The organism is Achromobacter sp. EB05 (assembly GCF_044232075.1).
Classification (GTDB): Bacteria; Pseudomonadota; Gammaproteobacteria; order Burkholderiales; family Burkholderiaceae_B; genus Achromobacter; species Achromobacter dolens.
This window is the reverse complement of sequence record NZ_CP155917.1, coordinates 4,424,732-4,479,594: the sequence shown is the minus strand read 5'-3', so window position 1 is coordinate 4,479,594 and position 54,863 is coordinate 4,424,732. Positions and strand designations below refer to the sequence as shown.

The following is a 54,863-nucleotide window of genomic DNA, read 5'->3' as shown; positions in this document are numbered from 1 at the left end:
GAAATCCCCGGGACGGATCAGCGTGGTGACGGCCCGACGACCGGGTCATCTGGCTGTCACCCGCGTACCGCCTGATTGTCCGACCGGCGCGGCGCGTCCGACGGAAACGGGGACGCAATTCGCGCATTGCAACAATGTTTCTATCGGATGCCGGAGTTACAAAACTTATCCGAACTGTCATGAACAGCCGGGGTATGCTGGATCGCAGAAAGAGGGCATCCGAAGTGCATCAGAACAACTTGATCTACAAGGGATACCGGCTGACGGCCAAGGTGTCCCGGGGCGCGGGCGAAGAAGTTCAGACGCTGCCCAGCGGCCCCGTTTTCATCGCCTCGATCATGGTGGTCCAGGCGGGCGCCGTGCAGGAAGGCGGCGACGAATACCCCGTGCCGCGCTTTGCCGAAGGCGGCTTCGTCTACAGCCCGCGCGAGGCGGTGCATGCCGCCATCCTGCACGGGCGCGAAATCGTCGACGGCCTGACCCACGTGCCGTCCTGACGCCTGGCGGCGCCAGGATTCATTCGGCCGCGAACACGGCCTTCCAGTCGCGCGTCTTGGCCAGCGTCAGCACGCTGGCCGACTGTTCCAGAATGGCCACGGCCTTCTTGAGTTCCTCGGCCGATGCGCCGTCTTCCAGGATCACCATGCGCGAGTTGCGCGCATCGGCCATTTTCACGTCCGACATCTTGCCGTGGGTCTGGTAGACCTGGGTCCAGTCCATTTTCTTGCCCGCCTTGAGCGCGATCGGCTCGATATAGGTCAGCGCGGTGCTGCCGGCCGCGCGCACCGCGAAGGCGAAGTCGGCGGTGTGGCCGCTGCTGCCCTTGGCGCGCGCGCCCTTGACCATGCGGTTGGGGCCGACGCCGGCCGCCAGCGCCCGGCCCACCTGGGCGCGAAAACGCAACTGGCTGAAGCGCGGCATCCATTTGGCGCACTGGAACGACAGCGCCATGGCCAGCTTGACCGCGTCCCACAGGGCTTCCTGCAACTGCTCGTTGGGGCCCGTGGCGACGATGGCGCCCGACTTGTCGAAGTGCGCCAGGCTCACGCCAGGCGTCTCGTTGAGGATGTCGATGCGCTTGGGCGCCAGCTCGATGCCGTAGCTGGAGGCATGCATCGACGTCTCACAGGCGTCGGTGAGATAGAACGTGGCGTCGTCCGGGTATGCAATGAAGAACGCGGCGTGCTGGCCGTCCAGGCCCAGCGTCATCGGCGAGATGGCGCGGATGGCGTGCTCGCCCGCCGGCAGGACGGTCCAGCCGGAGGCTTCCAGGAAATTGCTCATAGGATCAGTTCGATTTGACGGCCCTTGAGGGGATGCGCGAAACCGCCGGTCAGGGTGAGGTTGGCCCTCGGCAGGAAATACTGCATCAGCTCGGCGATCGTGTGCAGGGCGGGCACGACGGGCTCGGCATAGCCTTCGCCTTCGTCCACCCAGATGTGTTCATGGCTGCGGTCCGCCAGCGGCTTGCGGTACTGCGGCCGGCCTTCGCCCACCAGGCTGGTGTGGAACGAGTCGTCGGTATCCACGCCGAACACGCGGTGCGGGCCGACGAACAGGCTGGCGCAGAAGGCCTCCGCCAGGAAGATGGTGGCCTGGCCGTGCACCACGGTGCGGGCGCCGCGGTAGATGGCGCGGAAGATCACGTCGTCGCGCGCCTCGCCCTTGACTCGGCAGGGGCTGGCGAACTCCATCCATTGGATGCTGGCAGCGGCCGGTTTCGGGGTCCAGGTGATCTGCTTGACCGTTTCCTTGGGCTCCGCAAGGATCTCTTGCACCTCATCAACGGTGATTAACGGTTCGAACTTGTTGGCCATGGAACGGATCTAGTAACTGGAAATGCGCCGTGCCGCTCTCGTCGCCGCGGCTGGGCGCGAGGGGCGTGAGCACGCTTTTCCCGTCGGGCCGGCCAACGGGAAAAGCCCCCTCGCTGGGGAGCTCTGGCCCGCGCAGCGGGAGTGCGCGGGGGCGTAATCTTACAAGATGAAGACCGTGTCGGCTTTTGGCTGTATGGATATCCAGCGTCCGCCGCATCGCGGCCAGCGCCCTACAGCGAGCTGGCGGCGAACGTATCGCATTGCTTGAGATCGCCGCTGTCCAGGCCGCGCTTGAACCAGCGCACGCGCTGCGCCGACGAGCCATGGGTGAAGGCGTCGGGCACCACGTAGCCCTGGCTCTGCTTCTGCAGCCGGTCGTCGCCGATGGCGGTGGCGGCGGCCAGCGCTTCCTCGACGTCGCCGCTTTCGAGGATGTTGCGGGCGGCGTTGGCGCGCTGCGCCCACAGGCCGGCGAAGCAGTCGGCCTGCAGTTCCATGCGCACCGACAGCGCGTTGGCCTGCGACGGGTTGCGCCGGCGCAGGTTGTCGACCTGGTCGGAGATGCCCAGCAGGTGCTGCACGTGATGGCCGACCTCGTGCGCGATGACGTAGGCCTGGGCGAAATCGCCGGGCGCCTTGAAGCGGTTCTGCAGCTCGTCGAAGAACGCCAGGTCGATGTAGACCTTGCTGTCGCCGGGGCAGTAGAACGGTCCCATCGCCGCCTGGCCGGTGCCACAGGCCGTGGGCGTGGCGCCGCGGAACAGCACCAGCTTGGGCGGCACGTACTGGCGGTTCAGGTCTTTCTGGAAGATGGCGCTCCAGGTGTCCTCGGTCTCGCCCAGCACCTTGGACACGAAGCGTGCCTGCGGGTCGTTGGCGGGCGGGCGGCTGGCGGGGGCCTGCTGTTGCTGCGTGGCCGGTCCCTCGGCCATCTGCAGCACCACGCTGGGATCGACGCCGAAATACATGGCGACCAGGGCCAGCACGATAGTGCCGATGCCGATGGTGCCTCGGCCGCCGATGCGCGGACCGCTGGCGCGGCGGTCTTCCACGTTGTCGCTTTCGCGGGAATCATCCAGGCGCATACTGTGTCTCCGGGCGGCCGCGGCCGCCATGTGTTGCGTCGGCCGCGGTTGGCGATGCGGCCTTCAAGAGTGTTAGGATAATCCCATGGCCCTTCATTTAGATATCCACCCCGCGAATCCCCAACCGCGCCTGCTCAAGCAGGCCGCCCAATGGCTGAACGACGGGGGCCTGGTGGCGGTGCCCACCGATTCCAGCTACGCGGTGGTCGCGCGCCTGGACGACAAGAACGCCGCCGACGGCCTGCGCCGCCTGCGCGGCCTGGACGATCGCCATCATCTCACGCTGCTGTGCCGCGACCTGGCCGAGATCGGCCACTTCGCGCGCGTGGACAACCGCCAGTACCGCCTGCTCAAGGCCGCCACGCCGGGGCCCTGGACCTTCATCCTGGAAGCCACCAAGGAAGTGCCGCGGCGCGTCTCGCACCCGTCGCGCAAGACCATCGGCATCCGCGTGCCGGACCATGCCGTGATGCTGGGCCTGCTCGAACAGATGGGCGCGCCGCTGTTGTCCACCACGCTGATCCCGAAGGGCGAGGCCGACGCGCTGAATGACGCCGAGGCCATCCGCGAGCGTTACGACCACGAACTGGCGGCCATCATCGACGCGGGCGCTTGCCCGCATTCGCCGACCACCGTGATCGACCTGACCGGCGACGACCCCGTCGTGGTGCGGGTGGGGCGCGGCGATCCGGCCACGCTGGGCCTGGCCTGAAACGGCTGACCATCCGTTCGCGCGGCGGCGCGCGCCGCCGGTCGTCGCCGGCGCGGGGCAGGGCGGGCGCCGCTGTGCATGTCGCCGCACTGTTCGTCACGCCGCTCCTCTACAATCCGCTTCGCCATGAATGACATCATCCAGACGATCGCGGTCTACGCGATACCGGTTATCTTCGCCATCACCCTGCACGAGGCCGCGCACGGCTACGTCGCGCGCATGTTCGGCGATCCGACCGCCTACCAGGCGGGCCGCATCAGCCTGAACCCGGCGCGCCACATCGACCCGATCGGCACGCTGCTGGTGCCGGCTGTGATCCTGCTGACTTCCAAGCTGCTGGGCAGCCCGGGCATGCTGTTCGGCTGGGCCAAGCCGGTGCCGGTGGATTTCGGCCGCCTGCGCCGTCCCAAAAAGGACATGCTGTGGGTGGCGCTGGCCGGTCCCGCCGCCAATCTGCTGATGGCGATCCTGTGGGTGTTTTCGCTGCGCCTGTTCCTCGAAACCGGCATGCAGGAAAGCTTCTGGTTCGAGATGGCGATGGCCGGCGTGCAGGTCAACCTGGTGCTGATGGCCCTGAACCTGCTGCCGATTCCGCCGCTGGATGGGGGACGCATCCTTTTCAGCCTGCTGCCCAACCGGCTGGCCTGGCAATACTCGAAAATCGAGCCGTATGGGCTGGTGATCGTGGTGGTGCTGCTGGTGACCGACGTGCTCTGGATATTGATGCGTCCGGTATTGGCTTTGGGAACGACGATCGTTCAGTGGTTCCTCTAGGATTTTGGCCAATATCCGTTAAACTCAGCGGTTTCACTGATTCTGGCCCTGGGGCATCCCGCCACGGGGCTCTGGAGCCCCTCATTTATGGCATCCCCTGCAACCGCCGCAGGCGTTAATTTCCAGGGCAGCATGGTGGCCCTCGTCACCCCGATGCAGCCCGATGGCAGCCTAGACTACGCCGCCTACCGGTCGTTGATCGACTGGCACATCCAGGAAGGAACCGATGCGCTGGTGGTGGTGGGCACCACCGGGGAGTCGCCGACGGTCTCCATGGAAGAGCATGCGGAACTGATCCGCGTGGCGGTCGAGCATGCCGCCGGCCGCATCCCGGTCATCGCGGGCGTGGGCGCCAACTCCACCGACGAAGCCATCCACCTCACGCGCCACGCCAAGGCGGTGGGCGCGCAGGCCGGCCTGTCGGTGGTGCCGTACTACAACAAGCCGTCGCAGGAAGGCCTGTACCGCCACTTCCGCGCCATCGCGGAAGCCGTCGACCTGCCGACCATCCTGTACAACGTGCCGGGCCGCACCGTGGCCGACATGAGCAACGAAACGGTGCTGCGCCTGGCGCAGGTGCCGGGCATCATCGGCATCAAGGACGCCACCGGCGACATCGGGCGCGGCGGCCTGCTGCTGCGCGAGGCGCCGGCCAGCTTCCAGGTGTTCAGCGGCGATGACCCCACCGCGGCCGCCCTGATCCTGCTGGGCGCGCGCGGCAACATCTCCGTCACCGCCAACGTCGCGCCCAAGCTCATGCGTGACTTGTGTGCCGCCGCCCTGGCGGGCAACGTGCCGAAGGTGCGTGAACTTAATGCGCGCCTGGCCCGTCTGAACAAGGCTTTGTTCGTTGAAGCCAATCCTATTCCCGTCAAGTGGGCGCTGGCCGAAATGGGCCGCACCGCGCTGGGCTACCGGTTGCCGCTGGTGGAACTGGGCGCGTCGCACCACGAAACGGTGCGTCGCGCGCTCCAGGAAACGGGCCTGCTCTAAATATCGTGAGGATACGTATGAACAAGCGTCATGCCGGTTTGTCGGCATTGATGTCTCTGGTGTTGTTGGCCGGCTGCAGCGAGGTCAACCAATTCCTGGGCAATGAAGAATCCGTCAATTACAAAAGCGCCGTCACGCAACGTGGCGAGCCGCTGAGCATCCCGCCCGACCTGACCCAGGCCGCCAGCGATCCGCGCTACCGCGCGCCGGCGTCGGGCTCGACCACCTATTCGCAATTCCAGCAGCAGGGCCAGGCCCAGGCCAGCGCGCCCAAGGCCAGCAACGTGCTGCCCGGCCGCCAGGACATGCGCGTCGAGCGCGACGGCGACCTGCGCTGGCTGGTGGTCGACCGCGCGCCCGAGGACGTGTTCCCGCGCCTGGTCGACTTCTGGACCGAAAACGGCTTCACCGTCGCCAGCAACAATCCGGCCGCCGGCCTGATCGAGACCGACTGGGCGGAAAACCGCGCCAAGATCCCGGAAAGCTGGCTGCGCCAGGCCCTGGGCGCGGTGCTGGAATCGGCCTGGGACAGCGGCGAGCGCGAGAAATTCCGCACCCGCGTCGAACGCGTCAACGGCCACACCGAAATCTACGTCAGCCATCGCCAGATGCTGGAAAAGCGCGTCGGCAGCGACGGCTCGCAAGTGCAGTGGCAGAACGGCAAGGAAGACCCGGGCCTGAACGCCGCCATGCTGGCGCGCATGATGGTCTACCTGGGCACCGACGTCGACAACGCCCGCAAGCTGGTGCAGCAGGCGGAAGCCGCGCCGCAGAAGCCGGCGGTGCAGCAGGACGTCCGCGCGCAGGGCGCGGCCCTGATCGTCAGCGAATCGTTCGACCGCGCCTGGCGCCGTGTCGGCGTGGCGCTGGACGGCGGCGGCTTCTCGGTGGACGATCGCGATCGTTCGGCCGGCGACTACTTCGTGCGCTACGTCGACACCGACACGGGCGAGAAGATCGACCAGCCGGGCTTCTTCAGCCGCATGTTCTCGGGCGACAAGAAGGCCGAGGCGCCGCAGTACCGCATCCACCTGGTCGGCAGCGGCGAACAGACCACCGTCACGGTGCTGGACGCCAAGGGCGAACGCGACAACAGCGCCACCGCCCAGCGCCTGCTGAGCGTGCTGAAGGACAAGATGTAATTGCCGCGTATTCCGGCGGGCGCCACGGCGCCCGCACGGCTCCGGAAAAGGCCCTTCGCGGGCCTTTTTCTTTGCGCGCGGGGGGTGGGGTATGCCGCGGCGGCGGCACGCGCAGGAACGGCGCCCGGCGGCGCACAAACAAAAACCCCGGCGCGGGGCCGGGGTTTCTGCTTGCCGTGATCAGCGCGGGGGTTGTTCGCTGATCAGGACGCGGGGGTGGTCGAGCCGCCCGGGGTGTTCGAACCGCCGCCAGGCGTGGTGCCAGGCGTCGGGGCCGGGGCCGGCGAGGTGGCCGGCGGCGTGCTCGAGGGCGCCGGGGCGGTGGCGCCCGGCGTGGGGTTGTTCGCGGGCGCCGGGGCATCTTCCTTCTTGTTGCACGCGCTGAGCGAGACCGCCAGCACCGAGGCAATAATCAAGGTTTTGCTCATCATTTTTAGACTCCTGTAGATGACGACTCTTGAAACCCCGTCAGGGGAAACCAGGATCCAGGCTACAGGAAGCCGTAAGCGATGCGAGTGTGAAAGTTAAAAAGGTCGCATCCCAACGGCAACAAACCTTTCCGCGCGGTGTGATGTCTTGCTTTATGTGACCCTGCGCATAGACCTCATTGCGTTCTGTGCAAGACGGATACGCGCAGGTTTCCGGATACTACGAGGCGACGTAATGGATCCAGCCGGAATCCAGCCAGTCCGCCAGGCATGAGCGGGCTTCGTCGGACAGGCGGGCGCAGGCCGGATCGGCGCAGTCCAGGCTGCGCGCGTCGGCCAGCTTGCAGAGCGCGGGCGCGGCCGGCGTCATGGCGGTTTCGCCGTTGATGAAGAGCTGCTTGCCGCGATAGAGCATGCGGCTGCGGCGATCCAGCACCAGCCTGCCGCTGGCGGGCCAGTCTTCTTCCAGATCCACGTCCAGGCCCTCGGGGCCGTCGAACACACTGAGGTTGCTGGGCTCGGTCAGCCAGCAGCCCAGGAAGCGCGACGCCAGCGCGTCGTCGAAACGCAGTTTGCTGACGGTGTCGAGCGTGGCCTGCACCAGCGCATCCGGCACCTGCGCCGGCGTGGCCACGGCGGCCTGGGCCGGATCACGGTAGACAGCCGACAGCTTGGGGCCGGGCAGCGCCGGCTCGCCGTAGGGGCCGCCCAGCAGGCCTACGCGCGCCATCACCTGGTCGGCGGCGGCCTCGAGCAGGCCGCGCGCCAGCGTGGCCTGCGTGGGGGCGCGGAAACCGATGGAGATGGTCATGCAGCCGTCGCCGGCGGCGATGCCGTCGTGCGCGGCCTGCGGCGGCAGGTACAGCATGTCGCCCGGCGCCAGCACGGCCTGTTCCTCGGGCTGGAAATGGCTGAGGATCTTGAGCGGCAGGCCGGGTTCGAGCGACAGGTCCTTCTGGCGGCCGTAGCGCCATTCGCGCTCGCCGGCCGCCTGCAGCAGGAACACGTCGTAGCTGTCGAAGTGCGGGCCGACGCCGCCGCCGTGGCTGGCGATGCTGATCATCACGTCATCGAGCCGCGCGTCGGGGATGAAGCGGAACTGCTGCATCAGCTCGGCCGCGGCGTCGCTGTGCAGGTCGACGCTTTGCACCAGCAGGGTCCAGTCGCCTTCGTTGTCCTTGGGCAGGCGGGCGAAGGGGCCGTTTTCCATCTGCCATTCGCCGTTCTCGCGCCAGATCAGGCGCGATTCGACGTCGTCGCGGCGCGCCAGCTTCTTGATCGCGGCGATGGTGACCGGCGGCTTGAAATCCGGGATGGCCTGGCGGATCAGCAGCGGCTTCTTCTGCCAGTAGCGGCGCATGAAGTCGTTGGGGCTCTGGTTGCCCAGCAGCGGCAGGGGATGGTCGAGGTTCATTGCAGGTGCTTCTTCAGGCGGTAGAGGGCGTCCAGCGCTTCGCGCGGGGTCAGGCTGTCGGGGTCGATGCCGGCGAGTTCCTCGCGCAGCGTGTCCAGCGCCTCGATGGCGTCGGCGCGGTCGGCTTCGGCATAGGCCTGCGCGTCGGCGTCGGCCGCGGCCGAGAACAGGCCGAGCTGCGGCGTGGGCGCGCCTTGCGCCTCGAGCCGTTCGAGTTCGCGGGTGGCCTGGCGGATCACGGCGGCGGGCACGCCGGCGCGCTGCGCCACCTGGATCCCGTAGCTGCGGCTGGCCGGGCCTTCGCGCACTTCGTGCAGGAACACGATGCCGCCGGCCGACTCGGCCGCGGCCAGATGCACGTTGGCGGAAGCCGGTTGTTCGGCCGGCAGGCGCGTCAGTTCGAAGTAGTGGGTGGCGAACAGCGTCAGGGCGCGGTTGTGCGCCAGCAGGCGGCAGGCGATGGCCCAGGCCAGCGCCAGGCCGTCGTAGGTGGAGGTGCCGCGGCCGATCTCGTCCATCAGCACCAGGCTGTTGGGCGTGCTGGCCGCGAGAATGGCGGCGGCCTCGGTCATCTCCATCATGAAGGTCGAGCGTCCGCCCGCCAGGTCGTCGGCGGCGCCGATGCGGGTGAAGATGCGGTCGATGCGGCCGACGCGGGCGCGCGCCGCCGGCACGAAGCTGCCGATGCGCGCCAGCAGCACGATCAACGCCACCTGCCGCATGTAGGTCGATTTACCGCCCATGTTGGGGCCGGTGATGAGCAGCATGCGGCGCGCCGGATCGAGCCGGCAACCGTTGGGCGTGAAGCGCTCGATGGCCTGCTCGACCACCGGATGGCGGCCGGCGTCGATGTCGATGTCGGCCTGCTCGGACAGTTCGGGGGCGATCCAGTCGTGGCGCCGCGCGTGCTCGGCCAATGCCGCCAGCGTGTCGAGTTCGGCCAGCGCGCCGGCGCAATCGGACAGCGGGCGCACGTGTTCGGCCAGCACGTCCAGCAGTTGCTCGAACAGCCATTTCTCGCGCGCCAGCGAGCGGTCCTGCGCCGACAGCACCTTGTCTTCCCAGGTCTTGAGTTCCGGGGTGATGTAGCGTTCGGCGTTCTTGAGCGTCTGGCGGCGGCGGTAGTCTTCGGGCACCTTGGCGGTCTGGCCCTTGGTGACCTCGATGTAGAAGCCGTGCACGCGGTTGAATTCGACGCGCAGGTTGCTGATGCCGGTGCGCTCGCGTTCGCGCGCTTCCAGTTGCACCAGGAAGTCGCCGCCGTCGGCGGCCAGGGCGCGCAGTTCGTCGAGTTCGGCGTCGAAGCCCGTGGCCAGCACGCCGCCGTCGCGGATCGCCACGGCCGGTTCGGGGGCGATGGCGCGCATCAGCAGGGCGGCCAGCGCCGGGTCCACCGACAGGTGCGAGACCAGGTCGTTCAGGCGCGGCGAGGCGGCCATCGGCGCGACCAGGTCGCGCAGCGCCGGCAGGGCTTGCAGCGCGTCGCGCAGGCTGGCCAGTTCGCGCGGGCGCACCGAGCGCAGCGCCAGCCGCGCGGCGATGCGTTCGATGTCGGGGAAGGCGTTGAGCGCGCCGCGCAGCGTCTCCAGCAGGCCGGCCGAACCGAAGGTCTGTTCGACGTCCATGCGGCCGGCCAGCAGCGTCGAGATGGCATGCTGGCGGGCCTGGGCCGGCGCGTTGTCGCGCAGCGGATGGTGCAGCCAGCGGCGCAGCAGGCGGCTGCCCATGGGCGTGCGGCAGCCGTCCAGCAGCGAGAACAGCGTGGGCGAATCCTCGCCCGACAGCGTCTGCGTCAGTTCGAGGTTGCGGCGCGTGACCGGATCGAGCAGCACGAACTGGCCGGGGCGCTCGGCCGACAGGCTCTGCACGTGCGCCAGCGCCTGCGACTGGGTGCGGGCGGCGTAGCGCAGCAGCGCGCCGGCGGCGCAGATGCCGGCCGGCATGTCTTCGATGTCGAAGCCCGCCAGCGTGTCGGTCTTGAAGTGCGCCAGCAGGTGCGCGCGGGCGCCGTCGCTTTCGAAGTGCCAGTCGGGCACGCGCGAACGCGCGCCTTCGAACGGGAAGTCGAATTCGGCGCTGTCGGCGCAGACGATTTCGGCCGGCGCGATGCGGTGCAGTTCGGATTCGAGCTGCGCCGGCGCGCATTCGGTGACGCGGAAGTCGCCGCTGGCCAGGTTCAGCCAGGCCAGCCCGGCGCGCGGCGCGCGGGCGTTGCCGGTGACGAACACCGCGGCCAGCGCGCGGTCGGCCTTGGCCGGCAGCAGCGCGTCGTCGGTCAACGTGCCGGGGGTGACGATGCGCACGATGCGGCGCTCGACCGGGCCCTTGGAGGCCGCGGGATCGCCGATCTGTTCGCAGATGGCGACGGACTCGCCCATCGCCACCAGCCGCGCCAGGTACTGTTCCATCGCGTGCACCGGCAACCCGGCCATGGGGATGGGCGTGCCGTTGGACGAGCCGCGCTTGGTCAACGTCAGGTTGAGCAGCCGCGCGCCGCGTTCCGCGTCTTCATAGAACATTTCATAGAAGTCGCCCATGCGATAGAACAGCAGCAAGGGGCCGGCCTCCGCTTTCAGGCGGAGGTATTGCTGCATCATGGGAGTGTGGCCCGCGTGGGCCTCGGCGGCGGTGGTCTGTGTTGCGGAATTCATGCCCGTGATTGTATCGGGCCGGGGCGGGGCGGGGGAGCGGAGGCGGAGGGTGGCGCGGCGTCGCCCGGCCGGGTTGCCCGGCGCGGGAACTTTCAGGCCAGGAAGGGCAGCAGGACGATGCCGTGGACCAGCACGAAAATGCCGACGAGGCTCATGGAACCGCGCGTATCAGTACAACGAGCTGGCCACGCGCGTCGGCAGGTCGCGGTCGTAGGCCGCGCCATCGAAGGTGCCAGCGGTCAGGTCGGACAGCATGCGGCCGACGCTGGGCAGCGCCGCGCGCGGGATCTGGGTGGCGGGGTCCCACAGCCGCGAGCGCAGCAGGGCGCGCGAGCATTGGAAGAACACTTTCTGCACGTCGACGATCAGGACCGAGCGCGGCTGCTTGCCGTCCATCTCGAACCGTTGCAGCAGCGCCGGGTCGACGCTGATGCGCGCGGTGCCGTTCACGCGCAGCGTTTCGTTGACGCCGGGAATCAGGAACAGCAGCGCAACGCGCGGCTCGGCCAGGATGTTGCGCAGGCTGTCGATGCGGTTGTTGCCGCGCCGGTCCGGCAGCAGCAGGGTTTTTTCATCTTCGACCACGACGAAACCGGCGGGATCGCCGCGCGGCGACACATCCAGACCGTCCGGGCCCGAGGTGGCCAGCGCCGCGAACGGCGCGGCCTCGATGAAGGCGCGATAGTGCGGGTGGACGTGGTCCACTTCCTTCTTCAGGGAGGCTTCGCCCGGTTCGCCATACAGGGCCTGCAGGGCGGCGGGGTCGGTGATGAGGTGGGCGGTGTCCAGGGGCATGGCGAAGGCTCGGTGGGTCTGCGCGGATACTAGCGATTCCCGCTGCCTGTGACAACCTGCGCGCGGCGCGCCGCGGACACGTCCCCCGGGGAAGGCGAAGCGCCGTTCAGCCTTCCTGGCCGTAGCCGAAAGGCCAGCGGCGGCGGGTGGGTTCGGGCTTGGCGGTGTCTTCTTGCATGTTTTTCTCCGTAGGTTGCATTGGGGAAAATTCTATTTCCCCAGATGTAACAGCATTGCAAGGGATGGTTAGCACTCGCTTGGGGGCGGCGCCGGGGCGAAGCGCTGCCATGGAACGGCTCCTAGTCGGCCGCGAACAGCGTGACCTGGCGCTCGAGCGCGTAGGTGGCGCGGTAGCTGGCGGGCGTGGCGCCGCGGTCGATCAGCAGCAGGCCGTCGCGTTCGGCGGCGGCCAGGACCTCGCGCAGCTTCTGGCCGCCTTCGAGGCCGGTGGCTTCGCACAGGCGGTCCAGCGGCAGGTAGTCGCCGTTCTTGACGCCGGACAGTCGCGGAAAGGCGCTGAGCCAGATGCTGCGGCTGGGCGGGGAGTTGATCAGACTGGTCATGGGGCGGGGTTCCCTTGCGGTCGGATGACTGTATGGATGAACAGTATATCTGAACGTCGGACCGAGTCCCGCCGGGTATGTCGCACCGCTGCCGGTATGCCGCGCGGGGGCGCTAGCCGGCCGCGCCGGTGTGGGCCAGCAGACATGCCACCAGCGCGTCGAAGACCGCCTTGCAGCGGGGGCTGGCGCGCAGGTCTTCGTGCATGGTGATCCAGGTTTCCAGCTTGAAAGCGGCCTGCTCCGGCAGCAAGCGCACCAACTGTTTGTCGCGGCGCGCGAGCGCCACCTGGCACACGCCGATGCCGGCGCCGGCCCGGATCAGCGCCAGTTGCGCCAGGTCGCTGTCGGCGCGCAGGGCGAAGCGGTCGCGGACCCAGGGGATCGGAAAGCGCTTGCTGGCGCCGCGCAGGAACGGCGTCTCGGTGTCGTAGCCGATCAGGGCGTGGCCGGCCAGGTCGGCCGGCGCGGTGGGCGTGCCGCAGCGGCGCAGATAATCCTTGCGGGCGTACAGACCGATCTCGACGTGGCCGACCGGGCGCGCGATCAGTTGTTCCTGCCTGGGCGGGGCCATGCGCACGGCGATGTCGGCCTCGCGCAGCAGCAGGTTCTGCACGCGGTTGGTGGGCGCCAGTTCGACGGTCAGGCGCGGGTGTTCCTGGCGCAGGCGCGCGAGCGCCGGAGGCAGCACTTCGATGCCGATGACTTCGCTGGCGGAGACCCGCACGGTGCCGGCGACGCCGGGGCCTTGCGCGGCGGCCGCGCGTTCCAGGGCGGCGGCGTGGCTGTGCATGGCCTCGGCATAGCCGCGCAGCGACTGCGCGGCGTCTGTGGCCAGCAGGCCGGTCTGCGAGCGGGTGAACAGAACGTGCCCGAGCGCGCGCTCGAGCGCCGCGATGTGGCGGCCCACCGTGGGCTGGGTGATGCCGAGCGCGCGCGCGGCGCCTGACAGCGAGCCCTCGGCGAGCACGGCGAGAAAGCTGCGGTAGAGTTCCCAGCCGATCGGTTTGGTCATGCATAAATGTATAGCTGCGAGGCTAGGTTCGGCAATTTATTTTGTGCGGCGTCAGCGCCAGAATGGTCGCCATGGATTCACGGGAGATGACCATGACGACGATCGAATCGGGCCGGCCGGGCACCGCGCTGGTATTGGGCGCCACCGGCGGGGTGGGCGGGGAGGCGGCGCGCCAGTTGCGTGACGCCGGTTGGGGCATCCGTGCCCTGGCGCGCGGGCTGGCGACGGAAACGGCGCAGCGCGACGGCATGACGTGGCTGCGCGGCGACGCCATGAACCGCCAGGACGTGGCGCGGGCGGCGCTGGGATGCGAGGTGATCGTGCATGCGGTCAATCCGCCCGGCTACCGCCGCTGGGGCGAGTTGGTGCTGCCGATGATCGACAACACCATCGCGGTGGCGACCGCCCAGGGCGCGACCATCGTGCTGCCGGGCACGATCTACAACTACGGACCGGACGCCTCTGTACTGCTGCGCGAGACCTCGCCGCAGCATCCGTTGACGCGCAAGGGCGCGATCCGGGTGGAGCTCGAACGCCGCCTGCAGGTCGCCAGCGCGCATGGCGCGCGCGCCGTGGTGCTGCGGGCCGGCGATTTCTTCGGGCCTGACGCCGGCAACAACTGGTTCTCGCAGGCGCTGGTCAAGCCGGGCCGGCCGTTGACGCGGGTCAGCGTGCCGGGCGCGCCGGGCGTGGGGCATCAATGGAACTACCTGCCGGACGTGGGCCGGGCGCTGGTCGAGCTGCTGGCGCGGCGCGAAGCGCTGGCGCCGTTCGCGGCGTTCCACATGGCTGGGCATTGGGATGCGGACGGCACGCGGATGGCCGCGGCGATCGTGCGGGTGGCGCGCCGCCACGGGGCCGAGCCGCGGGTGGGCGCGTTTCCATGGTGGCTGCTGCGGCTGGCGGCGCCGTTCTCGGAGACGCTGCGCGAGATGATGGAGATGCGGTACCTGTGGCGCCAGCCGCTGCGCATGGACAACACGCGCCTGGTCGGCGTGCTGGGCGCCGAACCGCATACGCCGCTGGACGAGGCGGTGGCGGCGACGCTGCGCGGGCTGGGATGCCTGCCGCAAACGCCGCCGCCAACGCCCGCCGCCTGATGCGGGTTCCGGCGCGCGCGACTTGCTGGCGCCGGACCGCGCCATGCACAATGGCGCCACGCGGCCGTTCGCAGCGCCGCGGGAGCGCCCGATGCCTGATTTACCCTTTCCCGCCACGCTGGATGCCAGCGAACGCGTGACCATTGCCCACGGTTCCCACCGCGCCGAGTTCGCGCCGGGCGGGGGCGGGCGCCTGACCCGCCTGTCGACGGGCGAGCATGACTGGATCGTGCCGCTGGTCGAGAACGGCTGGCCGCCGGCGCAATGGCCGCGCGCCGGGTCGTATCCGCTGACGCCCTACTCGAACCGGGTGCGCGACGGGGGGTTCACCTTCGCGGGCGCGCGGCATGTGCTGGAATCGCTGCCCGGTCGGCCGCAGGCGATCCATGGCGGCGGCCTGTACCAGCCCTGGCAGGTGCGCCACCTGGCCGATGACGCGGTCGACCTGGTGCTGCAACAGCCGGCCGGCGTGCTGGGCTGGCCGTGGCCGTATGAGTGCGTGCAGCGCTATCGGCTGGATTCGCGCGGGCTGTCGCTGACGCTGCTGATGATCAACCAGGGCGAGACGCCGATGCCGTTTGGCTGCGGCATCCATCCGTATTTCACCGCGCCGCGGGTGGCGTTGCATGCGCGGCGCATCTGGCCGGCCGACGCCGACGGCCTGCCCGGCGCCAGCCAGACGGTCCATGTGCGCGAGCTGGGCCAGTCGGCCGAGGGTTGCGATACCTATCTGTCGCAATGGGGCGGACGCGCCACGCTGCACTGGCCGGACGGGCACGAACTGGCGTTGCACGCCGATGCGGCCTTTGCGCACCTGGTGGTCTACACCGCGCCGGGCGCTGATTTCCTGTGCGTGGAGCCGGTGACCAACGTGGCCGATGCCTTCAACCTGGCGGCGGCGGGCGAGACTCGCGCCGGCCTGCAGGTGCTGGCGCCGGGAGAGCGCTTCAGCGCGACGCTGTTGCTGGCGCTGCGGCCGCCGCGCGGCGCGCGTTGAGGCCGGCGGCCATGCCGCTGGCAACGGTCGGACGCTCCGGCGATAATCCGGCAAAACCCAATCCAGGAGTCGTTACGTGAAAAAGCTCAGCACCGAACAATTGCAGGCGGCGGCCGAGACGCTGCGCCGGGTGCAGGCCAGGCTGGCCCGTTCGGGCAGCCTGCCGCTGGAGCCGACCATCTATGCCAGCGCCAAGGGCTTTCGCCGCGCCGTGCCCGACTACGTCTGGTCGTGGCTGTCGGGCCTGCTGGCGCCGCACAAGAGCCTGTCGGCCTGGATGGACGCGCACCAGCCGGGCTGGCGCGAAGGCAAGATTCCGGCGGCGGTGGTCTACGCGCGCACCGAGAACGGCTGGTTCGACTGGCTGATCGCGCAACTGGAAGAGGAAATCCGCGACCCGCACGCTCGCGCCAAGCGCGACGGAAACGCCTGATCCGGGCCGGCAGGCCGGGCAAGGAGGCGGCGCGATTGCGGACGGCTATGTCCGCACTCTCGCGCCCGCCGGCCTCTTTTTCACGGCGCCGGGCCGGGCCATAGTGTTGCCTGTTTTTCACCACAGGAGCCGACATGGCCTTTCCCGATTCAGCCGCCTTCAAGCCCGCGCCGGATGGCACGGTATTCATCGTCAATGTGATCCATGCCCACCCAGGCCGGCAGGAGGACGCCTTCCGCGCTATCCAGGACGTGGTGCATTACGTCGCGCGCACCAAGCCTGGCTTTCTCTGGAGCAACCTGGCCAAGAGCACGGACGGCAAGACCGTGGTGAACATCGAGGCGATCTCGGGGGCGGGAAAGGTCGATGAGTTCTTTTCCGATCCGGTTTTCGTGGAGAAATTCCGCAAGCTCGATGCGGTATCGACCAGCGAATTCCACACCTATCAGGTCGACGATCTGGTGCTGCCCGGGCTGCGCGCGGCCTGAGCCGGTCGGGGCAGGCGTCAGGCGCGGGCCCGCGAGCGCGCCGCGCGCAGACGCCGCGCCACCAGCACCAGCAGTTCCTGCACCGCGGCCACCAGCAGCGCGGCCAGGATCGAGCCCAGCACCAGCGCGTCCCACAGGCGCGGCGGACCGACGCGGAACTGGATGGTGTCGAACACCAGCCCGGCGGTGATGCCGGCGACGAGGACGGCCTTCCAGCCCTGCAGCGGCACCAGCCGCAGCATCAGCAAGGCGACCGCCACCATGCCCCAGAGCATGGGTTCCAGCGCTTGGTCGAACAGGTGAGAAGTCAGAGCCAACTCCCGAAAGCGCGGCGGCGGGCTGGCAGCCCGCGTCGCGCAGTCGAGTTTTTACCGCTTTCTCCGCTGTAATGCGAGACGCCCGTCCCGTTTTTTTCGTCGGAACGGGCGGGGGCGGGTCAGAAGCCTTCCAGCACCACCTTGCCGCGCGCCTTGCCGCTCTCGATGAAGGCGTGGGCGCGGCGCAGGTTTTCGGCGTTGATGCGGCCGTAGTGCTCGCCCAGCGTGGTGCGCAGGGTGCCGTTGTCGATCAGCCGCGCGGCCTGGTTCAACAGCTCGTGCTGGGCGATCAGGTCGGGCGTGTTGTGCAGCGGCCGGGCGAACATGAATTCCCAGTGCAGCGAGGCCGACTTGCCCTTGAGCAGGCGCACGTCGATGGCGGACGGATCGTCGATCAGCGCGATCCTGCCCTGCGGCGCGATGGCTTCGGCCAGTTGCGGGAAATGCTGGTCGGTCTGGGTCAGGCCGGCGATGAAGCTGACCTGCGGATGGCCGATGCGCTTGAGCTCCTCGGCCAGCGGGCGGGTGTGGTCGATGACGTGATGGGCGCCCAGCTCGGTGACCCAGGCCTGGGTCTCGGGCCGCGAGGCGGTGCCGATGATGGTCAGGCCGGTCAACTGGCGCGCCAGTTGCACCAGGATCGAGCCGACGCCGCCGGCCGCGCCGACCACCAACAGGGAGCCCTGACTGGGCGCGGCGTTATCGAGCACGCGCAGGCGGTCGAAGAGCAGTTCCCACGCGGTGATGGTGGTCAGCGGCAGCGCGGCGGCCTGGGCGAAATCCAGGCTCTGCGGCATGCGGCCGACGATGCGCTCGTCGACCACGTGCAGTTCGCTGTTGGCGCCGGGGCGGGTCAGGGCGCCGGCGTACCAGACGCGGTCGCCGGGCGCGAACAGGCTGGTCTTGGCGCCCACGGCGCGCACGATGCCGGCGGCGTCCCAGCCGATGACCTCGGGCTGGCCGTCCTTCGGCTTGCGGTTGGCGCGGATCTTCACGTCCACCGGGTTGACGGAAATGGCTTTGACTTCGACCAGCAGGTCGTGGTCGCCGGGCACGGGCTCGGGCGCGGTGATGTCCTGCAGCGATTGCGGATCGGTGGCGGGCAGGTTCTGGAAGTAGGCGATGGCTTTCATGGGGGATCTCGGAACGGGAAAAGGTATCAGGCGATGGTGCGGACCACGCCGCCGTCGACGCGCAAGGCGGCGCCGTTGGTGGCCGAGGACTGGCGCGAGCAGGTGTAGACGACCATGTTGGCCACTTCCTCCACCGTCGCCAGCCGGCGCAGCAGCGAGCTGGGACGATGCTGGGCGATGAAGTCGCGTTCCATCTGTTCTTGCGGCAGGCCTTGTTCCCTGGCCATTTCGGCGAAGAAGTCGACCACGCCTTCGGAGCGCGTCGGGCCGGGCAGCACGGCGTTGACGGTCACGCCGCTGCCTGCGGTCAGCTCGGCCAGGCCGCGCGAGACGCCCAGCAGCGCGGTCTTGCTGACGCCGTAGTGGATCATCTCGGCGGGAATGTGCAGCGCCGATTCGCTGGAGATGAAGACGATGCGGCCCCAGTCGGCGGCCAGCATGCGCGGCAGGTAATAGCGCGACAGGCGCACGCCGCTCATGACGTTGGTGTCGAGCATGTAGCGCCAGTCGTCGTCGGTGATTTCGGTGAAGGACTTGGGCGCGAAGTAGCCGGCGTTGTTGACCAGGATGTCGACGTCGGGATGGGCGGCGCAGATCGAGGCGGCGCCGTCGGCGGTGGACAGGTCGGCCTGCACGGTGTGGACCTGGGCGCCCGGATGCTGGCGCGCGACGGCGTCGGCGGCCTGCTTGAGCTTGTCGGCGTTGCGGCCGTGCAGCACGACCTGGGCGCCGGCCTCGGCCAGGCCCTGGGCGATGGCCAGGCCGATGCCGCCGGATGAGCCGGTGACCAGGGCCTTCTTGCCGTCGAGTTCGATTTTCATGGGGGACTCCAAAAGCGTGGGGGTGACGCCATCATTACCCAGTGGCGGATGCGGAAAAACCGGCTAGCATCGGACTCAGTTTCAATGAATTTTTGAAAATGAGCCCTTCATGGTTCGATTTGAAGACCTGCGCATCTTTGTGGCGGCGGCGGATCACGGCAGTTTTTCGGCTGCCGCGCGCGAGCTGGACCTGACGCCGGCGGTGGCCAGCGCCGCGCTCAAGCGGCTCGAACTGTCGCTCGAAACCCGCCTGTTCGTGCGCTCGACGCGCAGCCTGCGGCTGACCGGCGACGGCGAGCGCTACCTGGAATACGCGCGCGCCGCGCTGTCGAGCCTGCAGGCCGGCCAGAGCGCGCTGGCGCGCGACAAGACGGCGATCTCCGGCACGCTGTCGGTGTCGATTCCGTCGGACCTGGGCCGCCATGTGCTGCTGCCCTGGCTGGACGAATTCCAGCAGCGCCATCCGCGCGTGAACTTCCAGGTGCGCATCAGCGACCGCCTGGCCGACCTGTACCGGCAGCCGGTCGATATCGCGCTGCGCTACGGCACGCCCGGCGATTCGAGCCTGGTGGCGCTGCCGCTGGGCGAGCACAACCGCCGCGTCGTGTGCGCCGCGCCGGCCTATTTCGCGCGCCACGGCATGCCGCGCACTCCCGCCGACCTGCGCCGCCACAACTGCCTGTGCTTCGTGCTGGGCGAGTCCCTGCATGATCGCTGGGCCTTCGAGCACGAGGGCGACGCCGTGACCGTGGCGGTCAAGGGCGACCGCGTCGGCGACGACGGCGACCTGGTGCGGCGCTGGGCGCTGGCCGGCCACGGCGTGGCCTACAAGTCGCGCTACGACGTGCTGGCCGATCTGCGCGCCGGGCGGCTGGTGCAGGCCTTGCCCGACTACATCGGCGAACCGTCGCCGCTGTACCTGCTGTGCGTGCACCGCATGCTGCTGTCGCCCGCGGTCAAGCGCCTGCGTGAATTCCTGCAGGCGCGCCTGCGCGAGTTCGAGGCCGGCGCCACGCCGTGACCGCCGGGCCGCTCAGTGATGGGCGGCGGCGCGGTTGGCGGCGCGGGTGCGCGCGGCTTTCTTGGCGGCGGCCGAGCGTCCCGCCGCGCCCTTGGTGGCGGCGGCCTTTTTCGCGGCGGCCGAACGATCCGCCGCCGTGCGCCGGCTGGCCGTCTTGGACGCATGGCGCGACAGGGCGGACTTGGACGCCGGCTTGGCGCTTTCACGCTTGAGGGCGCGGGTGGTGGCGCGGGCGCGCGTGGCGGATTTCGCGTGGCCGTCGTGCGCCGCCTCGCTGTCCTGCTTGGCCTTGCGTCGGGTGGCCGCGCCGGCCTTCTTGGGCGAGGGCAGGTCGACGCCGGCGCGGCGCGCCTTCGACAGGCCGATGGCGATGGCCTGCTTGGTCGAGCGCACGCCGTGCTTGCCTTCGCGCACGTGGTCGATTTCCTCGCGCACGAATTCGCCCGCTTGGGTGGATGGGGACTTGCCTTGCTTCTTGTCGCGCGCGGCGCGTTGCAGCGTTTTCCGTTCAGGCATGACAACCTCCTGGCTTGCGTTTCAGAAGCGAGACCGCGACGTGGGCGAGGCCGCGCCGACGGAACTCGTAACACCACTCTATGCCCCACGCGGTATCCTGTGTGTTCGAATGGATTGCCGGTCGTAAGCGCCGGAACCCCGCGCGCGGCCGACGATTCGCAACGCTTCCCCCTCAAAGGAGACAAGCCATGTCGAATCATGTCTACAAGCAGATCGAACTGGTGGGCTCGTCCACCAAGTCCACCGACGATGCGATCAGCAAGGCCATCGAACGCGCGTCTGAAACGCTACGCCACCTGGATTGGTTCGAGGTCACCGAGGTGCGCGGCCACATCAAGGACGGCAAGGTGGCGCACTGGCAGGTCGGCCTGAAGATCGGCATGCGGCTGGAGGATGGCGACGTCTAGCGCCGCCGAGGCGCGATGGCGAGCGCCCGGCATTGACGCGGCGGGCGCGACGCGTCCGCGGCGCTGCTCCTTTTTTGAGCGGTCCTTGCAAGTGCTTGTCGGATAAGATTTTTTTCGGCTTGTCATGAGACTGTTCAGAGGTTTGTCCACATCCGGTGGGGACAAATGCGAGACGGGGCGGGCGGGCGCGGCGCATCACGTAGCTGGCGCGGCCGGCGCACGGCGCCTGAGCGTTTATTGCCCGCCTGGCGCAAGGCCTTGGCGGTAAAGGGATTTTTGCGGCTGCCCGCAGGCTGTCCTCAGCCTTATCCACATTTCCCGGGGACAACCCGAGGCCTTTTCGGGCCGTCCTGGGCCTTTCTTGATCAGCCCTTGCAGGTGCTTGATGTGCAAGGGAAAAGCCGAGCTGCCCTCATCCTGTCCTCATGCTTGTCCACAGAATGCTGGGACAAATGCACATGGCGGCGCGGATGCTGGCGGCAGGCGCGGGATGCGTCCGCAGGGCGGTGGATAAGTGTCCTGGGAATCGGCCAAACGGTCGATTGCGCATTTTTTGATCGGCACTCGCAAGTGCCTGGCATGACAGGTTTTTTCGCACCTGCCCCACACCTGTCCTCAAGCTTCTCCACAGTTGGCGGGGATATTGTTGGCCCCCACGCGGCGCGCACTGCGTGCGCTTGCTGCCCTCCGAGGGGGCTGCCCGGCCTTCGGGCGGCCGGGCGCTTAATCCACAAAAAAAAGCCCCCCGGCTTGGCGGGGGGCGTGATCGCCCGGAGGTAGACGGGCGATCGGTTGCCGGGCGGGCAGGCGCCCTTGGCCCGGCAGCGGCGGCAATCAGGCGTTGAACTTCTTGACCCAGTCGACGTAGCGGTCGATCCAGCCCTGAAGGAACTTGCGCGTGCCTTCGTTGGTGATGTTGTACTGGTCGTCGACCAGGCCATCGGTGTACTGCAGGAAGACTTCCGGCGTGGTCAGGGCGTTGGCGCCTTCGGCGGCCAGGATGTTGCGCAGGTGCTGCTGCATCAGGGCGGTGCCGGCGGCGCTGGGCGAGGTGCCCAGGATGCCCACGGCCTTGCCGGCCCACGAATTCTGGCCCCACGGACGGGTGCCCCAGTCGATGGCGTTCTTGATGGCGGCGGGCACCGAGCGGTTGTGCTCGGGCGAGACGAACAGGATGCCCTGGGCATCGAGGATCTGCTGCTTGAGCTTGGCCGCGGGCGCGGGCAGGTTGTTCTCGTTGTCCTGGTTGTACAGCGGCACGTCGCCCAGGCTGACGTAGTCGAACTTGAAGTCCGCGGGAACCAGTTTTTCCAGCGCGCGCGCCAGGCGCAGGTTGATCGATGCGGCGCGCAGGCTGCCGACGAAGACGGCGATCTTGTAGGTGCTCATGAGGCGGGGCTCCTGGGTCGGGGGAAAGCCCAGTGTAGACCTGTCGTCATGACCGCTCAATGGCGGCGAGCCCATAAGGTTATGGACTCATCAGGCTGACATGCGCCGACACCACGCGCCAGCCTTGCGGCGTGCGCATCCAGGTCTGGCTCTGGCGGCCGATGCGGTCGCTGCCGTCGCGCTGGAATTCGATGTTGGTGGTGGCGAAGTCGTGGCCATAGGTGGTGATGGCGGTGCGCAGCACGCGGCGCGCCAGGCCTTGCGGCGAACGGCCGGCGCGGAAGGCGCGGATGGCGTCGTAGCCGTAGAGGTTCTCGCCAGCGCCGTAGCGCAGCGTATGGGGGCTGTTCCAGAACAGTTCGTCGAGCACGTCGACGTGGTTGTTGACCAGGGCGGCCTCATAGCGCGCGAAGGCCACGGTGACCTCGGCGACGACGGCGGGCAGGTTGATATCCATGTTGCGGGGCATGCTCCGTGTTGAATGCACCACGATGGTGCTTGATTCAGGGTAATCACCAATATGGGGTGTGTTGCGGTGCGCAAATTCCGCCGTGGCATAGGCGGATCGCCCTGTCCGCGGGGGGATGCTGCGGTGCAAGGCTGGCACGCGGCTTGCTAGGGTTTACACCACATAACACGCTGCACGCCGCTCCAGGAGTTTCACCATGTCCAGTTCCGCCGTTCCCGCCCCGGTCACCATGCTGGTCACCCGGCACATTGCGCCCGAACGCTACAGCGATTTCCTGTCCTGGATGCGCCAGGGCGAGATCCTCGCCGCCGGCTTTCCCGGTTTTCTCGGTTCGGGCGTGCTGCAACCGCCCGAGGGCGGCGACCAGTATCAGATCGTGCTGCGCTTCAATGACGAGGCCAGCCTCAATCGCTGGGAGCAATCGTTGCCGCGCCGCATGTGGCTCGAACGCGGCGCCGCGCTGGTGCGGGCCAGCCACGCGCGCCGCGTCAGCGGCATGGACAGTTGGTTCGGTCCGCAGGGCACCGCGGGCGCGCCGCCGCGCTGGAAGCAGGCCGTGAGCATCTGGCTGGCGTACTTCCCGGTGCTGCTGGCGTTCACGCTGCTGGTGAGCGAACACCTGAGCGCCTTGCCGGTGTTCTGGCGCGCGCTGATCACCAGCGTGACCATGACGCCGGTGATGGTGTTTGTCTGCATTCCGTTCGTCACGCGGCGGTTGGGCCGCTGGCTGCAGCCGCGCTGACGCGGTCGCCAGCGGGTGGCGTGGCCCGGCCATGCCGCCTAGGCCGCCTGTGCGCGCCGGCTGGCGTACAGCCGGTGCAGCGTGATCTTGCGCACGGCGGCCTGGCTGTCGCCGATGTGGGCGCGCAGCAGCGCGGTGGCCTGTTCGGCGTCACGCCGCAGGATCGCCTGCAGGATGGCGCCGTGTTCGGCGTAGGTGCGGGCAATGCGCTCGGGCTGGGTGAAGTCCAGCCGCCGCACGATGCGGATGCGCTCGGTGGCGGCGCGATGCACGCGCGCGATCTCGGGGTTGCCGGCGGCGGCCACCAGGTCAGTGTGAAAGCGCTCGTCCAGCGCTGCCAGCCACTCGCCATCGTGCGACTGGTTGGCGCCGTCCACCAGCCACACGTCCGCCAGCGGCTGCAGCGCGCGCAGCGGATCCGGCACCTGGCCCGGCGCGCACAGGGCCTGCACGGCGGAGATCTCCAGCACGCTGCGCAGCTCGTAGAAATGATCGAGCGTGTCGAAGTCCAGCGGCTTGACCAGCCAGCCGTTGCGCTGGCGCACTTCCAGGTAGCCCTCGCGTTCCAGGCGGAAAAGCGCCTCGCGCACCGGCGTGCGGCTGACGCGCAGGCGCTCGGCGATCTCGGTTTCGGTGAAGCGGTCGCCGGGCGCCAGGCGGAAGTCGAGGATGTCGCGCTTTAGCGTGCCGTAGGCGGAATCGGCCAGGCTGCGGGGCGTGTCGATGACGGCGAATGCGGAATCCATGGACGGCCTCGGTTGTGGCGGGTCAGGGGAGGGGACGAACGGCGGCGACGCCCGCCTGTTCCAGCCGCCGCGCGGCCAGCAAGCAATCGGCCTCGCGCCACGGCGCGGCGATCAATTGGACGCCCAACGGCAGGTGCGCGTCGGCGCCGATGCCCGGCCAGGTGGGCGCGGCGCACACCGGCAGGCCAAGGCAGGAGATCGGCTGCGTCAGCAGGCCCATGCTGGCGCGGGCGGGCAGTGACTGGCCGGCCAGGGCCAGGGTCTCGGTGCCGATGGCGGTGGCGGGCACCGGCGTGGCCGGGGCGATCAGCACGTCGTAGTGCGCGAACAGCGCCATGGCTTCGCGGTAGACGCGGTGGCGTACCCGCTGGGCCTGCTGCACCCAGGCGGCGGGGACCAGGCTGCCGGCGACCAGGCGATCACGCGAATGGGGTTCGTAGTAGTCATAGTGCGTGACCAGGCGGCGGCGATGCAGCGCGCCGCCCTCGGCCGCGGTGATGACGAACGCGGCGGCGCGCGCCTGTTCGGCGCTGGCCAGTTCGACGACCTCCGTGGCCGCCAGCGCGCGCGCGGCCAGTTGCACGGCCTGGCGCGCCTCGGGGCCGGCCCAGTGCGCGAAGTAGCCGCCCAGCACGGCCACGCGCAAGGGGCGGTCCGAGCCCAGATCCGCCAGCACGGGCTCGACGGGCCGTTGGGCGCAGGCGGCATCTTCATCGTCAGCGCCTTGCAGCGCATCGTAGACCGCGGCCAGGCTGGCCGTGTCGGCCGCGAATGGGCCCAGGTGGTCGAGGCTGCCGACGAACGGGAACGAGCCGGTGCGCGGCAGGCGGCCAAAGGTCGGCTTCAGGCCGAACACGCCGCACAGCGAGGCTGGCACGCGGATCGAGCCGTTGGTGTCCGAGCCCAGCGTCAGCGGCACCAGGCCGCCGGCCACCGCCGCCGCGCTGCCGCCCGAGGAACCGCCGGCGATGCGGGCGGGATCGTGCGGGTTGCGGCTGGCGCCGTAGTGTGAATTCTCGGTGGTGAAGCCGTAGGCGTGCTCGTCCATGTTGAGCGCGCCCACCAGCACGGCGCCGGCATCGCGCAGCCGCGCCACCAGGGTGGCGTCGCGCGGCGCGGGCGGATTGGCGGCGTTGACGCGGCCGCCGGCCAGCGTCACCTCTTCGGCGGTGTCGAACAGGTTCTTGACCGCGTACGGCACGCCGGCCAGCGGCGGCAGGGATTCGCCGCGAGCCCGCCGCGCGTCGATGGCGGCGGCTTCCTGGCGCGCACGGGTTTCGGTGATGGCGGTGAAGCAGTTGTAGCGCGCATCGGCGGCGCGGATGCGCGCCAGCGTGGCTTCCAGCACGGCGCCTGCGCTGCGCTCGCCATTGCGGATCTGCCGCGCCAGGTCGAGGACGGCGCCGTTCACGGGCGGAACACCGAGGCCGATTCCAGCTCCACCGGCAGGGCCTCGTCGATGAAGCTCGAAGCGATGTCGTGGATGCGCGTGAACTGCCGCGCCACCTCGGTCGCGGCCGGTTCGCGCAGGGCATAGCCGGCCAGCGCCAGCGCGCTGCGTACGTATTGGTCGATGGTTTCCTGGGTCATGGCGGACTCCGGTGGATCGGAAGGAAAAGACGAACTATTTGCGGACTTCGCGCTGGAAAATCTCCAGGCTCAGTTTCTTCATGCCGATGAAGCTGGGCTCGGACAGCGTCTCGACCGTGCGCGGCCGGGCGTCGCCGTAGTCCAGGATCTCGGCCACGCGGGTGGGGCGCTTGGTCAGCAGCAGCACCTGGTCGGCCAGGTACACGGCTTCCTCCAGGTCGTGCGACACCAGCAGCATGGTGGTGCCGGTCTGCATGAAGACCTCCTGCAGCTTTTCGCGGATGAACAGCGTCATCTCGAAATCCAGCGCCGAGAACGGCTCGTCCAGGAACAGCACTTCCGGTCCGGGGGCCAGCGCGCGCATGATGGAGGCCGTCTGCTGCTGGCCGCCCGACAGCTCGTAGGGATAGCGCTTGAGGTCGAACTTGACGTCGAACGAGGCCACCAGCTCTTCCACGCGCGCGTCCACCTCGGCTTTGCTGCGGCCTTCGAGGCGCAGCGGGTAGGCGATGTTGTCGATGGTGCGCAGCCACGGGAACATGGCCTCGCGGTAGTTCTGGAAGACGTAGCCGATCTTGGTCTGGGCCAGCGACTTGCCGTCGAACAGGATCTCGCCGGCATCGATGGGGATCAGGCCCGCGATCATGTTGATCAGGGTCGATTTGCCGCAGCCGTTGGGGCCGAACACCGAGACGATCTTGCCCTTGGGGATGTCGAGGTTGAAGTCCTCGTACAGCGGCCAGCCGGCGAAATACTTGGTCAGGCCGCGGATGGTGATGTGGGTGCCGGCCGGACCCGGCTGGAACGGCGCGGGCGTGGGGGAGGGGGCGATGACGGGGTTGATGACGGTGGACATGATTATCGGCCGCTCCAGTGGACCACGCGCTTTTCCAGCACCAGGAAGAGGATGTTGAGAACGTAGCCGAGCGCGCCGGCGGCCAGGATCGAGGCGTACATGTCGCGCACGTTCAGCACCTGCTGGGCGTTGATGATGCGGTTGCCGAGCCCGCTGTCCGAGCCGATGAACATCTCGGCCACGATCACGATGACCAGCGCCATCGACACGCCGCTGCGCAGGCCGACGAAGGTGGGCTGCAGGCTTTCCCAGATCAGCACGTCCTTGAAGATCTGCCAGCGCGAGGCGCCCATCACGCGCGCCGCCATCACGCGCTGCTTGCGCGCATTGATGACGCCGTAGGCGCTGTTGAACAGGATCACCAGCACCGCGGCGAAGGCGGCGATGGCGATCTTGTTCATGTCGGTCACGCCGAAGATCATCAGGAACAGCGGGATCAGCGCCGACGACGGCGTCGAGCGGAAGAAGTCCACCAGGAATTCGACGCTGCGGTAGGCTTTTTCATTGCTGCCCAGCAGCACGCCCAGCGGCACGCCGATCACGCCGGCGATGACGAAGGCCTGCAGCGTGCGGCTGACCGAGGCCAGGAAGTCGCCCAGCAGCGGGCCGCCGGCCATGCCCTTGGCCAGGGCCACCAGCGTGGCGCCAGGCGTGGGCAGCAGCACCGGGCTGACCAGTTGCAGGCGCACCACCAGGTCCCACACTACGTACAGCGCCAGCGGGCCGATCAGCGGCAGCAGGCGCGCGGCGGTCCAGGTGCGCGGCGGGTGCGAGGCGGGGGCGGTTTTGCCCGGCGACCCGGCGGCAGGCAGGGCGGCCGCCGACGCGACGGCCGCGTGGCTGGCGCGGCCAGCCGGGGCCGCGCTGGTGCGGTTGGCGTTGATCGCGTCCATGGCTCAGCCCTTGTACAGCATCGAGGCCACGTCCACCTTCTGCGCGAAGATGCCCTTGTCGGCGAACAGGTCGAAGAATTTCTGGAAGTACTGGATGTCGCTGGGGGTGAACTCGTTGTAGAGCGTGTAGGCGGCCAGCGGCACGGCTTCGGTCATGGGGCCTTCGATGGCGGTGTAGCCCTTCATGAAGGGGCGCGCCTCGTCGGGCTTGGTGCGGATCAGCTCGATGCCGCGGGCGTAGGCGGCGATGAATTTCTTGCTCTCCTCGGGATGCTTCTTCAGGAACGCGGTGGTCAGCGAGGCCGAGCCGCCGAACCACGGCGCCATCGGATCGCCCAGCACGTATTTGGCGATCACGCCCGCCTCGAGCACGCGGGTGGTGCCGTTCAGGCGCCCGACCGTGCCGGTGGGCTCGAGCGTGTAGCACGCGTCCAACTGGCCGGCGGCGACCGCGGCGACGTGCTGGCTGATCGCCAGCTCGACCACGGTCGCCCCGGTTGCGCCGGCGCGCTCCAGCACTGCTTTGGCCAGCGTGGCATTCTGGATGCCGGGTCCAGAACCGACCTTTTTCCCCTTGAGGTCTGCGATGGATTGGATGGGACTGTCTTTCGCGACGATGAACTCGTCCAGCACGTTCTTGGCGTTGCTGGGATTGGAGGCGAAAATCTTGAACAGGCCGGGCGAGGCGATTTCGCCGATGGCCAGGTTGGCCGAGCCGGTGCCGTTGGCGCTGCCGTCGGCGCGGCCCGCGAGCATGGCTTCCATGACCTGCTGCGCGCCGGCGAACTTGAGCGCCTCGACATTCAGGCCGGCTTCCTTGAAGTAACCCTTTTCGATGGCGGCATAGAACGGCAGGCCGGCCGCGACCGGCCAGTAGCCGATGCGGATGACCGGGCCCGATTGCGCGCGCACCAGGGCGGGCGCGGCCAGCGCAGCGGCGCCCAGCGCGGCGCCCTGCATCAGCCGGCGGCGGGTGGCGTTGAAAGCGAAGGGCGCGGGGCGGTCGGTCATGCGGGACTCCTGGTCAGGAAAAGAATGGGCGCTTGTAGACAAGCTTGCATACCAGTCCTTCAAGCAAGACCCGTGCCAACCTTCGCGGACCCGGTTTTTCGCCATGATGGGGCGATCCTGGCGCCTCGCGTGAACCAAGCTGGTGCATGTGGCACCGACAGGGGGCGCGCCTGGCGTCGTGGCGCGGCCGGCCCGCCAGGCGTTAGGATGTGCACAGGCCGGGGCTGCCGCCCCGCCGTTATCGGAAGGGCGCGTCATCGGGCGCGCCGTGGCGTGGATATGAATACCCGTTTTGTCGAAGCATTCCTGTGGTCCGCCCGGCTGGGCAGTTTTCGCGCGGCCAGCGACCGCCTGCACATCACGCAGGCCGCGGTGGCCAACCGCATCGCCTCGCTCGAGGAGGACATCGGCGCGCGCCTGTTCGAGCGCGACGCCAAGGAGCTGCGGCTGACGGCGGTGGGCACGCGCCTGCTGGACTATGGCGAGCGGCTGATGCAGTTGCGTCAGCAGATCCTGTCGCTGGGCCGCACCGGCGACGAGGTGTTCGGCCTGGTGCGCATCGGCGCCATCGAGACCGTGGTGCACACCTGGCTGATCGGCTTTTTGACCAACCTGCGTTCCACCTATCCGGGCATCGAGGTGCAGTTGACCTCGGAGACCACCCGCGCGCTGCACCGCGGCCTGCGCGAAGGCACGCTGGACATCGCCTTCCAGACCGACCTGCTGACCGATACCGGCGTCATCAGCACGCCGTGCCTGCCGATGGAGATGGGCTGGGTCGGGCCGGCCGGCGACGAGGAATCGCTGTCCGTGCAGCAGTTGCTGAGCGAGCCGGTGCTGACCATGAGTCCCGGCTCGCAGCCGCACGAGGCCCTGAAAGGGCTGTTCCGCGAAGCCGGCCTGCCCTTGGGCAAGGTGCATTGCGTCAGCTCGATCTCGGCGCTGGCGCGGCTGGTGCGCAGCGGCTTTGGCCGCGCCCTGGTGCCGCTGCCGCCGATCTACGAATACGTGGCGCGCGGCGAGGTGCAGATGATCCGCTGCGACGTGCCGGTGCCGCCGCAACTGCTGGTGGTGAGCTACCTGGAGGGCGCCGGTTCGGATGCGATCCGGCTGGTGGCCGAGCTGGCCTGCCGCGCCTCGGATCAGTACACCGCGTCGGTCACGCCGCCAACATTCGGGTCCGCGCAATAGCGTTATCCCTAGGTCGGCTTTCAGTAATTCTGTTGCCGGCGCGAAAAATTACTCGTTTGTCGGAGTTGGCCCCGCCGGCCGAAGATGAATCCCTTCCGTTATCGAAGGGATTTTTCTTTCCATGAGCCAAGCCTCCACTCCGTCCACGCCCCACGGCATGCTGTTCGTCGCCTGCGACGTCGATCCCGCCTTCGAAACCGATTTCAACCGCTGGTACGACCGCGAGCACGTCGAAGAGCGCGTGCGCATCCCCGGCTTCCTGTCGGGCGCACGCTATTTCTCGCGGTCCGGCGGCCGCAAGTACCTGGGGCTGTACCGCACGGCATCGCTGGGCGCGTTCACCACCGCCGACTACCGCGCCGCCTTCGAGCGCCAGACGCCGTGGTCGGTGACCAACCTGGACCGCATGCGCGACCCGATGCGACGCGTCTGCGCGGTGCAGGCCGTGACCGGGTTCGGCAGCGGCAGCCACATCGCGGTGCTGCCGCTGGTGTTCGGCGGCGATGCCGGGGCGCTGGTGGCGCGGGCGGCTGAGGCGGGCGCGGCGCTGGCGCAGGTCGATGGTTTCGTTCAGTCGTATTTGTTGGCGCCGGATGCGGCCTTGAGCGGTCCCTTGCCGCGAGAATCCACCGAGAACCGCCGCCTGGATCCGCTGTTCGTGGTCGAGGCCAGCTCGGCCGGCGCCGCGCAGGCCCTGGCCGAACAGGCCGCCGGCGCCTTCGGCATCCGCGCCAGCGATGCCTGGCAACTCGAACTGGGCTGGAAGCTGGCGGCCGCCGACCTGCGCTGACACGGCGCCGCCGTCCACACACATCACGAACATGGGGAAACACAATGGCTGAAAACACCTTGCGCGCTCCGGCGGCCGCCCACGGCGGCGCGGCGCCGGACAAGATGAAGAAACTGGCGATGGCCAGCTCGGTCGGCACCACGCTGGAGTGGTACGACTTCACGATCTACAACCTGATGGCGGCGCTGGTATTCAACGCCATCTTCTTCCCGTCGTTCGACCCGCTGACGGGCACCATCCTGGCGTTCTCGACCTATGCGGTGGGCTACGTCTCGCGGCCGCTGGGCGGCTTCGTCTTTGGCCACCTGGGCGACCGCCTGGGGCGCAAGTTCGTGCTGGTCGCCACGCTGGTGATCATGGGCGTGTCGACGGGCCTGATGGGCATGCTGCCCACCTATGCCAGTTGGGGCGTGTGGGCGCCGGTGGCATTGGTGGCATTGCGCTTCATCCAGGGCGTGGCGCTGGGCGGCGAGTGGGCCGGCGCGGTGCTGCTGTCGATGGAGCATGGCAAGCCCGACCAGCGCGGCCGCAATGCGTCCTTCACGCAGGTCGGGCCGTCGTGCGGCACGCTGATCGGCACCGGCTTCATCGCGCTGATCTCGCTGTGGCTCACGCCCGAGGAATTCCAGGCCTGGGGCTGGCGCGTGCCGTTCATGTCGAGCGTGGCGCTGGTGCTATTCGGCCTGTGGCTGCGCCGCGGCGTCGAGGAAACGCCGGTGTTCCTGGAAATGGAACAGAAGCGCGAAACCGCCAGCACCCCGATCAAGGAAGTGCTGGTGCAACACTGGCGCCAGTTGCTGGTGGCCGGCGGCTCGCGCATCGGTTCGGACGTGCTGTACGCGCTGGTGGTGGTGTTCACGCTGACCTACGTGACCACCGTGCTGCACCTGTCGCGGCCGCTGGCGCTGGGCGCCACCATGCTGGGCGCGGCGCTCAACGCCATCGCCGTGCCCCTGTGCGGGCATCTGTCGGACAAGATCGGGCGCCGTCCGGTGTACGTGGCCGGCGCGGTGCTGGGCATGATCTGGGCCTTCGTGTTCTTCACGCTGATGGACACCGCGCATCCCATCGCGATCTGCGCCGCCGTGGTGGTCGGCCTGCTGATCCACGCGATGATGTACGGCCCGCAGGCCGCCTTCATCACCGAGCAGTTCCCGGGCCGGGTGCGCTACGCCGGGTCGTCGCTGGCCTACACGCTGGCCGGCATCGTCGGCGGGGGCTTTGCGCCGCTGATCATCGCCAGCCTGTTCAAGTCGTGGAGCTCGACCGTGGCGGTGTCGCTGTACGTGGCCGCCGCGCTGGTCGTGACCGCCATCTCGGTGCTGGCCGCCAGGGAGACCGCCAAGGCGCCGCTGCAACGCTGAGCGCGGGGCCGGCCTGGCCGGCTTCTCCTGCCTGCGCCCGGGCTTGCCCGGGCTTTTTTGCGTCCATTCCGCGCGCGGCTGTCTGACGGCCGTTGCGGCCGCGAGGCCGGAAAACGACGGGAAGGGGCGCGTTTTCATGCGTTTTCGTTCGGAGAAATGTCAGCTATCTGACTTTGCGCTGAATAACAAACGAAAATTGTTTACACTCGCATCCACAAAATTCAAGTGTGGACCGGGTCGCCGCGGGGCGAATCCGGTCCGAGTTACGGGAGAAAGTGATGCGCAAGTTGTTGTTGGGGGCGGCGCTGGCCGTCGCGGCATTCGGGGGGGCGGCGCACGCCGCCACGCAGCCCAAGGCCGTGGTGACGAATTACTCGGACCTGGCGCTGGCCGGCTATGAAGACGCGCTCACTTCCGCCAAGGCGCTGCGCGAGGCCGTCAACACGCTGGTCGCCAAGCCCAGCGCGGACACGCTCAAGGCCGCCCGCCAGGCCTGGCTGGACGCGCGCGTGCCGTACCAGCAGACCGAGGCCTTCCGCTTCGGCAACCCGATCGTCGACGACTGGGAAGGGCGTGTGAACGCCTGGCCGCTGGATGAAGGCCTGATCGACTACGTCGACGCCTCCTACGGCACCGAGAACGACGAGAACGCCTATTACGCGGTCAACGTCATCGCCAATTCCAAGATCTCGGTGGGCGGCAAGACCGTCGATGTCAGCGAGATCACGCCCAAGCTGCTGTCCGAGGTGCTGCACGAGGCCGACGGCAACGAGGCCAACGTGGCCACCGGCTACCACGCCATCGAATTCCTGCTGTGGGGCCAGGACCTGAACGGCACCGGCCCGGCGCCGGCCGACCGCAAGGGCACGCCGCAGGAACGCCACGCGGGCAACCGTCCGCACACCGACTACGACGTCAAGCAGTGCACCGGCGGCAACTGCGAACGCCGCATCGCCTACCTGAAGGCCGTGACCGACCTGCTGGTGACCGATCTGGAAGAGATGGTCGGCAACTGGAAGAAGGACGGCGCCGCGCGCAAGGCCGTGGAAGAAGATCCCAAGGCCGGCCTGGTGGCGATGCTGACCGGCGTGGGCAGCCTGTCGTACGGCGAACTGGCCGGCGAGCGCATGAAGCTCGGCCTGATGCTGCACGATCCCGAGGAAGAGCATGACTGCTTCTCGGACAACACCCACAACTCGCACTTCTACAACCAGATCGGCATCCGCAACGTCTACCTGGGCGCGTACACCCGCGTCGATGGCAAGCAGGTGTCGGGCGCCAGCCTGTCGGAACTGGTCAAGGCGCGCGATCCCAAGCTGGACGCCGAAGTGCGCGCCAAGCTGGACGCCACCGTGGCCGCCATGCAGGCCATGAAGACCCGCGCCGAGACGGTCGAGACCTATGACCAGATGATCGCCGACGGCAACAAGGAGGGCAACGCCGTGGTGCAGGCCGCCATCGACCGCCTGGTCGACCAGACCCGCAGCCTGGAGCGCGTGATCGCGCTGCTGGACCTGGGCAAGGTCGCCATCGAAGGTTCCGACAGCCTGGACAAACCCGACGCCGTATTCAAGTGAAGCTCGTATTCGCCGCCGTACTGGCGGCGTCGGCCCATGCCGGCGCCGCCGCCGCTCCGACCGCGCCCGCCGGGCGCGACGACCTGAGCGCCGAGGACCTCAAGCGGGTCCTCGCCATCACCGCGCCGACCCGCGATTTCTCCAAGGCCGAGACCTTCGAGACCATGCAGGCGGGCGCCACCACCACCAACAAGCTCATCAACGCCGATATCTTCTCGCAGCCGTCGGCCAACATGAGCTTCGAGCGGCGCCAGGAATTCCAGGTCGGCAACGGCCTGTTCCGCAAGGACTGGGTCTCCGCGCCGGCCTCCACGCAGGCCTCCGACGGCCTCGGTCCGCTGTTCAACGCGCGGTCCTGCCAGGCCTGTCATACCAAGGACGGGCGCGGCTCGGTGCCGGGCTTCGATCCGCTGGAGCGTCCCGACGCCGTGGCATTGCTGTTGCGTCTGGCGGTGCCGGAAGGCCCGGACCGCGGCCATCCGCGCCTGGCGCCGGGCGAGATCGCGCTGCTGCCCGAGCCCGTCTATGGCGTGCAGTTGCAGAACTTCGCGGTGGCCGGCCTGCCGGCCGAAGGCCGCATGGAAATCGAATACACCCCGGTCACCGTCAAGCTCAATGGCGGCGAGACCGCCACGCTGATGAAGCCGGCCTACCGCATCGACAACCTGGGCTACGGCCCGATGCGCAAGGACACGCAGATCTCGCCGCGGCTGGCGCCGCCGATGATCGGCCTGGGCCTGCTGGAATCGATCCACGAGGCCGACATCCTGGCCAACATCGGCGCCGACAAGCGCGACGGCATCGTCGGCAAGGCCAACTGGGTCATCGACGCGCGCACCGGCCAGCGCGCGCTGGGCCGCTTCAACCTGAAGGCCGGCCAGCCCACGGTGGAGCAGCAGAGCGCCGCCGCGTTTTCCAACGACATGGGGCTGTCGACGCCGCTGTTCCCCAACCACTACGGCGACTGTACGCCGGCGCAGCCCCAGTGTCTGAAGATGCCGCACGGCGCGCAGCCGCGCTTCGGGCCGGAGGAAGTGCCGGCCAAGCTGATGGACTTCGTCACCACCTACTCGACCAACCTGGCGGTGCCGCAGCGGCGCGACGCCGACGACGCCCGCGTGCTGGCAGGCAAGAAACTGTTCTACGAGGCCAACTGCGTGGCCTGCCACGTGCCCAAGTACGTTACCAGCCGCAACGCGAAGCAGGCCGAGCATCGCTTCCAACTGATCTGGCCGTACACCGACATGCTGGTGCACGACATGGGCGATGACCTGGCCGACGGCGTGTCCGATGGTTCCGCCAACGGGCGCGAATGGCGCACCCCGCCGCTGTGGGGCATCGGCCTGACCAGGACCGTCAATCCCTCCGCCACCTGGCTGCACGACGGCCGCGCCCGCACGCTGCTGGAGGCGGTGCTGTGGCACGGCGGCGCGGGCCAGCCCGCGCGCGACCGCGTGGTGGCGATGACGCCCGAAGAACGCGCCGACCTGATCCGTTTCCTGGAGTCGCTGTGATGGCTATCCTTGTTGCACGCTGGCGCGCGCCGGCCCTGGTCGCCGCGCTGGCGCTGGCCTGGCCGCTGGCCGCCGGCGCCGAATTGCCCGCCGACCTGGGCGAGCGCCTGGCGCACGGCTATGCGCGGCCGGCCGCCGCCGGCATGGTCGCCGCCGCGACCGATCTGGACGGCGCGCTGGGCCAGTGGTGCGGCAAGCCGGATGCGGCCGGCGCCAAGCGGGTCGAAGCGGCTTTTGCCGACCTGGCCCTGGCGTGGGCGCGCCTCGAACCGCTGCGCTTCGGGCCGTTGGTTCAGGCCAACCGCTACGAGCGCCTGGCGTTCTGGCCCGACACGCGCGGCGTGATGCCGCGCCAGGTGCAGGCCGTGATCGCCGCGCAGGATGCCGACCTGCTCAAGCCGGGCGCGCTGGCCGGCCGCAGCGTCGCGGTGCAGGGGCTGCCGGCATTGGAATTCGTGCTGTATGGAGAGCCGGCGCTGCTGGCGCAGCAAGGCGCGCCCACGTTTGCCTACGCTTGTGGCTACGCCCGGGCCGTGTCGGCCAACGTCGCCGCGATCTCGCGCGACGTGGCGCAGGCGTGGGATGCCAAGGCCGACTTCGGCCGCCAGTTCGCGCAGCCGCGGGCGGGCAATGATCTCTACCGCGATCCGCAGGAAGTGGCGGCCGAAGCCATGAAGGCGCTGTCCACCGGCCTGCAGTTCGCGCGCGACGTGAAGCTGCTGCCGGTGCTGGGCGATTCGGCCGACGGCGCCCGGCCCCGGCGCGCCGCGTTCTGGCGCAGCGGGCTGTCGACGCGCACGCTGGCCGCCGGCCTGGAGGGCCTGGCGGCGTTCTATCAGGCGGGCGGCTATGCCTTGCCCAAGGGCGAGGACTGGATGGCGGGCGCGGTGCTGGCCGAAGTGGGCAACGCGGCGCGCGCGCTGCGCGAGGTGCCGGCGCCGCTGAAGCGGGCGCTGGGCGATGCCGAAGGGCGCCGCCTGCTGGGCCTGGCGGCGTTGACCCTGAAGAACGCCAAGGCCATCGTCGACCAGGACCTGGCGCCGGCGCTGGGCGTGACCATCGGCTTCAATGCGCTCGATGGCGACTGAGCACGACCGCATGCTGACCGGCATTGCGCGCGATGTGCGGGCCGGCAACGCGCCGGCGCGCCCCGCGCGGCGCGATTTCCTGGCCTGGGGCGCGGGCGGCGCGCTGGGCGCGGCTCTCGGGTGGCCGCGCCCAGCGCCGGCCGCCCCCGGCGACGAGTCGCAGGCGCGCTATCTGGCGGCGCGGCAGCGCGGCGGCCGCGACGAGACGGTGGTGCTCGATGGCGCCGGACAGGACCGGCACGTGGTGCCGATGCCCGCGCGCGGCCACAGTTTCGCGATCGACGCGCCCGCCGAACGCGCCGTGGTGTTCGGCCGCCAGCCGGGCTTCTTCGCGCTGGCGTTCGACCTGAGCGGCGCCCGCCCGCCGTTCGAACTGCCCTTGCCGGAAGACCGCCATTTCTTCGGCCACGGCGCCTATTTCGACGGCGGCCGGCTGTTGGCCGCGACCGAGAACGATTTCGACGGCGGCCGTGGCGTGCTCGGCATCTACGATGCCACGCCGGGCGGCGGCTACCGCCGCATCGGCGAATACGACAGCGGTGGCATCGGGCCGCACGAGGTGCTGTTGATGCCCGACGGCAAGACGCTGTGCGTGGCCAACGGCGGCATCCTGACCCATCCGGACTACGGCAAGCTCGAACTGAACCTGGACACCATGCGGCCGTCGCTGGCTTACCTGGACGCGGCCAGCGGCGCGCTGCTGGAGCGGGTCGAACTGGCGCCTGACCTGCATCGTCTGTCGATTCGCCATCTCGCGCTGGCGGGCGATGGCAGCGTCTGGTTCGGCTGCCAATACATGGGACCGGCCGGCGACCGTCCGGCGCTGGTGGGGCGCCACCGGCGCGGCGCGCAGCCGGTGCTGTTCAGCGGGCCGGCGGATACGTTGCGCGAGATGCGCAACTACATCGGCTCGGTGGCGGCGGACGCGGCCGGCGCGGTGATCGCCACGTCCAGCCCGGTGGGCGGGCGGGTGCTGTACTGGGATGCGGCCAGCGGCCGCTGCCTGGGCGAGACCCGCCTGGCCGATGGCTGCGGCGTGGCGCCGGCGACGGACGCGGGCTTTCTGGTCAGCAGCGGCCTGGGCGCCATGGTGCGCACCGACGCGGCGGGCGGCGAGCGGCCGGTGCTGGCGCCGTCGCGCGAACGCTCCTGGGACAACCATTTCCGCAAGGTCGCGGCCGCTTGAGGCGGCCCGCGCCGCGCCCCCCGGGGCGATGCGGCGCATGCGATGGCCTGCCACGGCGCGCAGGATGCCTTACAAAGCTTGACATACCGGCCCCCCGTCGCGGCCCTTTCCGCAAGGCGCATCTGATAAAGTTTTCGGCTGTCTTTTTTTGCAAGAAGGAGCGACAACGATGGAAGACGCGTTGAAGGAATTCAATGCCTGGGCCCCCAGGCTGGTGGACCTGGGCATCAATCTGCTCGTGGCCTTGCTGATCCTGGTCATCGGCTGGTGGGTCTCGGCCTTGCTGGGCCGCTGGGTGCGGCGCATCGCCACGCGTTCGAGCAAGATCGATCCGACCATCGTGCCGATGTTCTACAGCACGGTGGTCTGGACGGTGCGCATCTTCACGTTGATCGCGGTGCTGGCGCGTTTCGGGGTGCAGACCGCCAGCCTGATCGCGGTGCTGGGCGCCGCCGGCCTGGCCGTGGGCCTGGCGCTGCAGGGCACGCTGCAGAACATCGCGGCCGGCATCATGCTGCTGATCCTGCGGCCGGTGCGCGCCGGCGAATACGTCGGCCTGAGCACGGGCGCGGAAGGCACGGTCGAAGAGGTCGGCCTGTTCCTGACGCGGCTGGTCCAGGTCGACGGCATCCACCTGACGCTGCCCAACAGCACGGTGTGGAACGCCACCATCACCAACTACAGCCGCAACAAGACGCGCCGCCTGGATATCCCGGTGCCGGTGCGCTATGGCGATGACCTGAACGCGGTGCTGGCGAAGCTGCAGGACATCGTCGCGTCCAATCCGAACGCGCTGAAGGATCCGCAGCCGCTGGTGAAGGTGGTGGACTACAAGGAAAGCGGCGTGGTGGTGAACGTGCGCGTGTGGGCCGAGGCGGCCAAGTACTGGGACCTGCGCTGGGGCCTGTACCAGGACATCCGCCTGTCGCTGGAGGCCGCGGGCTTCCAGGCGCCGATCCCGCTGCGCGAGATCCAGAACCCCAAGGCCAGCGAGCCCAAGGCAGGCGCCGCTGTCTGAGCGTATGGTCGCCAATGAAAAGGGCGTCCCGGCCGATGGCGGGACGCCCTTTTTCATGGCGCGGCGCGGGCCGCGTGCCGGGCTCAGGCCTGGACCGCGAGGCGCGCCAGTTCGGCCTTGATCCAGCCGGCGATCTCGCGCTGGCGCTGGGCCGGCATGCGGTCGATGATGGCCGTCACGCTGACCGCAAGCAGCGGCGCGCCATGGTTGTCGAGCAGGGCGCAGCCCACGCCCAGCGCGCCGCGCACGGCGTGGTTGCCCACCACCGAATAGCCGCGCGCGCGGGTGTTCTCGATCAGTCGGAACATTTCCTGCGGCGTCATGCCGCCGTATTCGTCGAGCCGGCTGGAGTTGCGCTCGACGATGCCGCGGGCGACGTCGTCGGACAGCGCCGCCAGCAGCGCCATGCCGCCCGAGCCCACGCCCAGCGGCTGGCGCTTGCCGGCGTAGGTCGCGAGGATCTGCACCGGGTAACTGCCGATCTCGCGATGCAGGCTGATGGAATCGTCCTCGTCGCGCACCACCAGGAACACCGCGTCGCCGGTGCGGTCGGCCAGGCGCCGCAGCACCGGCAGCAACTGGCGCACGCGCGGATCGCGCGAACGGGTGTCGGGGTCCACCGCCAACTGGGCGCGGTATTTCTTGGTGCCCGTCACCGGCAGCACCAGGCCCGCGTCGAGCAGGGCGGCCAGCAGCCGGTAGATGGTGGGGCGCTGAATGCCCGTCAGGCGGGCAATATCGGTCACGCTGAGGCCATCAGGCCCCTGGTCCCGCAGGGCGGCCAGAACGGCCAGCCCGCGCCGCAATGTGCGTGGGCCTGCGGCCGCGGCATCGCTGTCTTGCATGCAACTCTCTGAAAACTTGGGGGTTATTGCGTCTTGGCAAGGGAAAACCATAGTCCGTACCGTGGACTCTACCTTGATGCTCCGCTCGTGTATAGATCAGAATGCAGCATCCAATAATTCAAATCGTCCATTTAATGGACAGTATCAGCACGGAGACTATATGATGACCGGTCAAAAGCCTGGACTGCGGCGTCTTGCCGCCACGCTACTGGCTACCGCCGCAAGCGCTTTCGCCATGGGTTCCGCCCAGGCCGCCTATCCCGATAAACCTGTCCGCATCGTGGTCGGCTTCTCCGCCGGCGGCACCACCGATGTGATCGCCCGCATCATGGCCAAGGAACTCACCGAGAGCCTGGGCCAGTCGTTCGTGGTCGAGAACAAGCCGGGCGCCGGCAGCAACATCGCCACCGACCAGGTGCAACGCGCCGCGCCTGACGGCTACACGCTGCTGTTCGTGGCCGTCACCAGCGCCATCAACCAGACGCTGTACAAGAACGTCACGTTCGACCTGACGAAGGACTTCACTCCCGTGGCGCTGGGCGCCAAGGTGCCGAACATCCTGGTGGTCAACCCGCAGGTGCCGGTCAAGACGGTGCAGGAACTGGTCGATTACGCCAAGAAGAACCCGGGCAAGCTGGCGTTCGCCTCGTCGGGCAGCGGCACCTCGATCCACATGGCAGGCGAGCTGTTCAAGATGCAGGCCGGCATCGACGTGCTGCACGTGCCCTACAAGGGCAGCGCGCCGGCCATCACCGACCTGATCGGCGGCCAGGTGCAGTTCATGTTCGACAACATGCCGTCGGCCTGGCCGCACGCCCAGTCGGGCAAGCTGCGCGCACTGGCGGTGACCACCGCCGAGCGTTCCAAGAGCGCGCCGGACCTGCCCACCATGAAGGAAGCGGGCTTCGCCAACTTCGACGTGTCGTCGTGGTTCGGCCTGATCGCGCCGGCCGGCACGCCGCCCGAGGTGGTCAACAAGCTCAACGCCGCCATGGTCAAGGCGCTGGACAAGCCCGACGTGCAACTGGCTTTCGAAAAGCTGGGCGCCGTGGGCGTCAAGACCACGCCGGCCGAATTCGGCCAGTTCATCAAGTCGGAAGTGGAAGGCTGGGCGCCGGTGGTCAAGGCGTCGGGCGCCAAGGTCGACTGATCGCGCGCTTCGTGCCGCGGCGGGTCAACCGCCGGCGGCCGATGACAGGGGACGGGCCGATGCCCGTCCCTATTTTTTTGCATCGCCGTCGCGGCGGGCCGTGGCCAGCATGGCGGTGCAGACCCCGCGCATCATGTCCACCTCGTCGCGGGTCAGGGCGACGCGAGAAAAAAGGTGCCGCATGCGCGGCAGCAGCTTCTTGGGATGGGCCGGGTCCAGGAACCGCACGCCCACCAGCGCCTCTTCCCAGTGCGCCAGGAAGGCCTGCACCGCCTCGCCCGAGGCCGGCTCGGCGCCGCGCGAGGGCGCCTGCGCGGTCGAGGCCGGCAGCAACGGGGCGCCCTGGTCCACCAGCAGCGCGTAGCGCAGCTCCCAGGCCGCCAGTTGCAGCGCCTGGGCGACGTTCAGCGAGCTGTACTCGGGGTTGGCCGGAATGTGGCAGATGCGGTGGCACAGTCCGATCTGGTCATTGGTGAGACCGGCGCGCTCGGTGCCCAGCACGATGGCGGTGCAGCCCTCGGCGGTTTCGGCCAGGTGGGCGCAGGCCAGGTCGGCGGCCTGGCGGATGTCGCAGGGCGGGGGGCCGAGGTCACGCACCCGGGCGGTCAGGGCGAACGCCAGCGTCACGGGCGCCAGCGCCTCTTCCAGGGTATCGTAGATGCGCGCGTTTTCCAGCACGTCCAGGGCGCCGCTGGCCAGGGCCACGGCCTCCGGCTGGCTGGTGACATCGGCGAATTTGGGACCCACCAGCACCAGTTCGGAGAAGCCCATGGTCTTGATCGCGCGGGCCGCCGAACCGACGTTTCCGGGGTGGCTGGGGTTCACCATGATGAAGCGAACGCGTGAAAATGCTTGAGTCATTTAAAATGGCACGTTTGGCTTAGTGCCTTCCTGGTTTTTTGAGCCGGTTTCCCCCTGTCGGGGGCGGTGGATCCGGGGGGGTGGCTAGCGGCCTACCCACCGCATACGTACGGAATTTTATGCACCCGATGCTCAACATCGCCATCAAGGCGGCCCGGCGTGCCGGCACCATCATCAACCGTGCCAGCATGGATTTGGAACGACTCAGCGTGGCTCGCAAGGGGCCGCGCGATTATGTCACGGAAGTCGATCGCGCCGCCGAGGAGTCCATCGTCGAGACGCTGCGCGCCGCCTATCCGGACCATGCCGTCCTGGGCGAGGAATTCGGCTTGCAGGGCCCCGACCAGGCCGAATTCCAGTGGATCATCGATCCGCTGGACGGCACCACCAACTTCATCCACGGCCTGCCCAACTACGCCGTGTCGATCGCGCTGACCCAGCGCGGCCAGGTCACGCAGGCGGTCATCTATGATCCCTCGCGCAATGAACTGTTCACCGCCAGCCGTGGCAGCGGCACCTTCCTGAACGACCGCCGCGTGCGCGTCTCGGGCCGCACCCGCTACCACGAGGCCCTGCTGGGCGCGCACTGGCCCAACTCGGGCGACCTGGAGCAGGGCTCGGCCCGATTCCGCGCCATGGCCGAAGGCAGCACCGGCGTGCGCCGCCTGGGCGCCACCGTGCTGGACCTGGCCTATGTCGCCTGCGGCCGCCTGGACGGCTTCTGCGGCGTGGGTCTGAAGCCCTGGGACCTGGCGGCCGGCAGCCTGATGGTGCTGGAAGCCGGCGGCCTGGTCGCCGATTTCGACGGCGAGCAGGGCTGGATGGATTCCGGCAACGTGCTGGCCGCCAGCCCGAAGATCTTCACGCAGATGCTGTCGGCGCTGAACCCGACGCCGGCGGCCTGACGCCGCGGGCGCGTCCCGACGCATTCCCGAAGCCGGCCCATGTGGCCGGCTTTTTTGTCGCGCGCGCCGTTGCGCATCCCAGCGCGGCGCACGCCTCGGCACAGTTCCGTAAGCCATCCGCGCGACCCCTGTCACCGGCGTGTCACGCGTTTTCCGGGTACGATTACCGGTCGTGTAACTTCTGGAGCTCCTGATGGAGTGGCTGCTGGACCCCGCTGCGTGGGTCGGCTTGCTTACCCTGGTCGTCCTTGAGATCGTCCTGGGAATCGATAACCTAATTTTCATCGCCATCCTGGCGGACAAGCTGCCGCCGTCGCAACGCGACCGTGCGCGCATCCTTGGCCTGAGCCTGGCGCTCGTCATGCGGCTTGGCCTGCTGTCGGTCATGTCGTGGCTGGTCACCCTGACCACCCCCCTGTTTTCGATCGGACCGCTGTCGCCCTCGGGGCGCGACCTGATCCTCATGGCCGGCGGCTTCTTCCTGCTGTTCAAGGGCACCATGGAGCTGCACGAGCGGCTCGAAGGCGGGCAGCATGGCGGCTCCTCGGGACCGCGCGTGTACGCCAGCTTCTGGGTCATCGTGACGCAGATCGTGGTGCTGGACGCGGTGTTCTCGCTGGACTCGGTCATCACCGCGGTCGGCATGGTGGACCACCTGGCCATCATGATGATCGCCGTGGTCATCGCCATCGGCATCATGCTGCTGGCCTCCAAGCCGCTGACGCGATTCGTCAACGCGCATCCGACGGTGGTGGTGCTGTGCCTGGGCTTCCTGCTCATGATCGGCTTCTCGCTGCTGGCCGAGGCCTTCGGCTTCAAGGTGCCCAAGGGCTACCTGTACGCTGCCATTGGCTTCTCGGTGGCGATCGAGGCCCTGAACCAGGTGGCGCGCCGCAACCTGCTCAAGCTGGACGCGCGCCGGCCCATGCGCGAACGCACCGCCTCGGCGGTGCTGCGCATGCTGGGCAAGCGCCCGCCGGCCGACGAGCCCGACCTGCCCAGCGCCGACGGTCCCGCCATCCCGGCCTTCGGCGTCGAGGAGCGCAACATGGTCAGCGGCGTGCTGACGCTGGCCGAGCGCTCGATCCGCTCGATCATGACGCCGCGCACCGACGTGTCGTGGATCAACATCGACGACGACCCCGACACCATCCGCCGCCAGATCACCGAGGCGCCGCACAGTTTCTTCCCGGTCTGCCGCGGTTCGCTCGACGAGGTGCTGGGCATCGCCCGCGCCAAGGACCTGGTGGCCGACCTGATCACCGAGGGCCGGGTGCGCCGCAACCGCCTGCGCGACCCGATCATCGTGCACGAGGCCATCGGCATCCTGCGCCTGATGGACACCCTCAAGCGCTCGCGCGGCCAACTGGTGCTGGTGGCCGACGAGTTCGGCGCCATCGAGGGCCTGGTGACGCCGATCGACGTGTTCGAGGCCATCGCCGGCGAATTCCCCGACGAGGACGAACTGCCCGACATCGTCGCCGACGGGCCCAACACCTGGAAGATCGACGGCGCGGCCGACCTGCACCACGTCGAGCAGGTCCTGGAAACCGAAGGCCTGGTCGACGAGGCGCAGGACTTCTCCACCCTGGCCGGCTACCTGCTGTCGCGCTTTGGCCACCTGCCCAAGCCGGGCGACGTCTGCGAATACGAATTCCACCACGACCATTTCCGCTTCGAGGTGCTGGAAATGGACGGCCGCCGCATTGCCCTGGTGCGCGTCGAGAAACGCTCCCCAGAGCCGCTGGACGAAGACGCCGCGCTGACCAACGACTAGATGCCTTCAAGGAACCCTTGCCATCGTGACTGATACCACGCTCTATCTCATCAAGGCCTTCATCCTCGGCATCGTCGAGGGGCTGACCGAGTTCATCCCGGTGTCCAGCACCGGCCACCTGATCCTGATCGGCGACTGGCTCAACTTCGAATCCAGCCAGGGCAAGGTGTTCGAGGTGGTGATCCAACTGGGCTCGATCCTGGCGGTGATGTGGATTTTCCGCGCGCGGCTGCTGCGGTTGATCCGCGGCACCCTCACCGGCGTGCCGAGCGAGGTGGCGTTCACCCGCAACCTGTTGATCGCCTTCCTGCCGGCGGCGGTCATCGGCGCCATCTTCATCAAGTCCATCAAGCAGGTGTTCTACCACCCCGGCGTGGTGGTGGTGACGCTGGTGCTGGGCGGCCTGATCATGCTGTACGTGGAACGCCGCACCCGCCACACCCCCGGCGACGCGCCGGGCGCGGCCGACGATACCGCCTCGGATGAGCGCGCCACCGCCCATACCCTGGAACAGATCACCTGGAAGCAGGCGCTGGGCGTGGGCGTGGCGCAATGCCTGGCCATGATTCCCGGTACCTCGCGTTCCGGCGCCACCATCATCGGCGGCATGATCGCCGGCATCCAGCGCAAGACGGCCACCGAGTTCTCGTTCTTCCTGGCCATGCCGACCATGCTGGGCGCGGCCGTGTACGACATGTACAAGAACATGGACCTGCTGACGCAGCACGACCTGTCCGGCATCGCCGTGGGCTTCGTGGCGGCCTTCCTGAGCGCCATCGTGGTGGTGCGGGCGGTGCTGCGCTTCGTGGCCAACCACACCTATCGCGTGTTCGCCTGGTACCGGATCGTGTTCGGCGCCATCGTGGCCGCCTGGATCTTCACCCGCTGAGATCCGCGCCGCGCCAACGCGACGGGCAAAAAGAAAGGGCCGCGCATGACGCGGCCCTTTGCTTTCGGACGGACAGGACGGGCGCGCCGCCTATTCGGCTGTTTCCAGGTCGTAGAACTGCAGGCCGTCGCGGTCGATGACCAGCCAGCCGCCGCGCGGCGGCGAGACGTGGTCGCAGTCCCAGTCCGGCAGCACCCAGCGCTCGCGCTTGACGCCGTCGACCTCCAGCACGTGGCGGGCGGGGCGGTGCGTGTGGCCGTGCACCATCAGCTTGACGCCATGGTCGCGGAAGGCCTGCGCAACGGCCCCGGCGTTGACGTCCATGATCTCCATGGACTTGCCCTGGTTGGCCATCTGGCTTTCGCCACGCGCCTGCTGCGCCATCGCCAGGCGCTCGGGGATGGTCTTGGCCAGGAATTCAGCCTGCCACCGCGGGTTGCGCACCATCTGGCGGAACTGCTGGTAGGCCGCGTCGTCGGTACAGAACTCGTCGCCGTGGGTCAGCAGGATGTCGCCGTAGTCGGTCTGCAGCAGCGCCGGCTCGGGCAGCAGCTTGGCGCCCACCGCGGCGGCCAGTTCCTCGCCGATCAGGAAGTCGCGGTTGCCGCGGCCGAGCCACACCGGAATCCGGCCGGCCGTGGCGCGCAGCGCCGTCAGCGCCGTGGCGAGCCACGGCGGCGCGGCGCGGATCACGTCGTCGCCGATCCAGGCGTCGAAGATGTCGCCCGGCAGCAGCAGGGCGGCGGCTTCTTCCTCGGCCGCCTGCAGGAAGGCCAGGAAGGCCTCCGCCGTGGCCGGCGTGGCCGGCCCCAGGTGCAGATCGGAGGCCAGCCAGACCGGGCCGGACAGGGCGATCTTATTCAAGAACTTCGGCCTTCTCGATGATCACGTCTTCGTTCGGCACGTTCTGGTGGAAGCCCTTGTTGCCGGTCTTCACGCCCTTGATCTTGTCGACCACGTCGGTGCCTTCGGTGACGCTGCCGAACACGGCGTAGCCCCAACCGTTGGGCGTGGGTGCGGTGAAGTTCAGGAAGTCGTTGTTCGAGACGTTGATGAAGAACTGCGCGGTGGCCGAGTGCGGGTCGCTGGTGCGGGCCATCGCCAGGGTGTACTTGTCGTTCTTCAGGCCGTTGTTGGCCTCGTTCTCGATCGGGGCGTGGGTCTGCTTCTGCTTCATGCCGGGCTCGAAGCCGCCGCCCTGGATCATGAAGCCATCGATCACGCGATGGAACACCGTGCCGTTGTAAAAGCCTTCCTTGACGTAGGTCAGGAAGTTCTCGACGGTCTTGGGCGCCTTGGCGGCGTCCAGGGTGATGACCATGTCGCCTTGGTTGGTGTGAAGCTTGACGCGGGGATTGGTGCTCATGGCTTTTGTGCCTTCAGAGGTGGAGTTGGAGGGGGCGGCCGCGGGCGCGGCGCTGACGAGCGCCGGGGCAAATGCCAGCGCGAACGAGCACGCCGTCAGGCGCAGCAGGTGAAGAGGGGAGTAACGGGACGTCATTTGCGTTGCTTATCCTTCAGCATGGTTTCGACTTCGCGGGCCTTGTCCTGCATGCCGGGCACGCCTTCCTTGGCGGCCTGCTTGTAGGTGCGCAGGGCCTGCAGCAGTTGCAGGTCGCCCAGGTTGGCGCGCGCGGCGGCGTAGCCCGGGTCGGCGCGCAGGGCCATTTGCAGGGCGTCCTGCGCTTTTTCAAGTTCGCCCCGGCTGGCATATAGAGCCGCCAGGTTGTTCCAAGGTTCCGGCAGCTCGGGGAAGCGGGTCGTCATCTCGGTGTAGATGTCGATGGCCTCGGCCTTGCGGTCGAGCGCGGCCAGGGCGCGCGCATGCTGGAACATCAGTTGCACGTCGGTGCCGCGCTGGTCCTTGATCTCGGCTTCGCGCTTTTCGATCATCGCCAGCGCCTCGGCGTTGTCGCCGCGGTTCAGCAGGCGTTCGATGTGGGTGGTGATCTGCGAGGCGGACGGCTGCAGCCGGGTGTCCACGCTGGGCTGCATCGACTTGAGCACGTTCGACAGGCCGTCCCAGCCGCCCTCGGGCGGAATCGGGTCCAGGGTGGTGCGATTGGCATTCGGGTTCTCGCCCGATCCGCCGGCCATGGATTGGGCATGGGCGCCGGCCAGCGGCGAGCCGGCCAGGGCCAGGGCGAGCAGGGTGACGCAAAAACGCGGCTTGATAGTCACGTGGGCATCCGTTAAAAGTCGTGGCCGGCCGGCGCTGACGCGCGCGGCCGGGCCGCTTGCTATACTTGACGACCGCCATTTTAGCCTCGGTTGGGTTTTTGGCTCGACAATGGGTGAATTCGGTGGGTAAGGCCGGTAGGTGAAGCCGGTGGGCCGCAGACTGGATGACGCGAACCCGGGCATCGCCCGAACCACCCGGCCGGACGGCAAGCCTCGAAGGTATCGTCCTTCGGGCGCAACGATTTCCGCGGCCGCCACGGAAAGAACAGGACCATCACAAGCGCCATGCTGCAAATCTACAACACGTTATCGCGTACCAAAGAACCGTTCAAACCGGCCCAGGCCGGTCAGGTGCGCATGTACGTGTGTGGCATGACCGTGTACGACTTCTGCCACCTGGGCCACGCCCGCATGCTGGTGTCCTTCGACGTGGTGCAGCGCTGGCTGCGCGCCAGCGGCCTGGCGGTCGACTACGTGCGCAACATCACCGACATCGACGACAAGATCATCCGCCGCGCGGTCGAGACCGGCCGCCGCATCGGCGAGGTCACCGAGTTCTACATCGACGCCATGCACGCCGACGAGCGCGCGCTGGGCGTGGCTTCGCCCGACCGCGAGCCGCGCGCCACCGAGTACGTGGGCGAGATGCTGGACATCATCGGCAAGCTCGAGCAGAAGGGCCTGGCCTACCAGGCCGATGACGGCGACGTGAACTACGCCGTGCGCGGTTTCGAGGGCTACGGCAAGCTGTCGGGCAAGACCCTGGACGACCTGCGCGCCGGCGAGCGCGTGGCGGTGGGCTCGGCCAAGCGCGACCCGCTCGACTTCGTGCTGTGGAAGTCCGCCAAGGAAGAAGAACCGGCCGACACCAAGTGGGAATCGCCCTATGGCCTGGGCCGGCCGGGCTGGCACATCGAGTGCTCGGCCATGAGCAAGTCGCTGCTCGGCCTGCCGCTGGACATCCATGGCGGCGGCCCCGACCTGAAATTCCCGCACCACGAGAACGAGATCGCCCAGACCGAGGGCGCCTTCGGCGGCACGCTGGCCAACATCTGGATGCACTGCGGCCCGCTGATGGTCGATTCGGACAAGATGTCCAAGTCGCTCGGCAACTTCCGCACCATCCGCCAGACCATCGCCCAGGGCGAGCCGGCCGCCGACACGGCCGACTACCGCGTCAACCCGCGTGAAGCGGAAATGGTGCGCTTCTTCATCGTGCGCAACCACTACCGCAGCCCGCAGAACTACACGCCGGACAACCTGGTCGACGCCCAGAACGCGCTCGACCGCCTGTACCAGGCGCTGCAGAACGTGCCGGCGGACGACCAGGGCATCGACTGGAACGAGCCGCAGGCGCAGGCCTTCAAGGCCGCCATGGACGACGATTTCAACAGTTCGGGCGCGGTCGCGGCCCTGTTCGAGCTGGCCTCCGAGGCCAACCGCGGCAAGAGCGCGCGCAGCGCCGGCCAGCTCAAGGCCCTGGGCGGCCTGCTGGGCCTGCTGCAACAGGACCCGGCGACGTATTTCCAGTCGTCCACCCGCTATTCGGCCGCCGGCATGGAGCAGGGCGCGCGCGCCGAACTCGACGCCGCCGCCATCCAGGCCCTGATCGACGCCCGCGCCGCCGCCAAGGCCGCGCGCGACTTCGCCCAGGCCGACCGCATCCGCGCCGAGTTGCGCGAAGCCGGCATCGAGCTCGATGACAAGCCGGGCGGCCTGACGCAGTGGCGTCGGGCGTGACCCCCCTGGATACGCCCGCCATGTCCATCGCAGATACCGAGATTCCCAAGCCGGATTATTGGGAAGCCGCCGTCGCCCACCTGATGCGGCGCGACCGCATCCTGAAAAAGATCATTCCCCAGCACCCCGAGGTCTGGCTGACGTCGCGCGGCACGCCGTTCGTGACGCTGGCCCGCGCCATCATCGGGCAGCAGGTCTCTGCCAAGGCGGCCGACGCCGTCTGGGACAAGTTCCTGGAAGCCGCCGGCAAGCGTCCCACGCCGGTGGCGGTGTTGCGCGTGGGCCTGGAAGGCCTGCGTGCGGCCGGCCTGTCGCAGCGCAAGGCCGAGTACGTGCTGGATCTGGCGGTGCATTTCGGCGAACGCCGGGTGCACCCCGAGAAATGGGCGGCCATGGACGACGAGGCCGTCATTTCGGAATTGACCGCCATCCGCGGCATCGGACGCTGGACGGCGGAGATGTTTTTGATTTTCAATCTGCAGCGGCCCGATGTCCTGCCGCTGGATGATCCTGGGTTGCTCAAGGCAATCTCGCTACACTATTTCAGCGGCGAGCCTGTCTCGCGCTTCGAGGCTCGTGAAGTCTCGCTGGCGTGGCAACCCTGGCGTACCGTGGCAACCTGGTATCTGTGGCGCAGTCTGGAACCGACGCCGGTCCAATACTGACGCAATCCAGGTCGCCCATCTACGGAACCACACTACATGCGCAATACATTTCTGGAATTTGAACAGCCGCTCGCCGAGCTTGAGAACAAGATCGAGCAGCTGCGCTATGTGCAGGCCGATTCGGCGGTGGACATCTCCGACGAGATCGGACGTCTGCAGCAGAAGAGCCAGTCGCTGGCCAAGGAGATCTACGCCAAGCTCACCCCTTGGCAGACGGCGCTGGTCGCCCGCCACCCCCAGCGTCCCTACACGCTGGACTACGTGCGCGAGATCTTCACCGACTTCCACGAACTGCACGGCGACCGCATGTACGCCGACGACCAGTCCATCGTGGGCGGCCTGGCGCGCTTCAACGGCATGCCCTGCATGGTGATCGGCCACCAGAAGGGCCGCGACACCAAGGAACGCGCCGCGCGCAACTTCGGCATGCCGCGTCCGGAAGGCTACCGCAAAGCCCTGCGCCTGATGCGCCTGGCCGAGAAGTTCGGCATTCCCGTGTTCACCTTCGTCGACACCCCGGGCGCCTATCCCGGCATCGGCGCCGAGGAACGCGGCCAGTCCGAAGCCATCGGCCACAACCTGTACGCCATGGCCGAACTGAAGGTGCCCGTGATCGTCACCATCATCGGCGAAGGCGGCTCGGGCGGCGCGCTGGCGATCGCCGTGGGCAACGCCGTGCTGATGCTGCAGTACGCGACCTACGCGGTGATTTCGCCCGAAGGCTGCGCCTCGATCCTGTGGCGCAGCGCCGACAAGGCGCCCGAGGCCGCCGAGGCGCTCGCCATCATCGCCCCGCGCCTGAAGGACCTGGGCCTGGTCGACCGCGTCATCAACGAACCCGTGGGCGGCGCGCACCGCGACCCGCGCGTCATGGCGCGTCTGCTTCGCCGCGCGCTCGGCGACGCCCTGCGCCAGTTGCAGGGCATGACGCCCGAGCAACTGGTGGAACAGCGGGTGCAACGCCTGCTGTCCTACGGCGCCTTCCAGGAAGTGCGCGCCTGAGCGAAGCGCGCGCGCCGGCCTTGGCCGGCGCCGCGGCCGCTTCCGGCCCGCGCCCGCCGCCATGACTTCCCGCCCCGCGTCCGACTCGACTGCCGCGGGGACCCCTTTCCCCCATCCCGTCTCGCCCGACCTGATCGCGGCCCTGCGCCGCGCCCTGCAAGCCCTGCCGCGGCCGCCTGGGCGGTTCGCCGTGGCTGTCAGCGGCGGCGCCGACTCGGCCATGCTGGCGGTCCATGCCGCCGCCGTGGCGCGGGAACTGGGCGCCGGCGTGGCGCTGCTGCACGTGCATCACGGCCTGCAGGCCGCCGCCGACGGCTGGCGCGATCAGGTCCAGGCCCTGGCCGGTCTGCTGGAACTGCCGCTGCGCCAGGCCCGCGTCGAGGTCGACGCGGCCGGCGGCAAGGGCATCGAGGCCGCCGCGCGCGACGCCCGCTATGCCGCGCTGGCGCGGCTGGCGGACGAGGAGGGCATCGGCCTGGTCCTGCTGGCGCACCACCGCAACGACCAGGCCGAGACCGTGCTGCTGCGCCTGCTGCGCGGCACCGGGCTGGCCGGCATGGCGGCCATGGCGCCGCTCACATCGCGTGACGGCCTGACCTATCTGCGGCCGTGGCTGGAGCAGGACCGGACGACGATCCTGCAGGCCGCGCGGCAGTTTGCTGACGCCACCGGCTGGCACGCGGTGCAGGACCCGACCAACGCCGATCCGCGCTACACCCGCGCCGCGCTGCGCGAATTGCTGGCGCCGGTGCTGGATGCGCGCTGGCCCGGCTGGCGCGCCATCGTCGCGCGCCACGCCCGGCACATGGCCGAGGCGGGCGAGATCCTGGACGAGGTGGCGCGCGAGGATTTCGCCGCGCTGGAGCCGGGCGCGGACGGCGCCAGCTTCTCGCTGGCGGCCTGGCGGCGGCTGTCGCCGGCGCGCCAGGCGCACGTGCTGCGCCACTGGATGGCGCAACAGGGCGCCCGCATGCCGACCGAGGCGCGCCTGAACGACCTGCTGCGCCAACTGCGCGGCGTGCACAGCCTGGGGCACGACCGCCAACTGCGGGTCGAGCAGGCCGGCCACGTGGTGCGCTGCCATCGCGGGCGGGTCTGGATCGAGCCGCGGCCGGATCCGCAACCGCCGGCGTCACGTTAGCGCAAAGGTGGGGGCGCCCGGCGCCGGCAGGCGCTGCGCAGTGAAATCCGCGGCTGGCGCCGTCGAATTCTGGCCAGAACGACATTTTTCCGGAAAAAACGACCGTTCCCTGGAAAGAAAATTCCATGGCCTGCGCAAATTTTTACCGTCGGGATAGAATATGAGGTTTTGCCCGCCCCCACTCTTGCGGCGGGTCCCCAGCCAGAGTACGAGATGTCCCTGATCGTTCATAAATATGGCGGTACTTCGATGGGCTCGGTCGAGCGCATCAGGAACGTGGCGCGACGCGTCGCGAAGTGGCACGCTGCCGGCCACCAGGTTGTCGTGGTGCCGTCGGCCATGGCAGGCGAAACCAATCGCCTGCTGGGCCTGGCGCGCGAGATTACGCCCCAGCCCGACGCGCGCGAGCTCGACATGATCGCCGCCACCGGCGAGCAGGCCAGCAGCGGCCTGTTGGCCATCGCGCTGCAGGCCGAAGGCGTCGCCGCCCGCAGCTACGCGGGCTGGCAGGTGCCGGTGCGCACCGATTCGTCGTTCACCAAGGCCCGCATCACCTCGATCGACGACGCCCGTATCCGCGGCGACCTCGACGCCGGCCGCGTGGTCATCGTCACCGGCTTCCAGGGCGTGGACCCTGACGGCCACATCACCACCCTGGGCCGCGGCGGCTCCGACACCTCGGCCGTGGCCGTGGCGGCGGCGCTCAAGGCCGATGAATGCCTGATCTACACCGATGTGGATGGCGTCTACACGACCGATCCGCGGGTGGTGCCCGAAGCGCGCCGCATGGCCGTCGTTTCCTTCGAGGAAATGCTGGAAATGGCTTCGCTGGGCTCCAAGGTCCTGCAGATCCGCTCGGTCGAATTCGCCGGCAAATACCGTGTGCCGACGCGGGTGCTGTCCTCGCTGACCGACCCGCTCATCCCGCTCGACGAAGAAATGCGTTCGGGCACGCTGATTACTTTTGAGGAAGACGAAAAAATGGAAGCCGCCGTTGTCTCCGGCATCGCCTTCAGCCGCGACGAAGCCAAAATCACCCTGCTGGGCGTGCCCGACAAGCCCGGCATCGCCTTCTCGATCCTGGGCCCTGTCGCCGCCGCCAACATCGACGTCGACATGATCGTGCAGAACCAGTCCGTGGCTGGCACGACCGATTTCTCGTTCACCGTGAACCGCAACGAGTTCGCGCGCGCCGTCGACCTGCTCAAGCGCGAAGTCATCCCCGCCGTGGGCGCGCGTGAACTGTCGACCGATGAAAAGGTCGCCAAGGTCTCGATCGTCGGCATCGGCATGCGCTCGCACGTTGGCGTGGCCAGCCTGATGTTCCAGACGCTTTCGCAGGAAAGCATCAACATCCAGATGATCAGCACCAGCGAGATCAAGACCTCGGTCATCATCGACGACAAGTACATGGAACTGGGCGTGCGCGCGCTGCACAAGGCCTTCGGCCTGGACCAGGCGCCCGCCGCCAAGGCCTGAGCGACGCGGGTCCGGCACGGTTTTTTTCACGCCCGCGGCATTGCGCGGGCAACAGTGTAAAAAGTCGTGCTAGAATCTCGTTCTCTTCGGAGATGTGCCCGAGAGGCTGAAGGGGCTCCCCTGCTAAGGGAGTATGTGGCTAAAAACTGCATCGTGGGTTCGAATCCCACCATCTCCGCCAGATTTCCAGCCTGGCATGCCAGGCTGGCAAGAAACCCGCAGAACGCAAGTTCTGCGGGTTTTTTCTTTGGGTTGCGTTTTCCCTGCTTGTGCCTGGATAGCTCAATACACGCGCAGGTATTTTTACGGGTACTGCGGGGGAACGCGCTCATAGAAGCGAAAAGTACCCGTATATGATCGCCAAGGCTTGGACAGACGAACTGAGATCAAAGCCCGCACGGCAAGGCCCGGCGAGAAGGACTACAGGCTGGTCGACGGTGGCAAGCTGTATCTGGTCAAGGCCGACGGCGGCAAGTAATGGCGCTGCCACTATCGGTCATCGAACGCAGACGCACGATGGCGATGGACGTCTATCGCGGCGTCACGATGACGCGGCGCAAGACAAAAGAAGATCATCGCTCGTACAGATTGCTAGCTGACTTAGAGGCTGCGGCTCGATATATGTGAGCCAGGAACCGGCAGCCGCTCATTCAGTATGCGTTTGCCAAGTGCATGCGGCGCGGGGTGCTGTCCGACCTTTTTTGTGCCCCCTCAGGTCAGCAGCATGAGTTCCGGCAAAGCACGATATGCCAGCTCACGCAGTCGCACATCAATCAGGAGGTCTATGGCCTGCCCGAGTACTTGGCCGCCCTCAACGCGGCATGGTTGAACGAGTCCACCAGGCTCTTCCGGCGCAGGTACTACCTGAACGGCAGTCATGCGGGGTTCGTCACGTACCTGACGGACACTGTGACGGATACCAGCTATGTGGACGACATCCGCGCAGCCATGAAGGATTCCAAGGGGCCGGGCAACTTCCGCAATCTGTTCGTGTACGCGCCTGGCGGCAAGAAGGATGGGATGCAGATCATCATCCCGGTTAGCGAAGTGGCCGCGCGCGATGACTTCTTCAACATCAAGAACGTGTCGCGCGACGACGTGCTTGCGGCGCACCGTGTGCCGCCCCAGCTCATGGGCCTGGTGCCGTCGAATTCTGGCGGCTTCGGCACGCCGATATCAGCCGCCCAGGTCTTCGCGCGCAACGAGCTGGAGCCGCTGCAGGCCAAGTTCTTGGAGATCAACGACTGGCTGGGCTATGAAGTGGTCCGCTTCAAACCCTACGTCATCCAGGGCGCGAGCGAGTAGCCGCGCAGCCAGTGGTCACGATCAGCCCCGCACTCGCGGGGCTTTTTTTCGCCAGTGCTCCGGCCAGCGCCGGGCGGCTGTGCGTCAACGCTGTTCGCCACGCTTGCGCCCTTGCTTGACCGCGAGGGGTTCGGTCAAACAGGGCTCGCCCTGCACGTATTCCAGCAGCCCTACGACGTGGTCAATGATGTCCTGTCGGTGGCGCAGGGTGGAGGCATTTCGCAAGCCCGCTTCCAACGCGATCAGAACGCGCTGCAGGCGCCAGATTTCCCAGGCCAGGGCGCACCCTTCGGCCGATGGATTGCGGGCGTACAGCTCGCGTATGCGGGCCGCAGACATGGGAGTGGGCGGGGGACGGTCGAGCATGGTCATGATGGCACCTCAAAGTACTGTATAAATATACAGTAATGTGGTGTGTCACCACCGCTGGCGCGCAGTCTTCCCCCCTCCACGCCTGCACGCTAAACCCGAGAGAAATGACTCATCCATGCATCACGCCTTTTGCTAGAGTGAGCGCAGGCTGGATATGTACCGGGATTTACGATTTAGGCGACGCAGAACGACGCAGTACGGACGCAACACTTGGCTCACGGCAGGCGTTGAATTTGTCTGTTACGTATTAAAATGTTCTGTTGCCGCTCATTTGCGGAGGGGAGTATGTCTGTGCACCACACCGATGATTTTGCGACCCAGGCTGATCTACATGGTCAGTTTGGAATGGGGAACGCCCATCTTATCTGGGTTATGTCCATGTATCTGGATCAGCCTGATCCAATCGAATTGGGCGTCAACGCGTTAACTGACCAGCCTGACGACAAGAAGCTCGATTTCGTGTATTTGGATAGAGACGAGCGGCGACTTGTCTTTGCACAGGGCTACT

Annotated in this window: 57 protein-coding genes, 1 tRNA gene and 1 pseudogene (1 of these 59 cut by a window edge); 32 read left to right on the top strand and 27 right to left on the bottom strand. The window is 68.2% G+C overall.

All coding sequences use genetic code 11. The features are described 5' to 3' along the window. Positions 1-224: 224 nt before the first annotated feature. Positions 225-497: a hypothetical protein gene (locus tag AAID08_RS20300; RefSeq protein ID WP_081273436.1), complete on the top strand. Its 273-nt coding sequence runs from the start codon at positions 225-227 to the stop codon at positions 495-497. Positions 498-516: 19 nt separating this feature from the next. On the opposite strand, the gene AAID08_RS20295 is transcribed toward AAID08_RS20300, so the two are convergent. The 3 genes from AAID08_RS20295 to AAID08_RS20285 form a co-directional block, all read right to left on the bottom strand. Continuing rightward, positions 517-1,284 (bottom strand): hypothetical protein, encoded by a 768-nt coding sequence (locus AAID08_RS20295; protein ID WP_054486619.1) that lies wholly within the window; start codon positions 1,282-1,284, stop codon positions 517-519. Further along, complete coding sequence (locus AAID08_RS20290; protein WP_064524197.1) at positions 1,281-1,817, bottom strand: hypothetical protein; 537 nt, start codon at positions 1,815-1,817, stop codon at positions 1,281-1,283. Before AAID08_RS20290 ends, AAID08_RS20295 begins: the two co-directional genes overlap by 4 nt. 230 nt (positions 1,818-2,047) lie before the next feature. After that, the gene (locus AAID08_RS20285; RefSeq protein ID WP_054486621.1) at positions 2,048-2,902 is read right to left on the bottom strand and encodes a neutral zinc metallopeptidase; all 855 of its coding nucleotides are present in this window, start codon (positions 2,900-2,902) and stop codon (positions 2,048-2,050) included. Positions 2,903-2,987: 85 nt separating this feature from the next. Between AAID08_RS20285 and AAID08_RS20280 the strand changes: the two genes are divergently transcribed. The 4 genes from AAID08_RS20280 to bamC all read left to right on the top strand — a co-directional run bounded on the left by AAID08_RS20280 (position 2,988) and on the right by bamC (position 6,523). Continuing rightward, positions 2,988-3,614: an L-threonylcarbamoyladenylate synthase gene (locus AAID08_RS20280; RefSeq protein ID WP_116792006.1), complete on the top strand. Its 627-nt coding sequence runs from the start codon at positions 2,988-2,990 to the stop codon at positions 3,612-3,614. Between the two features lie 126 nt (positions 3,615-3,740). Then, a complete protein-coding gene (locus tag AAID08_RS20275; RefSeq protein ID WP_054503127.1) occupies positions 3,741-4,388 on the top strand; it encodes a site-2 protease family protein in 648 nt (215 codons plus the stop codon). Between the two features lie 87 nt (positions 4,389-4,475). Continuing rightward, complete coding sequence (gene dapA / locus AAID08_RS20270; protein WP_116792007.1) at positions 4,476-5,381, top strand: 4-hydroxy-tetrahydrodipicolinate synthase; 906 nt, start codon at positions 4,476-4,478, stop codon at positions 5,379-5,381. Positions 5,382-5,398: 17 nt separating this feature from the next. Further along, complete coding sequence (gene bamC / locus AAID08_RS20265; RefSeq protein WP_144654652.1) at positions 5,399-6,523, top strand: outer membrane protein assembly factor BamC; 1,125 nt, start codon at positions 5,399-5,401, stop codon at positions 6,521-6,523. 203 nt (positions 6,524-6,726) lie between these two features. Here bamC and AAID08_RS20260 read toward each other — a convergent pair whose 3' ends face one another. From AAID08_RS20260 to AAID08_RS20235, 6 genes are all read right to left on the bottom strand, one after another. Then, positions 6,727-6,954: an endopeptidase gene (locus tag AAID08_RS20260; RefSeq protein ID WP_081273424.1), complete on the bottom strand. Its 228-nt coding sequence runs from the start codon at positions 6,952-6,954 to the stop codon at positions 6,727-6,729. Between the two features lie 217 nt (positions 6,955-7,171). Further along, positions 7,172-8,365 (bottom strand): cupin domain-containing protein, encoded by a 1,194-nt coding sequence (locus AAID08_RS20255; RefSeq protein WP_054503124.1) that lies wholly within the window; start codon positions 8,363-8,365, stop codon positions 7,172-7,174. Beyond that, positions 8,362-11,016, bottom strand: coding sequence for a DNA mismatch repair protein MutS (gene mutS / locus AAID08_RS20250; protein WP_254604003.1), 2,655 nt, complete (start codon positions 11,014-11,016; stop codon positions 8,362-8,364). Before mutS ends, AAID08_RS20255 begins: the two co-directional genes overlap by 4 nt. Before the next feature lie 168 nt (positions 11,017-11,184). Beyond that, entirely contained in the window at positions 11,185-11,811 is a 627-nt protein-coding gene (locus AAID08_RS20245) for a pyridoxamine 5'-phosphate oxidase family protein (RefSeq protein ID WP_395756836.1), read from the bottom strand. Between the two features lie 299 nt (positions 11,812-12,110). Next, entirely contained in the window at positions 12,111-12,374 is a 264-nt protein-coding gene (locus tag AAID08_RS20240; RefSeq protein WP_054503121.1) for a hypothetical protein, read from the bottom strand. Positions 12,375-12,486: 112 nt separating this feature from the next. Beyond that, positions 12,487-13,386, bottom strand: a complete 900-nt coding sequence (locus tag AAID08_RS20235; RefSeq protein WP_175143270.1) for a LysR family transcriptional regulator — start codon at positions 13,384-13,386, stop codon at positions 12,487-12,489. A 92-nt stretch (positions 13,387-13,478) separates the two neighbouring features. Here AAID08_RS20235 and AAID08_RS20230 point away from each other — a divergent pair, with 92 nt between their 5' ends. The 4 genes from AAID08_RS20230 to AAID08_RS20215 all read left to right on the top strand — a co-directional run bounded on the left by AAID08_RS20230 (position 13,479) and on the right by AAID08_RS20215 (position 16,404). Continuing rightward, positions 13,479-14,486, top strand: coding sequence for an NAD-dependent epimerase/dehydratase family protein (locus AAID08_RS20230; protein ID WP_395756835.1), 1,008 nt, complete (start codon positions 13,479-13,481; stop codon positions 14,484-14,486). Between the two features lie 91 nt (positions 14,487-14,577). Then, positions 14,578-15,483, top strand: coding sequence for an aldose 1-epimerase (locus AAID08_RS20225; RefSeq protein ID WP_395756834.1), 906 nt, complete (start codon positions 14,578-14,580; stop codon positions 15,481-15,483). Between the two features lie 76 nt (positions 15,484-15,559). Continuing rightward, positions 15,560-15,916, top strand: a complete 357-nt coding sequence (locus tag AAID08_RS20220) for a hypothetical protein (RefSeq protein ID WP_054503119.1) — start codon at positions 15,560-15,562, stop codon at positions 15,914-15,916. Between the two features lie 134 nt (positions 15,917-16,050). Continuing rightward, positions 16,051-16,404 carry an antibiotic biosynthesis monooxygenase gene (locus AAID08_RS20215; protein ID WP_054503118.1) on the top strand — a complete coding sequence of 118 codons (354 nt, stop codon included), beginning with the start codon at positions 16,051-16,053 and terminating at the stop codon, positions 16,402-16,404. A 17-nt stretch (positions 16,405-16,421) separates the two neighbouring features. Here AAID08_RS20215 and AAID08_RS20210 read toward each other — a convergent pair whose 3' ends face one another. The 3 genes from AAID08_RS20210 to AAID08_RS20200 form a co-directional block, all read right to left on the bottom strand. After that, the gene (locus AAID08_RS20210) at positions 16,422-16,721 is read right to left on the bottom strand and encodes a hypothetical protein (protein WP_395756833.1); all 300 of its coding nucleotides are present in this window, start codon (positions 16,719-16,721) and stop codon (positions 16,422-16,424) included. 119 nt (positions 16,722-16,840) lie between these two features. Then, on the bottom strand, positions 16,841-17,854 hold the full coding sequence (locus AAID08_RS20205) for a zinc-binding alcohol dehydrogenase family protein (protein WP_116791924.1): 1,014 nt from the start codon (positions 17,852-17,854) through the stop codon (positions 16,841-16,843). A 26-nt stretch (positions 17,855-17,880) separates the two neighbouring features. Continuing rightward, the gene (locus tag AAID08_RS20200) at positions 17,881-18,675 is read right to left on the bottom strand and encodes an SDR family NAD(P)-dependent oxidoreductase (RefSeq protein WP_054486626.1); all 795 of its coding nucleotides are present in this window, start codon (positions 18,673-18,675) and stop codon (positions 17,881-17,883) included. A gap of 109 nt (positions 18,676-18,784) precedes the next feature. On the opposite strand from AAID08_RS20200, the gene AAID08_RS20195 reads away from it, so the two are divergent. Then, positions 18,785-19,696 (top strand): LysR family transcriptional regulator, encoded by a 912-nt coding sequence (locus tag AAID08_RS20195; protein ID WP_395756832.1) that lies wholly within the window; start codon positions 18,785-18,787, stop codon positions 19,694-19,696. Between the two features lie 12 nt (positions 19,697-19,708). Here the strand turns inward: AAID08_RS20195 and AAID08_RS20190 are convergent, their stop codons facing one another. Next, a complete protein-coding gene (locus AAID08_RS20190) occupies positions 19,709-20,212 on the bottom strand; it encodes a DUF6496 domain-containing protein (RefSeq protein WP_049072897.1) in 504 nt (167 codons plus the stop codon). 188 nt (positions 20,213-20,400) lie between these two features. Between AAID08_RS20190 and AAID08_RS20185 the strand changes: the two genes are divergently transcribed. After that, positions 20,401-20,619 carry a dodecin gene (locus tag AAID08_RS20185; protein ID WP_006386517.1) on the top strand — a complete coding sequence of 73 codons (219 nt, stop codon included), beginning with the start codon at positions 20,401-20,403 and terminating at the stop codon, positions 20,617-20,619. An 834-nt stretch (positions 20,620-21,453) separates the two neighbouring features. Here the strand turns inward: AAID08_RS20185 and AAID08_RS20180 are convergent. Together AAID08_RS20180 and hpxZ are read right to left on the bottom strand one after the other, a co-directional pair. Beyond that, positions 21,454-22,008 (bottom strand): NADPH-dependent FMN reductase, encoded by a 555-nt coding sequence (locus AAID08_RS20180; protein ID WP_049072898.1) that lies wholly within the window; start codon positions 22,006-22,008, stop codon positions 21,454-21,456. 79 nt (positions 22,009-22,087) lie between these two features. Next, complete coding sequence (gene hpxZ / locus AAID08_RS20175; RefSeq protein WP_395756831.1) at positions 22,088-22,465, bottom strand: oxalurate catabolism protein HpxZ; 378 nt, start codon at positions 22,463-22,465, stop codon at positions 22,088-22,090. A gap of 208 nt (positions 22,466-22,673) precedes the next feature. Here hpxZ and AAID08_RS20170 point away from each other — a divergent pair, with 208 nt between their 5' ends. Then, the gene (locus AAID08_RS20170) at positions 22,674-23,219 is read left to right on the top strand and encodes an antibiotic biosynthesis monooxygenase (RefSeq protein ID WP_175143264.1); all 546 of its coding nucleotides are present in this window, start codon (positions 22,674-22,676) and stop codon (positions 23,217-23,219) included. 38 nt (positions 23,220-23,257) lie between these two features. Here AAID08_RS20170 and AAID08_RS20165 read toward each other — a convergent pair whose 3' ends face one another. From AAID08_RS20165 to AAID08_RS20140, 6 genes are read right to left on the bottom strand one after another with little or no spacing between them, the layout of a single operon-like run. Beyond that, the gene (locus tag AAID08_RS20165; RefSeq protein WP_054503113.1) at positions 23,258-23,965 is read right to left on the bottom strand and encodes a GntR family transcriptional regulator; all 708 of its coding nucleotides are present in this window, start codon (positions 23,963-23,965) and stop codon (positions 23,258-23,260) included. 22 nt (positions 23,966-23,987) lie between these two features. After that, positions 23,988-25,376: an AtzE family amidohydrolase gene (locus tag AAID08_RS20160; protein WP_175143263.1), complete on the bottom strand. Its 1,389-nt coding sequence runs from the start codon at positions 25,374-25,376 to the stop codon at positions 23,988-23,990. Then, positions 25,373-25,555: a DUF4089 domain-containing protein gene (locus tag AAID08_RS20155; protein WP_049072902.1), complete on the bottom strand. Its 183-nt coding sequence runs from the start codon at positions 25,553-25,555 to the stop codon at positions 25,373-25,375. The genes AAID08_RS20160 and AAID08_RS20155 overlap by 4 nt, the downstream gene beginning before the upstream one ends. A gap of 34 nt (positions 25,556-25,589) precedes the next feature. Further along, positions 25,590-26,411 carry an ABC transporter ATP-binding protein gene (locus AAID08_RS20150; protein WP_054503111.1) on the bottom strand — a complete coding sequence of 274 codons (822 nt, stop codon included), beginning with the start codon at positions 26,409-26,411 and terminating at the stop codon, positions 25,590-25,592. Positions 26,412-26,413: 2 nt separating this feature from the next. Then, positions 26,414-27,304: an ABC transporter permease gene (locus tag AAID08_RS20145; RefSeq protein WP_395756830.1), complete on the bottom strand. Its 891-nt coding sequence runs from the start codon at positions 27,302-27,304 to the stop codon at positions 26,414-26,416. 3 nt (positions 27,305-27,307) lie between these two features. Next, positions 27,308-28,315: an ABC transporter substrate-binding protein gene (locus AAID08_RS20140; RefSeq protein ID WP_049072904.1), complete on the bottom strand. Its 1,008-nt coding sequence runs from the start codon at positions 28,313-28,315 to the stop codon at positions 27,308-27,310. 279 nt (positions 28,316-28,594) lie between these two features. Here AAID08_RS20140 and AAID08_RS20135 point away from each other — a divergent pair, with 279 nt between their 5' ends. From AAID08_RS20135 to AAID08_RS20100, 8 genes are all read left to right on the top strand, one after another. Then, positions 28,595-29,506, top strand: coding sequence for a LysR family transcriptional regulator (locus AAID08_RS20135; protein WP_049072905.1), 912 nt, complete (start codon positions 28,595-28,597; stop codon positions 29,504-29,506). A 121-nt stretch (positions 29,507-29,627) separates the two neighbouring features. After that, complete coding sequence (locus tag AAID08_RS20130; RefSeq protein ID WP_116791919.1) at positions 29,628-30,296, top strand: DUF4286 family protein; 669 nt, start codon at positions 29,628-29,630, stop codon at positions 30,294-30,296. 44 nt (positions 30,297-30,340) lie between these two features. Beyond that, positions 30,341-31,660, top strand: a complete 1,320-nt coding sequence (locus AAID08_RS20125) for an MFS transporter (protein WP_054417760.1) — start codon at positions 30,341-30,343, stop codon at positions 31,658-31,660. Positions 31,661-31,938: 278 nt separating this feature from the next. Beyond that, positions 31,939-33,237: an imelysin family protein gene (locus tag AAID08_RS20120; RefSeq protein ID WP_054503109.1), complete on the top strand. Its 1,299-nt coding sequence runs from the start codon at positions 31,939-31,941 to the stop codon at positions 33,235-33,237. Beyond that, entirely contained in the window at positions 33,234-34,751 is a 1,518-nt protein-coding gene (locus AAID08_RS20115; protein ID WP_063585128.1) for a di-heme oxidoredictase family protein, read from the top strand. The genes AAID08_RS20120 and AAID08_RS20115 overlap by 4 nt, the downstream gene beginning before the upstream one ends. Continuing rightward, positions 34,751-35,839, top strand: a complete 1,089-nt coding sequence (locus AAID08_RS20110) for an imelysin family protein (RefSeq protein ID WP_395756829.1) — start codon at positions 34,751-34,753, stop codon at positions 35,837-35,839. Before AAID08_RS20115 ends, AAID08_RS20110 begins: the two co-directional genes overlap by 1 nt. A 10-nt stretch (positions 35,840-35,849) precedes the next feature. After that, positions 35,850-37,025, top strand: a complete 1,176-nt coding sequence (locus tag AAID08_RS20105) for a DUF1513 domain-containing protein (protein ID WP_395757834.1) — start codon at positions 35,850-35,852, stop codon at positions 37,023-37,025. Between the two features lie 169 nt (positions 37,026-37,194). After that, entirely contained in the window at positions 37,195-38,043 is an 849-nt protein-coding gene (locus AAID08_RS20100) for a mechanosensitive ion channel family protein (RefSeq protein WP_054503106.1), read from the top strand. 83 nt (positions 38,044-38,126) lie between these two features. On the opposite strand, the gene AAID08_RS20095 is transcribed toward AAID08_RS20100, so the two are convergent. Next, complete coding sequence (locus AAID08_RS20095) at positions 38,127-38,888, bottom strand: IclR family transcriptional regulator (protein ID WP_054503105.1); 762 nt, start codon at positions 38,886-38,888, stop codon at positions 38,127-38,129. A gap of 160 nt (positions 38,889-39,048) precedes the next feature. On the opposite strand from AAID08_RS20095, the gene AAID08_RS20090 reads away from it, so the two are divergent. Then, positions 39,049-40,038, top strand: coding sequence for a tripartite tricarboxylate transporter substrate binding protein (locus tag AAID08_RS20090; protein ID WP_049072912.1), 990 nt, complete (start codon positions 39,049-39,051; stop codon positions 40,036-40,038). Between the two features lie 69 nt (positions 40,039-40,107). Here AAID08_RS20090 and AAID08_RS20085 read toward each other — a convergent pair whose 3' ends face one another. Then, the gene (locus tag AAID08_RS20085) at positions 40,108-40,899 is read right to left on the bottom strand and encodes an RNA methyltransferase (protein WP_116791917.1); all 792 of its coding nucleotides are present in this window, start codon (positions 40,897-40,899) and stop codon (positions 40,108-40,110) included. Positions 40,900-41,018: 119 nt separating this feature from the next. Here AAID08_RS20085 and AAID08_RS20080 point away from each other — a divergent pair, with 119 nt between their 5' ends. The 3 genes from AAID08_RS20080 (at position 41,019) to AAID08_RS20070 (ending at position 44,470) form a co-directional block, all read left to right on the top strand. Beyond that, complete coding sequence (locus tag AAID08_RS20080) at positions 41,019-41,804, top strand: inositol monophosphatase family protein (protein ID WP_054417226.1); 786 nt, start codon at positions 41,019-41,021, stop codon at positions 41,802-41,804. Positions 41,805-41,997: 193 nt separating this feature from the next. Continuing rightward, entirely contained in the window at positions 41,998-43,581 is a 1,584-nt protein-coding gene (locus AAID08_RS20075) for a TerC family protein (RefSeq protein WP_054503103.1), read from the top strand. A gap of 25 nt (positions 43,582-43,606) precedes the next feature. Then, positions 43,607-44,470, top strand: a complete 864-nt coding sequence (locus tag AAID08_RS20070) for an undecaprenyl-diphosphate phosphatase (RefSeq protein WP_395756828.1) — start codon at positions 43,607-43,609, stop codon at positions 44,468-44,470. 90 nt (positions 44,471-44,560) lie between these two features. Here the strand turns inward: AAID08_RS20070 and AAID08_RS20065 are convergent, their stop codons facing one another. The 3 genes from AAID08_RS20065 to AAID08_RS20055 form a co-directional block, all read right to left on the bottom strand. Continuing rightward, positions 44,561-45,334 (bottom strand): UDP-2,3-diacylglucosamine diphosphatase, encoded by a 774-nt coding sequence (locus AAID08_RS20065; protein WP_054503101.1) that lies wholly within the window; start codon positions 45,332-45,334, stop codon positions 44,561-44,563. Then, complete coding sequence (locus AAID08_RS20060) at positions 45,327-45,836, bottom strand: peptidylprolyl isomerase (RefSeq protein WP_026382011.1); 510 nt, start codon at positions 45,834-45,836, stop codon at positions 45,327-45,329. The genes AAID08_RS20065 and AAID08_RS20060 overlap by 8 nt, the downstream gene beginning before the upstream one ends. A gap of 131 nt (positions 45,837-45,967) precedes the next feature. Beyond that, positions 45,968-46,651: a tetratricopeptide repeat protein gene (locus AAID08_RS20055; RefSeq protein ID WP_054503100.1), complete on the bottom strand. Its 684-nt coding sequence runs from the start codon at positions 46,649-46,651 to the stop codon at positions 45,968-45,970. Between the two features lie 285 nt (positions 46,652-46,936). On the opposite strand from AAID08_RS20055, the gene cysS reads away from it, so the two are divergent. The 7 genes and pseudogenes from cysS to AAID08_RS20020 form a co-directional block, all read left to right on the top strand. Then, complete coding sequence (gene cysS, locus AAID08_RS20050; RefSeq protein ID WP_064524216.1) at positions 46,937-48,391, top strand: cysteine--tRNA ligase; 1,455 nt, start codon at positions 46,937-46,939, stop codon at positions 48,389-48,391. A 20-nt stretch (positions 48,392-48,411) separates the two neighbouring features. Next, positions 48,412-49,056, top strand: coding sequence for a DNA-3-methyladenine glycosylase (locus AAID08_RS20045; RefSeq protein WP_054503300.1), 645 nt, complete (start codon positions 48,412-48,414; stop codon positions 49,054-49,056). A gap of 36 nt (positions 49,057-49,092) precedes the next feature. Beyond that, positions 49,093-50,058: an acetyl-CoA carboxylase carboxyltransferase subunit alpha gene (locus tag AAID08_RS20040; RefSeq protein ID WP_269873083.1), complete on the top strand. Its 966-nt coding sequence runs from the start codon at positions 49,093-49,095 to the stop codon at positions 50,056-50,058. A gap of 142 nt (positions 50,059-50,200) precedes the next feature. Continuing rightward, positions 50,201-51,199 carry a tRNA lysidine(34) synthetase TilS gene (gene tilS, locus AAID08_RS20035; RefSeq protein WP_395757833.1) on the top strand — a complete coding sequence of 333 codons (999 nt, stop codon included), beginning with the start codon at positions 50,201-50,203 and terminating at the stop codon, positions 51,197-51,199. Between the two features lie 213 nt (positions 51,200-51,412). Beyond that, on the top strand, positions 51,413-52,678 hold the full coding sequence (locus tag AAID08_RS20030) for an aspartate kinase (RefSeq protein ID WP_054431502.1): 1,266 nt from the start codon (positions 51,413-51,415) through the stop codon (positions 52,676-52,678). A gap of 88 nt (positions 52,679-52,766) precedes the next feature. Further along, a tRNA-Ser gene (locus AAID08_RS20025) sits at positions 52,767-52,859 on the top strand. A 467-nt stretch (positions 52,860-53,326) separates the two neighbouring features. Then, a pseudogene (locus tag AAID08_RS20020) lies at positions 53,327-53,983 on the top strand (phage portal protein); the annotation flags it as partial. 84 nt (positions 53,984-54,067) lie between these two features. Here AAID08_RS20020 and AAID08_RS20015 read toward each other — a convergent pair. Beyond that, positions 54,068-54,355, bottom strand: a complete 288-nt coding sequence (locus AAID08_RS20015) for a hypothetical protein (RefSeq protein WP_395756827.1) — start codon at positions 54,353-54,355, stop codon at positions 54,068-54,070. A gap of 285 nt (positions 54,356-54,640) precedes the next feature. On the opposite strand from AAID08_RS20015, the gene AAID08_RS20010 reads away from it, so the two are divergent. Then, on the top strand, positions 54,641-54,863 hold the 5' end (the start) of the coding sequence (locus AAID08_RS20010) for an AIPR family protein (RefSeq protein WP_395756826.1). The gene runs 1,493 nt beyond the window's last position; only the first 223 of its 1,716 coding nucleotides appear in the window; the start codon lies at positions 54,641-54,643; the stop codon falls past the right edge of the window.

Coding starts and splice junctions, on each gene's coding strand:
- AAID08_RS20090 (WP_049072912.1), top strand. CDS start 39,049: ATGATGACCGGTCAAAAGCCTGGACTGCGGCGTCTTGCCGCCACGCTA.
- AAID08_RS20190 (WP_049072897.1), bottom strand. CDS start 20,212: ATGCCTGAACGGAAAACGCTGCAACGCGCCGCGCGCGACAAGAAGCAA.
- hpxZ (WP_395756831.1), bottom strand. CDS start 22,465: ATGGATATCAACCTGCCCGCCGTCGTCGCCGAGGTCACCGTGGCCTTC.
- AAID08_RS20295 (WP_054486619.1), bottom strand. CDS start 1,284: ATGAGCAATTTCCTGGAAGCCTCCGGCTGGACCGTCCTGCCGGCGGGC.
- AAID08_RS20075 (WP_054503103.1), top strand. CDS start 41,998: ATGGAGTGGCTGCTGGACCCCGCTGCGTGGGTCGGCTTGCTTACCCTG.
- AAID08_RS20135 (WP_049072905.1), top strand. CDS start 28,595: ATGAATACCCGTTTTGTCGAAGCATTCCTGTGGTCCGCCCGGCTGGGC.
- AAID08_RS20200 (WP_054486626.1), bottom strand. CDS start 18,675: ATGAAAATCGAACTCGACGGCAAGAAGGCCCTGGTCACCGGCTCATCC.
- AAID08_RS20275 (WP_054503127.1), top strand. CDS start 3,741: ATGAATGACATCATCCAGACGATCGCGGTCTACGCGATACCGGTTATC.
- AAID08_RS20155 (WP_049072902.1), bottom strand. CDS start 25,555: ATGACCCAGGAAACCATCGACCAATACGTACGCAGCGCGCTGGCGCTG.
- bamC (WP_144654652.1), top strand. CDS start 5,399: ATGAACAAGCGTCATGCCGGTTTGTCGGCATTGATGTCTCTGGTGTTG.
- AAID08_RS20095 (WP_054503105.1), bottom strand. CDS start 38,888: ATGCAAGACAGCGATGCCGCGGCCGCAGGCCCACGCACATTGCGGCGC.
- AAID08_RS20060 (WP_026382011.1), bottom strand. CDS start 45,836: ATGAGCACCAATCCCCGCGTCAAGCTTCACACCAACCAAGGCGACATG.
- AAID08_RS20245 (WP_395756836.1), bottom strand. CDS start 11,811: ATGCCCCTGGACACCGCCCACCTCATCACCGACCCCGCCGCCCTGCAG.
- AAID08_RS20215 (WP_054503118.1), top strand. CDS start 16,051: ATGGCCTTTCCCGATTCAGCCGCCTTCAAGCCCGCGCCGGATGGCACG.
- dapA (WP_116792007.1), top strand. CDS start 4,476: ATGGCATCCCCTGCAACCGCCGCAGGCGTTAATTTCCAGGGCAGCATG.
- AAID08_RS20240 (WP_054503121.1), bottom strand. CDS start 12,374: ATGACCAGTCTGATCAACTCCCCGCCCAGCCGCAGCATCTGGCTCAGC.
- AAID08_RS20125 (WP_054417760.1), top strand. CDS start 30,341: ATGGCTGAAAACACCTTGCGCGCTCCGGCGGCCGCCCACGGCGGCGCG.
- AAID08_RS20085 (WP_116791917.1), bottom strand. CDS start 40,899: ATGACTCAAGCATTTTCACGCGTTCGCTTCATCATGGTGAACCCCAGC.
- AAID08_RS20015 (WP_395756827.1), bottom strand. CDS start 54,355: ATGACCATGCTCGACCGTCCCCCGCCCACTCCCATGTCTGCGGCCCGC.
- AAID08_RS20235 (WP_175143270.1), bottom strand. CDS start 13,386: ATGACCAAACCGATCGGCTGGGAACTCTACCGCAGCTTTCTCGCCGTG.
- mutS (WP_254604003.1), bottom strand. CDS start 11,016: ATGAATTCCGCAACACAGACCACCGCCGCCGAGGCCCACGCGGGCCAC.
- AAID08_RS20110 (WP_395756829.1), top strand. CDS start 34,751: ATGGCTATCCTTGTTGCACGCTGGCGCGCGCCGGCCCTGGTCGCCGCG.
- AAID08_RS20260 (WP_081273424.1), bottom strand. CDS start 6,954: ATGATGAGCAAAACCTTGATTATTGCCTCGGTGCTGGCGGTCTCGCTC.
- AAID08_RS20130 (WP_116791919.1), top strand. CDS start 29,628: ATGAGCCAAGCCTCCACTCCGTCCACGCCCCACGGCATGCTGTTCGTC.
- AAID08_RS20185 (WP_006386517.1), top strand. CDS start 20,401: ATGTCGAATCATGTCTACAAGCAGATCGAACTGGTGGGCTCGTCCACC.
- AAID08_RS20280 (WP_116792006.1), top strand. CDS start 2,988: ATGGCCCTTCATTTAGATATCCACCCCGCGAATCCCCAACCGCGCCTG.
- AAID08_RS20145 (WP_395756830.1), bottom strand. CDS start 27,304: ATGGACGCGATCAACGCCAACCGCACCAGCGCGGCCCCGGCTGGCCGC.
- AAID08_RS20170 (WP_175143264.1), top strand. CDS start 22,674: ATGTCCAGTTCCGCCGTTCCCGCCCCGGTCACCATGCTGGTCACCCGG.
- AAID08_RS20120 (WP_054503109.1), top strand. CDS start 31,939: ATGCGCAAGTTGTTGTTGGGGGCGGCGCTGGCCGTCGCGGCATTCGGG.
- AAID08_RS20195 (WP_395756832.1), top strand. CDS start 18,785: ATGGTTCGATTTGAAGACCTGCGCATCTTTGTGGCGGCGGCGGATCAC.
- AAID08_RS20150 (WP_054503111.1), bottom strand. CDS start 26,411: ATGTCCACCGTCATCAACCCCGTCATCGCCCCCTCCCCCACGCCCGCG.
- AAID08_RS20225 (WP_395756834.1), top strand. CDS start 14,578: ATGCCTGATTTACCCTTTCCCGCCACGCTGGATGCCAGCGAACGCGTG.
- AAID08_RS20290 (WP_064524197.1), bottom strand. CDS start 1,817: ATGGCCAACAAGTTCGAACCGTTAATCACCGTTGATGAGGTGCAAGAG.
- AAID08_RS20105 (WP_395757834.1), top strand. CDS start 35,850: ATGCTGACCGGCATTGCGCGCGATGTGCGGGCCGGCAACGCGCCGGCG.
- AAID08_RS20180 (WP_049072898.1), bottom strand. CDS start 22,008: ATGAGCACCTACAAGATCGCCGTCTTCGTCGGCAGCCTGCGCGCCGCA.
- AAID08_RS20165 (WP_054503113.1), bottom strand. CDS start 23,965: ATGGATTCCGCATTCGCCGTCATCGACACGCCCCGCAGCCTGGCCGAT.
- AAID08_RS20230 (WP_395756835.1), top strand. CDS start 13,479: ATGACGACGATCGAATCGGGCCGGCCGGGCACCGCGCTGGTATTGGGC.
- AAID08_RS20030 (WP_054431502.1), top strand. CDS start 51,413: ATGTCCCTGATCGTTCATAAATATGGCGGTACTTCGATGGGCTCGGTC.
- AAID08_RS20285 (WP_054486621.1), bottom strand. CDS start 2,902: ATGCGCCTGGATGATTCCCGCGAAAGCGACAACGTGGAAGACCGCCGC.
- AAID08_RS20045 (WP_054503300.1), top strand. CDS start 48,412: ATGTCCATCGCAGATACCGAGATTCCCAAGCCGGATTATTGGGAAGCC.
- AAID08_RS20040 (WP_269873083.1), top strand. CDS start 49,093: ATGCGCAATACATTTCTGGAATTTGAACAGCCGCTCGCCGAGCTTGAG.
- AAID08_RS20140 (WP_049072904.1), bottom strand. CDS start 28,315: ATGACCGACCGCCCCGCGCCCTTCGCTTTCAACGCCACCCGCCGCCGG.
- AAID08_RS20080 (WP_054417226.1), top strand. CDS start 41,019: ATGCACCCGATGCTCAACATCGCCATCAAGGCGGCCCGGCGTGCCGGC.
- AAID08_RS20100 (WP_054503106.1), top strand. CDS start 37,195: ATGGAAGACGCGTTGAAGGAATTCAATGCCTGGGCCCCCAGGCTGGTG.
- AAID08_RS20255 (WP_054503124.1), bottom strand. CDS start 8,365: ATGAACCTCGACCATCCCCTGCCGCTGCTGGGCAACCAGAGCCCCAAC.
- AAID08_RS20205 (WP_116791924.1), bottom strand. CDS start 17,854: ATGAAAGCCATCGCCTACTTCCAGAACCTGCCCGCCACCGATCCGCAA.
- cysS (WP_064524216.1), top strand. CDS start 46,937: ATGCTGCAAATCTACAACACGTTATCGCGTACCAAAGAACCGTTCAAA.